Consider the following 56,236-nt stretch of genomic DNA (forward strand, 5'->3'; position numbering starts at 1 on the left):
AGGACCACCGCGCCACCGTGCGCGGCCTGGGCCTGCGCCGTGTCAACTCGGTTTCCGAGCTGCAGGACACGCCATCGGTACGCGGCATGATCACCAAGGTCGCCTACCTCGTTAAAGTCGTGTCGTAAGCGCAAGCTTGCGATTCTGGAGAACACAATGGAATTGAATACCATTCAACCAGCGGAAGGCGCGAAGCACGCCAAGCGTCGCGTTGGCCGCGGTATCGGCTCCGGCCTCGGTAAAACCGCCGGCCGTGGCCACAAGGGTCAGAAATCGCGTTCGGGCGGCTTCCACAAAGTCGGCTTCGAAGGCGGCCAGATGCCTCTGCAGCGCCGTCTGCCCAAGCGCGGCTTCAAGTCGCTGAACGCGACCTTCAAGGCCGAAGTGCGCCTGTCCGACCTGAACAACCTGGCAGTCGGCGAAGTCGACCTGCTGGTGCTGAAGCAGGCTGGCGTGCTGAGCGTACTGGCGCGCGACGTGCGTGTGATCGCCTCCGGCGAGATCACCAAGGCCGTGACCATCAAAGGCCTGAAAGTGACGGCGGGCGCGAAAGCGGCCATCGAAGCGGCCGGCGGCTCGGTCGCCTAAGCGTTGAGCTTGATCGGAGCGAAAATTGGCGACTAATCCACAGCTTGCTAAGAGCGCCGCGGCCGGTTTCCCCTGGAACCGCCTGTGGTTTTTGCTGGGCGCTCTGGTCGTGTACCGCATCGGGGCCCACGTCCCGGTGCCGGGCATCGACCCGGTCCAGCTGGCGGCACTGTTCAAGTCGCAAGAAGGTGGCCTGCTGGGCATGTTCAACATGTTCAGCGGTGGCGCCCTGTCGCGCTTCACGGTGTTTGCGCTGGGTATCATGCCGTATATCTCGGCCTCGATCATCATGCAGTTGCTGTCGATCGTGTCGCCGCAGATGGAAGCGCTGAAGAAGGAAGGGGAGTCGGGGCGTCGCAAGATCACCCAGTACACCCGCTACGCCACCGTCGGTCTGGCCCTGTTCCAGGCCTTCGGCATCTCGGTCGCGCTGGAAGCCCAGCCCGGCCTGGTGCTCGAGCCCGGCATGGCCTTCCGCTTCGTGACGGTGGTGACCTTGCTGACCGGCACCATGTTCCTGATGTGGCTGGGGGAGCAGATTACCGAGCGCGGTCTCGGCAACGGCATCTCCATCATCATCTTCGCCGGTATCGCTGCCGGTCTGCCGAGCGCGCTGGGTGGCCTGTTCACCCAGGTGTCGACCGGTGCGATCAACGCGTTCTCGGCCATCATCATCGTCATCCTGGTTGCCGCGGTGACCTATGCGGTGGTGTTTGTGGAACGGGGCCAGCGCAAGATCCTGGTGAACTACGCCAAACGTCAGGTCGGCAACAAGATCTACGGTGGGCAAACCAGCCATCTGCCGCTGAAGCTGAACATGGCCGGCGTGATTCCGCCGATCTTCGCTTCGTCGATTATCTTGTTCCCGGCGACGATCGTGGACTGGTTCGCCAAGGGCGCCAACACCGAAAACCCGGTGGTGCGCTTCCTGAAGGACCTGGCCGCGTCGCTGAGCCCAGGTGAGCCGATCCATGCGCTGCTGTATGCCGTGGCAATCATTTTCTTCTGCTTCTTCTACACCGCACTGGTGTTCAACAGCAAGGAAACGGCGGACAACTTGAAGAAGAGCGGGGCCTTTGTGCCAGGGATTCGTCCCGGTGAGCAGACAGCCCGCTACATCGACAAGATCCTGACCCGATTGACCCTGGCCGGCGCCGTCTACATTACCGCGGTCTGCCTGCTGCCGGAGTTTATGCAGGCCCAGTGGAAAGTGTCCTTTGTGTTTGGCGGTACATCGCTGCTGATTATTGTCGTGGTGACCATGGACTTCATGGCCCAGGTACAAAATTACGTGATGTCGCAGCAGTATGAATCCCTGCTGCGCAAGGCAAACTTCAAGGGCGGAATTCCGACGCGATAAGCGGGCGACTATGGCAAAAGACGACGTCATTCAGATGCAGGGTGAGATTCTGGAGAATCTCCCGAACGCAACATTTCGAGTAAAGCTGGAAAACGGCCACGTGGTACTCGGCCACATTTCGGGTAAAATGCGGATGAACTATATCCGCATTCTCCCTGGCGACAAGGTGACGGTGGAGTTGACCCCGTATGACCTGTCCCGGGCCCGCATTGTGTTCCGGACCAAGTAATTTTAAGTAATCGAACCAAGAAGAGAGTGCAAAATGAAAGTTAATGCTTCAGTCAAGCGGATCTGCCGCAACTGCAAGATCATCAAGCGCAAAGGCGTCGTCCGCGTTATCTGCGTCGAGCCGCGTCACAAGCAGCGTCAAGGTTAATCGAGGAATAACGAATGGCACGTATTGCAGGGGTTAATATCCCAAATCATCAGCACACCGTGATCGGTCTGACCGCAATCTACGGCGTGGGCCGCCCACGCGCCCAGTTCATCTGCGCGCAAACCGGCGTTCCGACCAACAAGAAGATCAAGGATCTGGACGACAGCGAGCTGGAAAAGCTGCGTGACGAGATCGGCAAGTTCGTGGTGGAAGGCGATCTGCGCCGTGAACTGTCGATGAACATCAAGCGCCTGATGGACCTGGGTTGCTACCGTGGTATGCGTCACCGCAAGGGCCTGCCGGTCCGCGGCCAGCGCACCCGCACCAATGCCCGTACCCGCAAGGGCCCGCGCAAAGCCGCTCAATCGCTGAAGAAATAATTAGGACACTACTATGGCTAAGCAACAAAGCAGCGCAGCAGCAGCCCGCGTGCGCAAGAAGGTCAAGAAGAACGTTGCCGAAGGCATCGCTCACGTTCACGCTTCCTTCAACAACACCATCATCACCATCACCGACCGCCAGGGCAACGCCCTGTCGTGGGCGACTTCCGGTGGCGCCGGCTTCAAGGGCTCCCGCAAGTCCACCCCGTTCGCAGCGCAGGTTGCGGCCGAAGCGGCTGGTAAAGTGGCGCAGGAATGCGGCGTGAAGAACCTGGAAGTGCGCATCAAGGGCCCTGGCCCTGGCCGTGAATCCGCCGTGCGCGCACTGAACAACCTGGGCATCAAGATCACCGAGATCCAGGACGTGACCCCAGTGCCGCACAACGGCTGCCGTCCTCCCAAGCGTCGTCGTATCTAAGATCCGCCGCTCCGCAGCCGCGGAGCCGCGTCATCTCGAAATCGCTGGAACAGTTAACCGGAAACGGTTATACTGTCCGGCTATTTTCGCCTTGTCCGTCCGCGGGCCGGGCTGTTGAGCCACCGTCCGGCTGCAAGCAGGCTGGACTAGCGCCTGATGCCATACCGATGGCACCGGGGCGTCATTTAATTTTAAGGAAATCACCGTGGCACGTTATATCGGACCAAAAGCAAAACTCTCCCGCCGTGAAGGCACCGACCTGTTCCTGAAGAGCGCCCGCCGCTCCCTGGATTCGAAGTGCAAACTGGACGTCAAGCCAGGCCAGCACGGCGTGAAATCCGGCGCCCGCACGTCGGACTTCGGCAACCAGCTGCGCGAAAAGCAGAAGGTCAAGCGCATGTACGGCGTCCTCGAGCGCCAGTTCCGCCGCTACTTCGCTGAAGCGAGCCGCCGCAAGGGCAACACCGGCGAAACCCTGCTGTCCCTGCTGGAAACCCGCCTGGACAACGTCGCCTACCGCATGGGCTTCGGCTCCACCCGCGCCGAAGCGCGCCAGCTGGTGTCGCACAAGGCCTTCACCGTGAACGGCAAGGTCGTGAACATCGCCTCCTACGCCGTGAAGACCGGCGACGTGATCGCCGTGCGCGAAAAGGCCAAGAAGCAGACCCGCATCCTGGAAGCCCTGTCGCTGGCTGAGCAAGTGGGCATGCCTTCGTGGGTGTCGGTGGATTCCAAGAAAATGGAAGGCACCTTCAAGTCCCTGCCGGAGCGTAACGAAATCGCCGCCGACGTCAACGAAGCGCTGATCGTCGAACTGTATTCGCGTTAATCGCAGTACCGAGCACCACCGCCCACTCCACCGGAGTGGGCGTTTTCACTAATGCCATCAGCCTTATCGGTGTAACGAGCCGAGGGTAATGAAAAGGACATTTTCAATGCAAAACAGTCTGTTGAAGCCACGTATTATCGACGTTGAAACCCTGGGCGCCGGTCACGCAAAAGTCGTGATGGAGCCGTTCGAGCGCGGCTACGGCCACACTCTGGGCAACGCGCTGCGCCGCGTGCTGCTGTCTTCGATGATCGGCTACGCGCCGACCGAAGTGACGATCGCCGGTGTCGTGCACGAGTACTCCTCGCTGGACGGCGTGCAGGAAGACGTGGTTGATCTGCTGCTGAACCTGAAGGGCGTGGTCTTCAAGGTGCACAACCGCGACTCCGTGACCCTGACCCTGAAGAAGGAAGGCGAAGGCGCCGTGCTGGCTTCGGACATCGACCTGCCGCACGACGTTGAACTGATCAACCCTGACCACGTGATCGCCCACCTGACCGCGGGCGGCAAGCTGGACATGCAGATCAAGGTGGAAAAAGGCCGCGGCTATGTGCCGGGCAATGTGCGCCGCCTGTCGGAAGACACCAACAAGACCATCGGCCGCATCATCCTGGACGCTTCGTTCTCGCCCGTGCGCCGCGTGTCCTACGCCGTGGAATCGGCCCGTGTGGAGCAGCGTACCGACCTGGACAAGCTGATCATCAACATCGAGACCAACGGCGTGATCTCGCCGGAAGAAGCGATCCGCCAGTCGGCCCGCGTCCTGGTGGACCAGCTGAACGTGTTCGCGGCCCTGGAAGGCACCGAAGCGGCTGCTGAAGCCCCGTCGCGCGCCCCGCTGGTCGATCCGATCCTGCTGCGTCCGGTGGACGACCTGGAGCTGACCGTGCGTTCGGCCAACTGCCTGAAAGCGGAAAACATCTACTACATCGGCGACCTGATCCAGCGTTCGGAAAACGAGCTGCTGAAGACCCCGAACCTGGGCCGCAAGTCGCTGAACGAGATCAAGGAAGTGCTGGCATCCCGCGGCCTGACCCTGGGCATGAAGCTGGAAAACTGGCCGCCTGCCGGTCTCGAGAAGTAATTGCAGTACCGCCCGGCGCACTGTCGCGCCGGGCGTTTTCAACCCTTAGAACCGGACCGCGCTCTTCCAACGATGAGCGATCGAAGATCTGGAATATAAACACCGAAAGGAAATACCATGCGTCACCGTCACGGCCTTCGTAAACTGAACCGTACCTCGTCCCACCGTCTGGCAATGCTGCGCAACATGACCGTTTCGCTGCTGCGTCATGAAGCCATCAAGACCACGCTGCCGAAGGCAAAAGAACTGCGCCGCGTGATCGAGCCGATCCTGACTCTGGGCAAGACCGACACCCTGGCCAACAAGCGCCTGGCCTTCTCCCGCCTGCGCGACCGCGAAATGGTGGTGAAGCTGTTCGCCGAACTGGGCCCGCGCTACGCCAACCGCAACGGCGGCTACCTGCGTATCCTGAAGATGGGTTTCCGTCATGGCGACAACGCTCCGATGGCTTATGTTGAGCTGCTGGACCGTCCGGAAGTGACCGAAGTGGAAGCCGCTCCGACCGCTGAGTAATCAGGGATCGCAGCAAAGAGAAAGCCGGGCTTGCCCGGCTTTTTTATTGTGTTGGTGGAGGGGACAGCAACTGTCTTGATTAATTAATCGAGGGTTGCTGCCCACCTCTCGTTGTTATGCAACATGGCGTTCATGGTGACGAGCAGCTTGCGCATGCAAGCCACGATGGCTACTTTCTTGAGTTTTCCTGCCGCGAGCAGCCGGGCGTAGGCGCTTTTGAGGACGGGATTGTGTCGGATGGCGACCAAGGTGGCCATGTAGAGGACCGCCCGTACCGATGCCCTGCCACCCCAAATTCTTCGCTTCCCCCGCATCTTGCCGCTGTCACGGCTGTATGGGCAGACGCCAACCAGCGCACCGATTTCGCGCCGATTGAGCGTGCCGAGCTCGGGTAACTGCGCCAGCAGGGTTGCGACGGTGATGGAGCCTACGCCGGGGATGGATGAGAGCAGGTCGGCTTTAGCGTGCCATAGCGGACTTTCCTTGATAGCCCGCCCCAGGTCACCATTGGTGCCCTTGATACGCTGCTCGAGCCATTCAATATGCTCATTGATCTCTTTTGCAATGAGAGCGGTCGCCTGCAGCTTTCGGTTCTTCTCAGCTGTGAGCATATCGACCAACTGGCGTCTTCGAGTCAGAACGTCCTCCAGATGGCGTAGCTCACCGTCTTTAATTGGACGCAGTGCCGGTTTGACCGCTTGCCCGAAGCGGGCCAGAACAATGGCATCGACCTGGTCAGTTTTCGCAAGCACGCCAATGGCCTTGGCGAAATCCCTGGCCTGTTTGGGATTGATGACCGCCACTGGCAACCCCGCAGTTGCCAGTACGCTGACCAATTCCATTTCCAGGCCGCCGCTCGCCTCCACCACGATCCATCGCGGCTGTAGCTGCAACAACTTGGCCTTCAAGTTCTGATGACCACCCGCGTCATTGGGGAACTGCGCCCGATGTGACAGCGGAAGACTATCGATGTCCAGACTCTTCTTGCTGACATCGATCCCGACGTACAACCCATCGTCTGCGTTCTGCATGATTCTTTCTCCCATTCTTACTGATCCGGGGTTCGCCCCCTGACAACTGTTCGGGCTACAAAGAATCGAGCATGCCGTCATTGGCTGTCCCACGGGATTTGCTCCCACAGACCTATCAGACTGGCATGCCCGCAGACATAATTTAGCGTATGTTGAAGATATAAGACCGCTACTCAACATAGTTAGCAAACTGTGTTCGGTGGCGGACTTGGACACCGGGGACAGACCCCGGTTTCGGCTGCGCCGAAAGCAGGGTCTGTCCCCTCTGCTGCGGGCTATTGGGCAAACTCCGAGCTGCGCTTCCACACCGGCCGCGGCGATCCTGCCGCCAGGTCGTAGCCGACCTGGAACAGCAGCTGCACATCCTGCATGCCGCCGCTGAAGTCCCAGTCGTCGCGGTAGGCGTCGCCCGTCTTGTGGTAGTCCTGCGAGTAGTAGTGGTTCACCACCTTCTCCGCATAGCCTTCCGGCTTGCCGATATAGCCGCTGCGCGCCTTGGTGTAAAGCACCGGCACCCCCACGCGCGCGAACTCGAGCTGGTCGGCGCGGTAGAAGCTGCCCAGCTCGGGCCGGGAATCGGGCGCGACCTGCCGTCCCTGCAGGGCCGCATACTTCACCAGCAGGTCGTCCAGGGTGGAATGGCCCGAGGTCACGTTCTCGATGCTGCCGGTGCGCCCCCAGGCGTTGATGCCGTCGAAGTTGATATCCGCTACCGTGTCCTTGAGGGGATAGAGGGGATGCGCCGCATAGTAGCGCGCACCCAGCAGCCCGCGCTCCTCGGCCGTCGTCGCAATGAACAGCACGGAACGCTTCGGCCGCGCCTGGCCCCGGAAGGCGCGCGCCACTTCCAGCATGGCGGCCACGCCCGAAGCATTGTCCAGCGCGCCGTAGTAGATCTTGCGCGGCGGCGTTTCGTCCACGCCGAGGTGATCCCAGTGCGCCGAATACACCACCAGCTCCTTCTTCAGCACGGGATCGCTGCCCTCGATCAGGCCCACGACATTGTGTGAGTCGATCACCCGCTCCTTGCTCTCGATCTCGAAGCTGGCCGTGCCCTTCAGGCTCACGGGGCGGAAATCCTTGCCCAGTGCCTGCTGCTTGAGCATGTCGAAATCCAGCCCGGCGGCGGACATCATCTCCTTCGCCTTGTCCAGCCTGATCCAGCCCGGCACTTCCGGCGCATCCGGATCGTCGCCGCTGCGCACCAGGCTGAAGTTCTCGGTGCCGAAGCTGCTGCGCACCACGCTGTAGGGATAGCCTGCCGGGCCGTCCTCGTGAACGATGAGCGCTGCGGCCGCGCCTTTCTTGCGGGCGATCTCGTACTTGTAAGTCCAGCGGCCGTAATACGTCATCGCCTTGCCGCGGAAAAGCGAGGCGTCGGCCACGGGCGGATCGTTGATCAGCATCACGATGGTCTTGCCGCGCACGTCCACATCCTTATAGTCGTCCCAGCCGTATTCCGGCGCCACGACCCCGTAGCCCACGAAGACCAGCTCCGAGTTCTTCACGCTGGCCTTGGGCGATGGCCCGGTGGACTGGGCCACATAGTCGTCCAGCGGCGCCAGCGTCTTCTCCATGTTGCCGATGCGGTAGCTGAAGCGCGTTGCCGGAATGCGGTGCCGCAGCGGCACGCGCTGCACGTAGGTGCCGTCCGGATTGCCGGGCTTGAGGCCCATCGCAATGAACTGCTGCTGCACATAGTTCACGGCGTCGCGTTCGCCAGCCGTGCCGGGCGCGCGCCCCTCCATGGCGTCGGAGGCGAGCGCCTTGATATGCGAGCGGAACTGGGTTTCGGAAATGGCCGGGGCGGGGGCCTGCGCCAGGGAGGCGCCGCTGGCAAGGGCCAGGGTGAGGAGGGCTGCGCGCAAGAGGGACTCCTGAAATAAGACTTGGCGGATTATAAACTGGGCAGATTGTCCAACGGCAGCGCCGACCCGCCTGCCCGGTGTACTATCTGTCTGATTCGCTCAATGCACCGGAAGAATATTCACATGTCCCGCCCTGTTTCGCTGTTTCGGCTGATTGCCCTGTTCTGCCTCACCCTGCTGGCGTTCACGGCGCGCGCCGAAGAAGATTTCCTCGATCCCGCCGTCGCCTTCCGCTTCTCCGCCCGCATGGAAGGGGACAAGATCGCCGTCAATTTCAAGATCGCCGAGGGCTATTACATGTACCGCGAGCGCTTCGGCTTCTCCGCCGTGGGCGCCAAGCTGGGCACGCCCGAGATCCCGCCGGGCAAGATCAAATACGACGAAACCTTTCAGAAGGACGTGGAAACCTACCGCCACGAGGTCACCATCCTCATTCCGGTGGAGGCAAACGGCCCCTTCACCCTGAAGGCGACCGGGCAGGGCTGCGCGGACAAGGGCCTCTGCTATTCGCCCCAGGACTACACCGCCCAGCTCAGCGCGGGCATGCCCGCCTTGGCAAGCGAACCGAAGGCCGAAGGCAAGTCCGGCCTTGGCGGGCTGCTTGGCCCCCAGCCGAAGATGAGCGTCGCCGCCAGCCCGGCAGCGCCGCCGGCGCCTGAACCCGCGCCTGCCGCGGGCAGCGCTGCGGCCGAGACCAGCGATATGGGACGCATTGAATCTGCGCTGAAAACGGGCCGATTCGCCGCTATCGTCCCGCTATTCCTGCTATCGGGCCTGCTGCTGGCGTTCACGCCCTGCGTGCTGCCGATGGTGCCCATCCTTTCCTCGATCATCGTCGGCGAAGGCGCGGGGGCCAGCCGTTCGCGCGGCCTCGTGCTTTCCCTCAGCTATTCGCTGGGCATGGCCCTGGTCTACACGGCCTTGGGCGTGGCGGCGGGATTGCTGGGGGAGGGCCTCTCGGCCGCCCTGCAGAATCCCTGGGTGCTGGGCGCCTTCGGCCTGCTCATGGCAGGTCTTGCGCTCTCGATGTTCGGCGTGTACGAGCTGCAGATGCCCGCCGCCCTGCAAAGCAGGCTGGCCACGGCTTCCAGCCGGCAGTCCTCCGGCAAGCTTGCGGGGGTGTTCGCCATGGGCGCGATCTCCGCCCTCATCGTGGGCCCCTGCGTGGCCGCGCCGCTGGCGGGAGCGCTGGTCTACATCAGCCAGACCCGCGATGTGGTGATTGGCGGTGGTGCGCTGTTCTCGATGGCAGTGGGCATGAGCGTGCCGCTGGTCCTAGTGGGCGCTTCGGCAGGCTCCCTGCTGCCGCGCGCAGGCGCGTGGATGGACAGCGTCAAACGCTTCTTCGGGGTGCTGATGCTGGGCATGGCCTGGTGGCTGGTCGCGCCCGTGCTGCCCGCCGCCGTGCAGATGGCGGGCTGGACGGCGCTGGGCGTGGGTTACGGCATGTATCTGCTGACCCGTCCCGGCAAGTGGATCGCGAAAAGCGCGGGCGCCGTGTTTCTGGTGCTGGGATTGATGCAGCTGGCCGGCCTGGCGAGCGGCGGCCGTGACCCATGGGCGCCACTGGCGCACCTGCGGGGCGGCGGCGCGCAGCCGCTGCATTTCCAGCGCATTAAAACCGTGGCGGAGCTGGATAATATTCTGGCCAATACCGGCGGCAAAACCGTCATGCTGGATTTCTATGCCGACTGGTGCGTTTCCTGCAAGGAGATGGAGAAATTCACCTTTATCGATCCGGCTGTACAGGAAAAACTCGCGAACACGATTACCCTGCAGGTCGATGTGACAAAGAACGATGAGGACGACAAGGCAATGCTGAAGCGTTTCAAGTTATTCGGCCCGCCTGGCATTATTTTTTTCAACGCCCGCGGGGAGGAAATTCCCGATTCGCGCGTGATCGGATTCCAGGATAAAGACAAGTTCCTGAATTCGCTGCAGAAGCTGCAATAGGAAAGGGCGCCGCCGGCGCCCTTTCTTTGCTCTGCAGTGTGCTTGTTTCTGGCTGCATTGCGCCAGAAGCTGGCGTGACTACTGCTGGGCGCCCCCGTGATGGCGGTGGCCGCGGCCGTGGCGGGCCACCATCTGGTCGAAGGTTTTCTGCTGTTCAGGCGTCAGCACGGCATAGAAGGTTTTCAGCGCCGACAAATGCGCTTCCTGGCGCTCGATGCGCATCTTCGACCGTTCCAGCATTTTCTCCATCTTTTCGGGCGCGCTCAGCGATTTGAAATCGACGCGGTCGGGACGGCCCGCCGGCATCTGCGGCTTGATCGCGGCCATATAGTGCTGCCATGCCGTTTCCTGGGCCGCGTTCAATTTCAGGGCGTCGTGCAGTTTTTGCTGGCGTGCCGCGCGCCTCTCGGCGAACTTGGCCGGGTCGAATTTCGTTTCCGCATAAGCGTGGCGCGGTTTGGCTGCCGCATCCTGGGCGTGGGCGGAAAATGCCGCCGAGCCCATGCCGATAACGGTCATGCCGATAATGAGGCTTTTACGCAGGGTATTCATTGATAATCCTTCCAAAGTGGTTGAGCTAATATGTGCATCAACAGTCCAACGCACTGCACATGGGAATCATCATCGCAATCAAGTGTTTCCGGTGCGTGTCCCCAGCCGCGCTTTTTGTATCCAGTTGTTTCGCCTTTCGTGCTATATACAAGACGATACAAATGGCCGTTGGTCTTTGCTCGTCGAACTAAGGATAATTGAGCATATGGAACCTACATCTAGCATCCTGATCGTCGACGACGACCGCGATATCCGGACCCTGCTGGCGGACTACCTGGAAACGAACGGCTACCGCACCTTCGCGGCTGCCGACGGGGCCGCCATGTGGAAAGTGCTGGACGAGTCCCGGCCCGACCTGATCGTTCTCGACCTGAACATGCCCGGCGAAGACGGCCTGACCCTGTGCCGCAAGCTGCGCGCGCATTCGACCCTGCCCGTCATCATGCTGACGGCCCGCAGCGAGCCCCTGGACCGCATCCTGGGCCTCGAAATGGGGGCGGACGACTACCTGCCCAAGCCCTTCGAGCCGCGCGAGCTGCTGGCGCGCATCCGCAGCGTTCTGCGCCGCAGCCACAGCGCCGCCGCCAATGCGGCCGAGAAGGCTTCCCTGATCCGCTTCTCCGGCTGGACCCTGGACCTGACGGCGCGCCACCTGCTCAATCCCGAAGGCACGGTGATCATGCTCTCCGGCGCCGAGTTCCGCCTGCTGAAAGTCTTCCTGGAGCACCCGAACCGCGTGCTCAACCGCGACCAGCTGCTGAACCTCACCCAGGGCCGCGACGCCGACCCCTTCGACCGCTCGATCGACATCCAGATCAGCCGCCTGCGCCAGAAGCTGGGCGAGGACGCGCGCCTGCCCCAGATCATCAAGACCGTGCGTAACGGCGGCTATGTGCTGGCCGGTTCCGTCTCCGTGGAGTCGGCTCCGTGAAAGCCTTCTGGAATTCGATGACGGGCCGCGTCTTCGTCGTCCTGATGCTGGGCATCATCGCATCCTGGGCGCTCACGCAGTGGCTGGCCGTCAACGAACGCCAGCGCACCATCGAACGCTACCGCGACTTCCACGCGCTGGAGCGCGCCGAGCAGATCATCACTACCGCCGATGTCGTCCGCCCCGAATCGCGCGCCCAATACCTGCGCGTGGCCAGCAAGGGCAGCGTCAAGCTCGAACTGGCGGAGGACACGCGCGCCGTGCCCCAGCCGCCCACGGAGTTCTCCGCCAGCCTGGCGGGCCGCCTGGGGCGCGACTACGGCGTCACACCGCTTTCCGAGCGTCCGCCGGAATGCGACCTGCCGCGCCCGGGCTCCCTCTTCAGCCCCAGCCGCTGGCGCGGCACCTGCGAGGCCATGAATGTGCTGATGACGGACGGGCAGATGCTCAAGCTCTCCATCCTGCCGCCGCGCGCGCCGCCGCCCACCGGCCACAATGAATACCTGGCCTTCCTGCCGGCCCTGCTGTGCATCGCCATCCTGGCGTATTTTGTGGCGCGCATGACCATGCGTCCCCTCAAGCAGCTGGCCCAGGCGGCGAAGGACCTCGGCAACGACATCAACCATCCGCCCCTGGTGCCGCAGGGCGCCAGCGAGATCCGCCAGGCGAGCGCCGCCTTCAATGCCATGCAGGCCCGCATCCGCCAGCACATCGCCCAGCGCACGGAAATGCTGGCCGCCATCACGCACGACCTGCAGACCCCGCTGACCCGCATCCGCCTGCGCCTGGAAAAAGTGCCGGACGCGGAGCTGCAGCAGAAGCTGCTGGACGACCTCTCGGCCATGCAGCAGATGGTGAAGGAAGGGCTGGACCTGGCGCGCAGCATGGACGCCACGGGCGCCATGCAGAAGCTCGACCTCGACTCCCTGCTCGACAGCGTGTGCTCGGACGCCGCCGAGGCCGGGCAGGACGTGGTGCTGCAGGGCCGCGCTTCCATGGCCCTGATGGGCCGGCCCATGGATATCCGCCGCTGCCTGGTGAACCTCATCGACAATGCCGTGAAATACGGCCACCGTGCCCAGGTGACGGTGGAGCGGCTGGCGGGCGCCGCCCGCATCCGCATCCGCGACAACGGCCCCGGCATCCCGCCCGACCAGCTGGCGAAAGTCTTCGAACCCTTCTACCGGCTGGAAAGCTCGCGCTCGCGCGAATCGGGCGGCACCGGCCTGGGCCTGACCATCGCCCGCAATATCGCCGAGCAGCATGGCGCCAGCCTCAGCCTGTCCAATCAGGACGGCGGCGGCCTGGAAGCCACCCTGCTGGTGCCTGAGTTTTATGCAGGAAAATAATTTCAACGCAAAGTAGTCCAAATGAAAAAGAAAACCTTGGGAGTTCTGATCGGTGCGGCGGCCGTGGCGGCTGCAGGCGCCTGGCATTTCACGAAAGCGCCGGCCCAGCCTGCGGACGGCAAGAAGGGGCAGGGCGGCCAGGGCCCGACCACGGTCAATGTCATCAGCCCGAAGCGGCAGGATGTGCCGGTAGTGCTGCAGGCGAACGGCACGGTGAGCCCGATCAGCACGGTGGACCTGCATCCCCAGACCACGAGCACCATCGTCAAGGTGCACGTGAAGGAAGGGCAGTTCGTGAAGGAAGGGGAACTCATGTTCTCCCTGGACAGCCGCAGCGAATCGGCTAATCTGCAGAAGGCGGAGGCCCAGGTGGCGCGCGACCGCGCGAGCCTGGCCGACCTGGAGCGCCAGTACAAGCGCAGCCTGGAGCTGCTGAGCCAGAAGTTCATCGCCCAGGGCGCCGTGGACACGCTGAAGAGCCAGGTGGACGCCGCGCGCGCCCTGCTGGAGGCCGATATTGCCGCCGCGCGCGCCGTGAAAGTGGACCAGAGCTTCACCACCATCCGCGCGCCGATGACGGGCCGGGTGGGCGCCATCAACGTCTATCCGGGCAGCCTGGTGCAGCTGTCCACCTCGCTGACCACGATTACCCAACTGAACCCGATCAACGTCGCGTTCACGCTGCCTGAAACGAGCCTGGCCGCGCTGCTGGACGCCCAGCGCGCGGGCACGGTGCCGGTGCAGGTGTTCCAGAACAATTCGGACCAGCCCATTGAAGGCAAGCTGAGCTTTATCGACAACACGGTGGACCCGGTGGCGGGCGTGATCCGCGTGAAGGCCCAGTTCGACAACAAGGACACCCGCCTGTGGCCGGGCCAGTACGTGAACACCAGGCTGACGGTGCAAACCCTGAAGGACGCCATCGTGGTGCCGCAGAACGCCATCATCAGCAATACCCGCGGCACCTTCGTCTACACCCTGGGCGAAGGCAAGACGGCCGCCGTGGCCAACGTGAAGCGCCTGCACTCCTTCGGCACGGAGGCGGCGGTGGAAGGCCTGAAGGGTGACGAGAAGGTCATCGTGGAAGGCAAACAGAACCTGCGTCCAGGCGGCAAGGTCGTGCTGGCGGACGCTTCCGGCCACCGCGGCGGCAAGGACCAGCAGCAAGAGAAGGGCAAGGCGGAATGAATTTGTCAGAGCTGAGTATCCGGCGCCCCGTCATGGTGGTGCTGCTCTCGCTGAGCGTGATTCTCGCGGGGGTGCTGGCCTACGCCCATATCCCCGTGGCGGCCCTGCCCAGCTACAACACGCCGGTGATCAACGTCGGCGCCGACCTGCCGGGCGCCAGCCCGGAGACCATGGCCTCCTCGGTCGCGCTGCCGCTGGAAAAGCAGTTCTCCACCATTGCCGGCCTGGCCATGATCACCTCCACCAGCACCCAGGGCAGCACCTCGCTCACGCTGGAATTCGACCCCAGCATCGACGTGAATGAAGTGGCGGTGGATGTGCAGGCGGCCCTGCTGCGCGCCCAGCGCCAGCTGCCGCAGGAGATGACGGACCTGCCGTCCTACCGCAAGGTGAACCCGGCCGATGCGCCGGTGCTGTTCATCCAGATGACCTCGCCATCCCTCACGCTCTCCGAGCTGAACGATTACGCGGAAAACCTGATTGCGCCCAGTCTTTCGACGCTGCCGGGCGTGGCCCAGGTCACGGTGAATGGCCAGAAGCGCTTTGCGGTGCGGGTGCGCGCCAAGTCCGACCTGCTGAACGCGCGCAATATGACGCTGGACGAGCTGCAGCAGGCCATCCGCTCGGCCAATGCCAACACGCCGCTCGGTATTCTCGACGGCCCGGACCAGACCCTCACCATCCAGGGCAACAGGCAGCTGATGAAGGCCTCCGAGTTTGCCGAGCTCATTGTGGCCGTGCGCAACGGCCAGCCGGTGCGCCTGAAGGATGTGGCCGAGGTGGAGGACAGCTTCCAGTCCATCAAGGCCATGGGCAGCTTCAACGGCGAGCGCTCCATCGCGCTGCTGGTGCAGCGCCAGCCGAACGCCAACACCGTGCAGGTGGTGGACGGGGTGCGCGGCCTGCTGCCGCGCTTCCGCGCCCAGCTGCCGTCCTCCATCAATATCGACCTGGTCAACGACCGTTCGCGCTCCATCCGCGAAGCGATCCACGACGTGAACCTCACCCTGGCCCTGACCGTGGTGCTGGTGGTGCTGGTGATCTTCCTCTTCCTGCGCCGCCTGGCCGCCACCTTCATTCCCGCGATCACGCTGCCCATTTCGCTGATGGGCGCTCTGGCCCTGCTGTACGCCTTCGGCTACAGCCTGGACAACGTGTCGCTGCTCGGCATCACGCTCGCCGTCGGCCTGGTGGTGGACGACGCCATCGTGGTGCTGGAGAACATCGTGCGGCATATCGAGCACGGCAAGAAGCCGCTGCAGGCCGCGCTGATCGGTTCGCGCGAGATGGGCTTTACCATCGTGTCGATCTCCGTGTCCCTGGTGGCGGTGTTCATCCCCATCTTCTTCATGCCGGGCGTGATCGGCCTGCTGTTCCATGAATTTGCGGTGGTGGTGGCGCTGGCGGTGCTGGTATCGGCCCTGGTGTCGCTGACCCTGGTGCCCATGCTGGCCTCGCGCTTCCTGCCTGCGGACGGGCATGAAAGCGCCGAGAGCGAGGGCTTCGTGGGCCGCTACTTCGAAGCGGGCTTCAACAGGCTGCGCAACGGCTACGCGCACACCCTGGACATGGCGCTGCGCCACCGCTATGTGGTGCTCGCCATCGCCATTGGCACCTTCGCGCTGACCGTGGTGATGTACACCGCCATTCCCAAGGGCTTCTTCCCCGAGGAGGACCTGGGCCAGGTCTTCGCCAGCTTCGAGGCCTCGGAAGACATCTCCTCCTCCGCCATGGTGAAGCTGCAGGGGCAGGTGGTCGACATCATCCGCGCCAATCCGGCGGTGCAGGACGTGACCTCCTTCACCAACGGCGGCAATTCCGGCCGCTCCTTCATCGTGCTCAAGCCGCGCAGCGAACGGGCCAAGATGCCGCAGGTGCTGGACAGCCTGCGCAAGGAAACGCGGAAGGTTGCCGGCATCTCCGTCTTCCTGCGCCCGGTGCAGAACCTGCAGCTGGGCGGACGGCCAAGCAAGAGCCGCTACCAATACACCCTGCAGTCAGTAAGCCCCGACGCGTTGGGCGACTGGGCCGAAAAATACCTGAACGCCATGCGCGCCGATCCGGACTTCCGCGACGTGACGAGCGACTCGCAGAACAAGGGCCTGCAGGCCTCGCTGCGCATCGACCGCGACAAGGCCAACAACCTGGGCGTGAAGCTGGCGGACGTGCGCACGGCCCTCTACCTCGCCTTTGGCGAGCGCCAGGTGTCCACCATCTACTCTTCGGCGGCCAGCTACTTCGTGATCATGGAGGCGGCCAATGAGGACCGGCAGTTCGACGATGCGCTGACGAAGGTATCGGTGCGCAGCAGCACGGGCGACCTCGTCAAGCTCTCCAGCTTTGCCACGGTGGAGCGCACGGTGGGGCCGACCGCCGTCAACCACCAGGGCCAGCTGCAGGCCATCACCATCTCATTCAACCTGGCGCCGGACGTCCCGCTGGGCAATGCCACGCGCAAGATCGACGCCATGGCGCAGGAAATGGGGCTGCCGCCGTCCATTATCACCAGCTACGGCGGCGATGCGGCCGTGTTCCAGAGTACCCAGGGCAGCCAGCTGGTGCTCATCATTGCCGCCCTGGGCGTGATCTACGTGCTGCTGGGCGTGCTGTACGAGAGCTATATCCACCCGCTGACCATTCTGGCGGGCCTGCCCTCGGCGGCCGTGGGGGCGCTGCTGACCCTGTGGCTCTTCAATCTCGACCTGACCATGATTGCCATCATCGGCATCCTCATGCTGATCGGTATCGTAAAGAAGAACGCGATCATGATGATCGACTTCGCCCTGCAGGCGCAGCGCGAGCAGGGCATGAAGCCGGTGGAGGCGATCCGGGAAGCCTGCGTGCTGCGCTTCCGCCCCATCATGATGACGACCCTGGCCGCGCTGATGGGCGCGCTGCCCATCGCCCTGGGCCTGGGCGCGGGCGCCGAGCTGCGCCAGCCGCTGGGCCTGGCCGTGTGTGGCGGCCTCATCTTCTCTCAGGTGATCACCCTCTACATCACGCCAGTGATCTACCTCTTCCTCGACAAATGGAGCGGCAACGGCCCGATGAACGACATCGACCTGGGCGGCGGCGAAGCGGCGGTGGAGAAACCGCCGGTCGAGCTGAAAGCGGTCAATCTCTCCAAGCACTGATATCATGCCGCCGGAAGCGAAAGTTTCCGGCGGGCCGCTCTTCAGATACATACGGTAACATCCGTCAAGAGCGCGCTCCAGTAAGCTTACATATCGCCGGTTAGCCGGTTACGTGCACAGAAATGAATTTGTCCGAGTCCAGCCACATCCATACGGATGACGAGTACTGCCCCCACTGCGGGCAGCGCCTGCCGCCGCCCGGCGTGTCGGGGCTCGACTATGGCTCGCGCAAGCCCAACCGGGTAGGTATCGCGGTGACCGTTGCGGTCCACCTCGCCATTGTGCTGCTGTTCATTATCAACCCAGGCCACCTCATCCGCATCAAGCCGCCCGCCAAGGAGGGCGAGCTGGTCTACATCGCCCCGCCGGCCCCGGCGCCGAAAAAAGCCCCGGCGCCCACCCCGCGGCCCGACCAGAAACCGCAGAAGCGGGAAGTGGCGAAAGCCCTGCCCAAGGTGCTGCCGCGCACGAACAATGAAGCAATCACGGACCCGCGCAAGGTGCAGGTCGACCCCACGCCTGCGAAAGAGCTGACGCCGGCGCCGCAGTTCGAAGATATGCAAGCCATGATCGAAGCCGCGCGTAAGCGGCGTGGCGCCCAGCCGAGCCAGTCCACGGACGCCTCGGTGGAAAGCGACGACGCGCGCGCCAAGCGCATCGCCCTGGCCAACATCATGGGGGCCCAGGGGCGCAGTGCGAATGGCGAGAAGGAAGACACGGGCGGCATCTTCGACGTGCAGAACAAGACCTTCGCCAGCGCCGACCTCAAGTTCCGCGGCTGGAACACCAACTTCAAGCGCCGCTGGCTGTCGCAGGTGCACGTCGAGGTCGGCAACGAAGTCGACATCGAAACCGCGGTGGCGAAGAAAATGATCGAGCTCATCCGCAAAGAAAAGCCGGGCGACTTCGACTGGGAATCGCACCGCCTGCGGAAAGTCGTGCGCATGAGTGCGCGCAAAGAGGACGAAGCCGAGCTGCTCGCCTTCCTCATCCAGGAAATGTTCCCCAACTACATCAAACCCGCCCGCCGCTAAGGCTACGGCTCACTTCGTGTCCACTTCTGGTGCCAGGGAAGAAAAGTGGACACGGACTGATCCCTAACTGCTCTAGCGCTGAGCTCGTGTCCAAAAATCTTCCCTGGCACCAGAAGTGGACACGAGCAGAGCAGTGAGCTCAGGCTTTGAGCTTGCGGGCGATGTCGAGGGCGAAGTAGGTGAGGATGCCGTCGGCGCCTGCGCGCTTGAAGGCGAGCATGCTTTCCATCATGACCTTGTCGTGGTCCAGCCAGCCGTTCTGCGCGGCAGCCTTCAGCATGGCGTATTCGCCGCTGACCTGGTAGGCGAACGTCGGCACCTTGAATTCGTCCTTCACCCGGCGCACGATGTCCAGGTAGGGCATGCCGGGTTTGACCATTACCATGTCTGCACCTTCCGCCAGATCGGCCGCCACTTCGCGCAGCGCTTCGTCGCTGTTGGCCGGGTCCATCTGGTAGGTGGCCTTGTCGCTCTTGCCCAGGTTGGCCGCCGAACCCACCGCGTCGCGGAAGGGGCCGTAGAAGGCCGAGGCGTATTTCGCGGAATAGGCCATGATGCGGGTGTGGATGAAGCCCTTCTCCTCCAGCGCATTGCGGATGGCGCCGATGCGCCCGTCCATCATGTCCGACGGGGCCACCACATCCACGCCTGCTTCGGCCTGCGCCAGCGCCTGGCGGATCAGCATGGCCGTCGTGACGTCGTTGAGCACATAGCCCTTCTCGTCGATCAGGCCGTCCTGGCCGTGGCTGGTGAAGGGGTCGAGCGCCACGTCCGTCAGAATGCCCAGCTCCGGGAAATTCTTCTTCAGCTCGCGCACGGCGCGCGGCACCAGACCTTCGGGATTGGTGGCTTCGATGCCGTCCGGCGTCTTCAGCGAGGCGTCGATCACGGGGAAGAGGGCCAGCACGGGAATGCCCAGCGTGACGCATTCTTCAGCCACTTTCATCAGCAGGTCGACCGAAACGCGCTCCACGCCCGGCATGGACAGCACCGGCTCGCGCTTGTTGCTGCCGTCCAGGATGAAGACGGGGTAGATGAGGTCGGACGCCGTCACCGCATGCTCGCGCATCAGGGCGCGCGAGAAGGGGTCGCGGCGCATGCGGCGCATGCGCAGGGCGGGGAAGGCGGCGTTGACGTGGGAATGGGGCATCTCAGACTCCTTGTTCGGTGGGCGCGGCATCGTCGTGCAAACCGGCGAGTTCTTCAATCTTCGCGGTCGCTTCCTCGATGCCGATGCGCTTCAGTGCGGAAAACAGCTGCACGGTGAAGGGGAAGCCTTCGCCGTCTTCGTCCACGTAGCTGTCGAGCTTGGCCTGCGCCTGGCGCAGCACGTTGACGGATTCGTTGCGGTTGAGCTTGTCCACCTTGGTCAGGATGCAGTGGATGGGCTTGCCCGTCGGGGCGAACCATTCCAGCATCTGGATGTCCAGGTCGGTGAACGGACGCCGCGCGTCCATGATCAGGATGAGGGCGGCCAGCTGCTCGCGCTGCTGCACGTAGTCGCCCAGCAGGCGCTGCCAGTGCAGCTTGGCGTCGCCCGATACTTCGGCATAGCCGTAGCCCGGCAGGTCGGCCAGCAGGCATTGGATCTCGTCCACCTTCGTTTCGTCCTTGCGGTGCATGGCGACGTGCGCCCCGCCGATCGAGAAGAAGTTGATGTGCTGGGTGCGCCCGGGCGTCTTGGAGGCGAAAGCCAGGCCCTTCTGGTTGCACAGGATGTTGATCGCGGTGGATTTTCCCGCATTCGAACGGCCCGCGAAGGCAATTTCAGGCACGGAGGTCCGGGGCAGGTCGCGCAGGTGATTAACGGTCGTGAAGAAGCGGGCTTGCCAGAGTTTGGACATGGAGATAAGCAGAAATTGCAACAAAAGGGGCGTTAAACGCCGGAAAGCTATTGTACAATAAGGGGTTACGAATTGTAGCCGCGCCCCTATGGGCGGGCCGCGATGTCTTACTTCTAATTATTGACTTTCAGGGTGTCTGAATGAATCGTGCGTTTTCACCGTTTGTAAAATCCATGTTCGTTGCAATGATGGCGGTTTCGGGCCTCGCAGTGGCTGCCGATGCGGCCCACGCCCCGGCTGCCAAGGTGGATGCGGCCAAGGGTGCCACCCTGTACGCCGACGGTGACAACGCGCGCGGCCTGCCGGCCTGCGTTTCCTGCCACGGCGCCGCGGGCAATTCGACCATCGCCGCAAATCCAAAGCTGGCCGGCCAGAACGCCGTCTACCTGCACAAGCAGCTGGTGGACTTCACCGGCCCGCAGCGCCAGCAGCCGGTGATGACCACCTACGCCAAGATGCTCACCGAGGAAGAGAAGCTGAACATCGCCGCCTACCTGGCTACCCAGACCCAGAAGCCGGGCGCTGCCAAGAACAAGGACACCATCGAGCTGGGCAAGAAGATCTACCGCGCCGGCATCGCCGAGAAGAACGTGCCTGCCTGCGCCAGCTGCCACGGCCCGGCCGGTAACGGCATGCCGACCCGCTATCCGCGCATCGGCGGCCAGCACCAGGACTACACCGTTGCCCAGCTGGCGGCCTTCAAGGCCAACGGCCGCAAGAACAGCGCCGAGATGAGCACCATCGCCCAGCGCATGTCCGACGACGAAATGAAAGCCGTCGCCGACTACGTGGCTGGCTTGAAGTAATCTCTGAAGCAACGCGCCCGCCAGAGGCGCGGGCATGGAAGTGAAAAGGGGCGGCCGCGCATGCGGGCCGCCTTTTTTGTTATGCTGCCAGCCTCATTTCCGGATCAATGCGCATGAGCAAACCCAGCACCACCGGCATCCGCCTGAACACCCGTCAACCCGCCCTGGCCGAGGCCGTGGAGCTGCTGTCGTCGATGCGTTTCGCCATCGCCCTCCTGGTGATGATCGCCATCTCCGCCATCATCGGCACGATCATGCAGCAAAACCGGGCAATGCCGGACTATATCAACCAGTTCGGCCCCTTCTGGTTCGAAGTCTTCAACAAGATCGGCCTCTACGCCGTGTATTCGGCCTGGTGGTTCCTGCTGATGATGGGCTTCCTCGTGGTGTCCACCACCCTGTGCATCATCCGCAATACGCCGAAGATGATCAAGGATATGCGCAGCTGGCGGGAGAACGTGCGCGAGCAGTCGCTGCGCAACTTCCACCACAAGGCGGAGTGGCAGTCTGGGCTGGGCCGCGACGCCCTGGCCCAGGAGATGGCCCAGCGCCTGTCCCACGCAGGCTACCAAGCGAAGATCGTGCCCAAGGAGCACGGGACGCTCGTCGCGGCCAAACGGGGCGCGGCCAACAAGTTCGGCTATATCTTCGCCCACACGGCCATCGTGGTGATCTGCATCGGCGGCCTGCTCGATTCCGACATGCCCATCCGCTTCCAGGAATGGGTGCTGGGGAAGAAGCCCTTTGCGGGCAGCGGGTTGATCGCGGACATCCCCGCCCAGCACCGCCTCAGCGTCAACAATCCCACCTTCCGCGCCAACAGCATGATTCCGGAAGGGCAGGCCAGCAACACCGCCGTGATCCCGCGCGCGGATGGCGTGCTGATCCAGGAGCTGCCCTTCACCATCCAGCTCAAGAAATTCAATATCGATTTCTACAGCACCGGCATGCCCAAGCTCTTCGCCAGCGAGGTAACGGTGCACGACCCCGAGAACGGCAAGACCTTCTCCTCCGTGATCGAAGTGAACAAGCCCCTCATCTACAAGGGGCTGGCCGTCTACCAGTCCAGCTTCGAGGATGGCGGCAGCAAGCTCAAGCTCACGGGCTTCCCCATGCAGGGCGCCAAGGCGGACCAGTTCGCCATTGCAGGCGAGGTGGGCGGCTCCACGCCGCTGAACGAGGCCTATACCGTGGAGTGGAGCGATTTCCGTCCCTTCAATGTGGAGAACCTGGCCGGCGAGGACGCGCGCGCCGTCACCAAGGGCGAAAACCTGAACGAGGCCCTCTCGAAGCAGCTGGGTTCTGCGGCCAAGAACGCGAACAACAAGGACCTCAAGAACGTGGGCCCGAGCGTGCAGTACAAGCTGCGCGACAAGACCGGCCAGGCGCGCGAATACCAGAACTACATGCAGCCGATCACGGTCGATAACGCGACCGTCTTCCTGGCTGGCGTGCGCAGCAATCCGGGCGAGCCCTTCAGCTACCTGCGCATTCCGGCGGACGAGGAGCACAGCGTGCGCGAATGGATGCGCCTGCGCGCCGCCCTGCACGATCCCGCCCTGCGCGCCAAGGCCGCGGCCGCCTACGCCCGCCGCGCCATGCCGTCCTCCGGCAACGCCGAAACGATGCGCGCCCAGCTGGAGCAGTCAGCGCTGAAGAGCCTGGAGATCTTCGCGGGCGACGACAAGGCGGCAGGCTTCGTGGCCGTGACCGAATTCCTGCGCAAGGTGCCGGAACAGGAGCAGGCCAAGGCGGCGGACATCTTCATGAAGATCCTGAACGGCACCCTGTGGGAGCTGTGGCAGGCCTCGCGCGAGCAGGCCGGGCTGAAGGCGCTGGAAGGCACGGAGCAGCAGGGCCGCTTCCTGCAGCTGGCGACGAATGCATTGGCCGACAGCTTCTTCTACAAGGCGCCCGTCTACCTGCAACTGGAAGAGTTCACGCAGGTGAAAGCCTCCGTCTTCCAGGTGACGCGCTCGCCGGGCAAGAACGTGGTCTACCTCGGCTGCCTCTTCCTGGTGCTGGGAGTGTTCGCCATGTTCTACATCCGCGAGCGCCGCCTCTGGATCTGGCTGCGCGACGACGAAAGCGGCAGCCACGCCCTCATGGCCATGAGCACCCAGCGCAAGACGCTGGACTTCGAGCGGGAATTCAACGAATTGAAGGAAAAACTGCCGCAATCGGCGTAAGCTGTGAGCGACACCTTGGGAGATGCAACAATGGAAATGACCCAAAAGCAAACCTACACGCAGGCGCCAGGCTACTTCAAGCGCCTGACCGTCTTCGACTGGCTGTTCGGCCTGGCCCTGCTGGCCGGGGCCCTGTACGCGTTCAACCGCTTCGGCGCCTACATGGACATCTACGAGAAGGTAATCCTGCTCGCTTCCGCGCCCGTGTTCGCGGCGCTGGGCTGGCACTGGAAGCCGGTGCGCTGGGTGATGCCCCTCACTTTCCTGCTGGCGCTGCTGGCCATCTCCATGTACGGCGGCGAGCTGGACATGGCGAACAAGAAGTTCTGGCTGCGCTACATGCTCTCCAGCCAGTCCGCCATCCTGTGGATGAGCGTCTTCTTCTTCCTCTCCACGCTGTTCTACTGGATCGGCCTGGCGAGCAAGTCGGCCTCGGGCGGCGCCATCGGCTCGGGCCTGAGCTGGGCCGCGCTGGTGCTGGGCATTACGGGCATGCTCGTGCGCTGGTACGAGTCCTACCTGATCGGCACGGACGTGGGCCACATCCCCATCTCCAACCTGTACGAAGTGTTCATCCTGTTCGCGCTGATCACGGCCATGTTCCACCTCTACTACGAGCAGCGCTACCAGACCCGCCAGCTCGGCCCCTTCATCCTGCTGGTGATCTCGGCGGCGGTGGCCTTCCTGCTCTGGTACACAGTCTCGCGCGGCGCGTCGGACATCCAGCCTCTTGTGCCTGCGCTGCAAAGCTGGTGGATGAAGATCCACGTGCCCGCCAACTTCATCGGCTATGGCACCTTTGCCCTGGCTGCCATGGTGGCCTCGGCCTACCTGCTGAAGTCCCACGGCTACCTGGTGGACCGCCTGCCGTCCCTCGAACTGCTGGACGACGTGATGTACAAGGCCATCTCGGCCGGTTTCGCCTTCTTCACCATCGCCACCATCCTGGGCGCCCTGTGGGCGGCCGAGGCCTGGGGCGGCTACTGGTCCTGGGACCCGAAGGAAACCTGGGCCCTCATCGTGTGGCTGAACTATGCGGCCTGGCTGCACATGCGCCTCATGTCCGGCCTGCGCGGCCGCGTCGCGGCCTGGTGGGCGCTGGTAGGCCTGCTGGTGACCACCTTCGCTTTCCTCGGCGTCAACATGTTCCTGTCCGGCCTCCATTCTTATGGGAAGCTTTAATTTGTAAGGTTTGAAACTCTGTCAGCGACGGAATGGTGTAAGGTTCGATTAACACTATTCCGGAGCGACAAACATGTTGATCAGGCAATCACCAAACGGCCTCGACCGGCCGTTCCCGTCCGAAATCACGCCGCGCGAAGTCTTCGAGGACCGGCGCCGCTTTATCAAGCAGCTGGGGCTGGGCGCCATTGCCGGAACGGCCCTGTGGGAGATGGCCAACCGCGAAGCCTTCGCCCAAGGCGTCAATCCCAAGCTGGCCGCCAAGCTCAATCCCGCCTATTCGGCGATGGACAAGCAGACCACCTACAAGGACGCCACCACCTACAACAACTTCTACGAGTTCGGCACGGACAAGAGCGATCCGTCCGAGAACGCGCACACGCTGAAGCCGCGGCCCTGGACGGTCTCCATCGAAGGCGAAGTGAAAAAGCCCTTCACCCTGGACCTGGACGCGCTGCTCAAGCTCGCGCCGCTGGAAGAGCGGGTCTACCGCCTGCGCTGCGTGGAAGGCTGGTCGATGGTGATTCCCTGGGTTGGCTACTCCTTCTCCGAGATCATCAAGAAGGCCGAGCCCACGGGCAATGCGAAATATGTGGAATTCGTCACCCTGGCCGACCGCAAGCAGATGCCGGGCGTGGGCAGCCGCGTGCTGAACTGGCCGTATGTGGAAGGCCTGCGCATGGACGAGGCGAACCACCCGCTTACCCTGCTCACCCTGGGCATGTACGGAGAGACCCTGCCGAACCAGAACGGTGCGCCCGTGCGCATCGTGGTGCCGTGGAAGTACGGCTTCAAGTCGGCCAAGTCCATCGTCAAGATCCGCTTCGTGAAGGACCAGCCGCGTACGGCCTGGAACATGGCGGCGCCTTCGGAATACGGTTTCTACTCCAATGTGAATCCGGAAGTGGACCACCCGCGCTGGTCGCAGGCGTCGGAACGCCGTATCGGCGAAGACGGTTTCCTCTCCCGCAAACGCAAGACGCTCAAGTTCAACGGCTATAACGACGTGGCATCGCTGTACTCGGGCATGGATCTCAAGAAGTTCTTCTGATGGCTTTCAATCCCACGCCCAGGCAGCTGGGCGCTATCAAGGCTGCCGCTTTCGCGCTCGCGCTGCTGCCCTTCGCAAAGCTGGTGTGGCTAGTACTGAACGAGGCGCTGGTGGAGCCGCTGCAGTACATCACGCGCGCCACCGGCGACTGGACGCTCTACTTCCTCTGCATCACGCTGGCGGTGACGCCCTTGCGCAGGCTCTCGAAATGGAACTGGGTGCTGAAGCTGCGGCGCATGCTGGGGCTCTTCGCCTTCTTCTACGGCGCACTGCACTTCACCACCTTCCTGTGGTTCGATCACTTCTTCGACGTGCAGGAGATGTGGAAGGATGTGCTCAAGCGGCCCTTCATCACGGTGGGCTTCATCGCCTTCGTGCTGCTGATACCGCTGGCGGTGACGAGCACCAACGCCATGGTGCGGCGGCTGGGCGGCAAGCGCTGGCTATGGCTGCACCGGCTGATCTACCTGATCGCGCCGCTGGGCGTGCTGCACTTCTGGTGGATGAAATCGGCCAAGCACGACCTGGGGCAGCCGCTGCTTTTCCTGGTGATTGTGACTGCGCTGCTGGCGCTGCGCGTGTGGTGGTCGCGGACCAGGGCTGGCGCCCCGGTCCGGGCCTGATTACTTGATCAGGGACTCCAGCGCAAAGAGTTCCTGCGGCGTTTCGCGGCGGCGCACCAGGTGGGTCTTGCTGCCGTCCACCATCACCTCGGCCACGCGGCCGCGCGTGTTGTAGTTGGACGCCATCGTCATGCCATAGGCGCCTGCGGTCTTCATCACCAGCAGGTCGCCCGGCTCCACGGCCAGGTCGCGGTCGCGCGCCAGCCAGTCGCCGGATTCGCAGATCGGTCCCACCACGTCGAACACGGTGCCGCCGGGCTTCCCCTGCACCACGGGCTGCATGTCCATCCACGCCTGGTACAGCGCAGGGCGCGCCATATCATTCATGGCCGCATCCACGATGCAGAAGTTCTTCTCTTCGCCGTGCTTCAGGAACTCCACCTTCGTGAGCAGCACGCCGGTGTTGCCCACAATGGAGCGGCCCGGCTCGAAAATCACCTTGATCGGCTTGCCGCCGTGCTTTTCGGCGCGCCAGGCGTCGATGCGCTTGAACAGGCGGCCCAGGTATTCGCCCACAGGCACCGGGGCGCCATCGCCGTAATCGATGCCCAGGCCGCCGCCGATATCCAGGTGGTGCAGGTGGATGCCTTCCGCGCCGAGGGTGTCGATCAGTTCGATCAGCTTGTCCAGCGCCTCCAGCAGGGGCGCGTCGTCCAGCAGCTGCGAGCCGATATGGCAGTCGATGCCCGCCACGTCCAGGTGAGGCAGCGTGGCGGCCACGCGGTAGGTCTCCAGCGCATCGCTGAAGGCCACGCCGAACTTGTTGGCTTTCAGGCCGGTGGCGATATAGGGATGGGTCTTCGCGTCCACGTTCGGGTTCACGCGCAGGGACACGCGGGCCTTGCGGCCCATGGAGCCGGCCACCTCGTTCAGGCGGTGCAGCTCGGGGATCGACTCCACGTTGAAGCACAGGATGTCGTGCTCCAGCGCCAGGCGCATCTCTTCCACGCTCTTGCCCACGCCCGAGAAAATCACCTTCTTCGGGTCGCCGCCCGCCGCGATGACGCGCAGCAGCTCGCCGCCGGACACGATATCGAAGCCCGCGCCCTGGCGCGCCAGCAGGTCCAGGATGGCCAGGTTGGAGTTTGCCTTCATGGCATAGCACACCAGCGCATCGCGCCCGGCGGCGGCGTTGGCATACGCGGCAAAATTCTCCAGCAGCTGGGCCTTGGAGTAGACGTAGGCGGGCGTACCGAACTCTTCGGCGATAGCGGTCAGCGCAACGCCTTCGGCGTGCAGCACGCCGTCTTTATATTCGAAGTGGGACATAAATTACTGTTGGGAGGCTGGAGGGGTCGAAGGCACCGGCGCCGAAGGCGGCGCGACACCCGGTTTGCCCAGCTCGTTCGACGTCGCCGGTTTTGCCGGCGGTTTAGGCATGTACAGAGGGCCGGTCTGGCCGCAGGCGGATAGCAGGGCGGACAGGACAACGATGGCGGGCAGTGCTAAAGTGGACTTCACGATTAGAATCACGGTTTGACAGATTATCTTGGAGTGTAGCATGACCGAAACCGAATTCCTGGACCTGGCCGAAGCCACGCTGGACGCCATCGAATCCGCCATCGACCGGCTGACCGAGCAGGACAGGATCGACGCCGAATGCAGCCGCAGCGGCAACGTGCTGGAAATCGAGTTCCTGCACAACGGCTCGAAGGTCATCGTCAACAGCCAGGCGCCGATGCAGGAGCTGTGGGTGGCGGCGCGCTCGGGTGGCTTCCACTACCGGCACGTGGACGGCAAGTGGCTCAACACGCGCGACAGCAGCGAGCTCTTCGCGGCCCTCTCCCAGATCGCCACCGAACAATCCGGCGGCTCCCCCGTCGTTGTCTCGGAAAAGCCCTAAGTTTCTTAAAGGGGTCTGTCCCCAATTAGGAAATATTCCTCAAGGGGAATATTTCCTAATTGGGGACAGACCCCTTTAAGCAATAAAACTAGAAGAGCTCGTTTTTGACCGCGTCGCGGGCTTTTTCCTGTTCGGGGGTGCCGCGGGCGTTGCCTTCCAGGCTCTGCACGCCCGTGCCCGGCGGGTTTTCGGCGTAGTAGTACTCGCCGTCCACCTGGATCACGCCTTCAGGCACCACCCGCTCTTCCACCGGCAGGTTCTTCAGCGCCTTCTGCATGTAGCCGATCCAGATCGGCAGGGCCAGGCCGCCGCCCGTTTCGCGGTTGCCCAGGTTCTTCGGCTGGTCGTAGCCGATCCAGGCCACGCCCACGAGCTTGGGCTGGTACCCCGCGAACCAGGCGTCGATGGAGTCGTTCGTGGTGCCGGTCTTGCCCGCGATGTCGGGACGCTTGAGCGCCAGGGCCTTGGTCGCCGTGCCGAAGCGCACCACGTCCTTCATCATGCTGTCCATCAGGAAGGCGTTGCGCTCGTCGATCACGCGGTTCGCTTCCACGCCCGCGCGATCCGGCGCGGCCTGCGACAGCACGCGGCCGCTGGCGTCCGTCACTTTTGAGATGAGGTAGGGCGAAACCTTGTAGCCGCCGTTGGCGAACACCGCGTAGGCGCCCGCCATCTGCAGCGGCGTCACCGCGCCCGCGCCCAGCGCCAGGGTGAGGTAGGGCGGGTTCTTGTCGGCCTCGAAGCCGAAGCGGGTGGAGTATTCCTGGCCGTACTTGGCGCCGATCTTGTGCAGGATGCGGATCGAAATCATGTTCTTCGATTTCGTCAGGCCGCGCCGCATGGTCATCGGGCCTTCGTATTTGCCGTCATAGTTCTTCGGCTCCCAGGCCTGGCCGCCCGTCTGGCCGGCGTCGAAGGAAATCGGCGCGTCGTTGATCATGGTCGACGGCGACAGCCCGCGCTCCAGCGATGCGGAATAGATGAAGGGCTTGAAGGAGGAACCCGGCTGGCGCCATGCCTGGGTCACGTGATTGAACTTGTTGCGGTTGTAGTCGAAGCCGCCCACCATGGCCTTGATCGCGCCGTCTTCGGTGCTGGCGGCCACGAAGGCCGATTCGATCTCCGGCATCTGGGTGATCTCCCAGTCCTTGCCTTCCTGCGTCACACGGATCACGGCGCCGCGGCGCACGCGCTTGTTCGGCGCGGCCTTGTCCGAGAGCCAGGACTTGGCCATGTCCAGCCCCGCGCCTGTGATGCTGATCTCTTCGCCCGACGCTGTCACCGCCGTCACCTTCGAGGGCGACGCCGACAGCACCATGGCGGCCACGATGTCGTCGCTGTCCGGATGCTCGGCCAGTTCGGTTTCGATCACTTCATCCACTTCGGCCTTGTTGGACGGCAGGTCTACATAGGCTTCCGGGCCGCGGTAGGGGTGGCGGCGTTCGTAGTCCATCACGCCCTTGCGCAGGGCGAGGTAGGCGGCGTCCTGGTCGGCCTTGGTGATGGTGGTGAACACATTCAGGCCGCGCGTGTAGGTGTCTTCCTTGAACTGCTCGTAGACCAGCTGGCGCGCCATTTCGGCCACATATTCGGCGTGTACGCCGAATTCGCTGCTGTCGGTCTTCACTTTCAGCTGCTCGTTCTTCGCCTGTTCGTACTGCGCCGGGGTGATATAGCCAAGCTGCGCCATGCGCTGCAGGATGTACTGCTGGCGCGTGCGCGCCCGCTTCGGATTCACCACGGGATTGTAGGCGGAGGGCGCCTTGGGCAGCCCGGCCAGCATGGCCGCTTCGGCAATGCTAATGTCTTTGAGATTCTTGCCGAAATAGATCTGTGCGGCCGAAGAGAAGCCGTAGGCGCGTTGTCCCAGGTAGATCTGGTTCATGTAGACCTCGAGGATCTGGTCCTTGGTGAGGTTCTGTTCGATCTTCCAGGCCAGCAGCGCCTCGTAGGCCTTGCGCTTGAGCGTCTGTTCGCTGGAGAGGAAGAAGTTGCGCGCCACCTGCTGGGTGATGGTGGAGGCGCCCTGGCGCGCACCGCCCGTGGCATTGTGCAGGGCCGCCCGCAGGATGCCCCAGTAGTCCACGCCGCCGTGCTCGTAGAAGCGGTCGTCCTCGATGGCCAGCACCGCTTTCTTCATCACGTCCGGGATGTCCTTGATGTGGACCAGGGTGCGGCGCTCCTCGCCGAATTCGCCGATCAGCACATTGTCCGCCGAGAAGATCCGCAGCGGCATCTTGGGCCGGTAGTCGGTCAGGGTGTCGAGGGAGGGCAGGTTGGGGTAGGCCAGGGCCAGGCCGAACACGATCAGCAGCAGCACGACCAGCACCAGGCCTACCAGGGACGCCATGGCCATCAGGAGGATATTCTTCGGTGCGGGAGTGTGCTTGCCGGGCGGCGTGTTGTGATTTGCAGTCATGCGGGGATGTCCAGGGGTTTGATGCAGGGCATTATAAGCGAGGGGCAAGGCCGTGGCGCGCGCACCGGGGCGGCCTTCGAAAAGTTAAAAAACGCCGTGATTAACGTAACAATAGAGTTGTTCCCAAGGTATTCCGATGGCAAAAAAACTGTGGCGAAACCCGCACAGCCAGTTAATAGTGCGCTGTAGAAATACCTTTACACCGGCTCGGCTCTATTGCTAGCATCTAATGTACTGTCTCATTTTTGCGACCTAAGTAACGGTTTTAAAACGTTTTCCACTATGTCAACCAACTTGGTTTCCTTGCCATGATGCCGGATTTGAAAGCCCTCTTCGGGGGCGCGAAGGGTCCGCTGATCGGGCTCGACATCAGCTCTTCGGGCGTACGCCTGGTGGAGCTTGCCGATGCCAAGGACGGCATTCGCCTGGAGCGCTACGCGAGCGAGGCCCTGCCGCGCGGCGCCGTCACCGATGGCAATGTGGAGAACCTGGAACAGGTGGTGGAGGCCGTGCGCCGCGTGCTGAAGAAGAGCGGAACGCGCGCCCGCAACGTGGCGCTGGGCATGCCGCCCGCCGCCGTCATCACAAAGAAGATCGTGCTTCCAGCCGGTCTCTCGGAAGAACAGCTGGAAGTGCAGGTGGAATCCGAGGCCAGCCAGTACATTCCCTTCGCCCTGGATGAAGTGAGCCTGGACTTCGACGTGATCGGTCCCGTCGCCAATTCGACCGATGACGTGGAAGTGATGCTGGCCGCCGCGCGCCGCGAAAAGGTGGAGGACCGCGTAGCCGTGGCCGAAGCTTCCGGCCTGAAGGCCTCCGTGATGGATATCGAATCGTATGCCGCGCGCGCGGCGCTGGACCGCGTGGTGGCCCAGCTGCCGGAAGGCGGGGCAGGGCAGGTGATCGCCCTGTTCCAGGTGGGCGCCCAGGTGACGCACATCTCCGTGATGATGGACGGCGCCACCGTCTACGAACGCGAGCAGCCCTTTGGCGGCAACTCCCTGACCCAGGATATCGTGCGCGCCTATGGCCTGTCCTTCGAGGAGGCCGAAGCGCGCAAGAAGTCCGGCGACCTGCCGGAGAACTACGCGTCCGAGCTGCTGCAGCCTTTCCTCGAGAGCGCGGCCCTGGAAGTGACGCGCGCCATCCAGTTCTTCTTCACTTCGACCCCGTACACCAAGATCGACCAGATCTACCTGGCCGGCGGCTGCGCCGTGCTGCCAGGCCTGCTCGACATCATCGCCAGCCGCACCCGCATCTCCAGTGCCGTGATCTCGCCCTTCAAGGGCATGCAGCTGGGAGCAGGCGTGCGTGAAAGCCAGCTGCGCGCCGACGCGCCGGCCTATCTCGTGGCCTGCGGCCTCGCCCTGCGGAGGTTCGGCTGATGATACGCATTAACCTTCTGCCCCACCGCGAGGAGAAGCGCAAGCAGCGCAAGGCGGCCTTTATCGCGCTGATGGTGCTGTCCGCCGTGATCGGCGCGGGCATCGTGCTGCTGGTGGGCGGCTACAACGCCCGCGCCATCGCCGTGCAGGAGCAGCGCAACGAGGTGCTGCAGACCGCTATCAAGGGCCTGGACGTGAAGATCGCGCAGATCGCCACGCTGAAGCAGGAAATCGAAGCGCTGAAGGCGCGCCAGCAGGCCGTGGAGGATCTGCAGGGCGACCGCAACCAGCCCGTCTACCTGCTGGACGAACTGGTGAAGCAGACCCCGCCCGGCGTCTACCTGAAGGGCTTCAAGCAGGACGGCCAGCGCGTCACGCTGAACGGCTATGCCCAGTCGCAGGAGCGAGTCTCCGAGCTGCTGCGCAACCTGTCGAGCGCCTCGCCCTGGCTGGAGAAGCCGGATCTGATCGAGGTGCGCTCCTCCAACCTGGGCCAGGGCAAGACGGCGAAGAAGGTCGTCGAGTTCAACCTGGTCGTCGCCATCAAGCGCCCGCGCGACAAGGATGCGCCGGCGGACGACAAGCCGGGCGCGAAGCCCGCAGCAAAGGCCTGACCATGGCGACCGATATCAAACAGCTGGCAGAAGACTTCGCGGCCCAGTTCCGCGGCCTGAACGGCGTACATCCCGGCCAGTGGCCGCTGGCGCCGCGCATCGTGTGCGGCATCGGCGTGGCCATCGCCGTGGTGGTGCTGGGGCATTTCCTGTACTGGAGCGGCCAGTTCGAGGAGCAGGAGGCGGGCGCCGCGAAGGAACAGCAGCTGCGCGACGAGTACCGCCTGAAAACGGCGCAGGCCGTGAACCTGGATGCGCTCATCAAGCAGAAGGCCCAGGTGGACCAGTACGTGGTGCGCCTGGAGAAGCAGCTGCCGAGCAAGGCGGAGATGGCGGCCCTGCTGTCGGACATCAACCAGGCGGGCCTGGGCCGCGGCCTGCAGTTCGAGCTGTTCAAGCCAGGCCAGGTGCTGGTCAAGGACTACTACGCCGAGCTGCCCATCGTGATCAAGGTGACGGGCGGCTACCACGACATCGGCGCCTTCGCGGGCGACATGGCGAACCTGCCGCGCATCGTCACGCTGAACAATATGGAACTGAGCACCGGCAAGGACGGCGGCCTGACCCTGGACGCCGTGGCCAAGACCTTCCGCTACCTGGACCAGGACGAAGTGCTGGCCCAGCGCAAGGCGGCCGCCGAGAAGAAGAAAAAGGAGGCGAAGAAATGAGGAAGCTCGCCTCCCTGGCCTGCCTGCTTCTGCTGAGCGCCTGCGGCGACAGCGACGTGCAGGAAGTGCGCCAATGGATGAAGGAAGTCGATGCGCAGACGCGCGTGGCGGTCAAGCCGCTGGAGGAGCCGAAGACCTTCGTGCCCTTCGCCTACGCCGCGCAGGATGCGCCCGATCCCTTCAGCCCGAACAAGCTGCTGGCCGAACTGGCCAAGGCGCGTCCCGGCGGCGGCATCCAGCCGGATACGGGGCGGCGCAAGGAGTTCCTCGAAGGCTTCCCGCTCGACACCATGAAGATGGTGGGCACCCTGGCCAAGGGCGGCGTGACCTATGCGCTGCTGCAGGTGGACCGCTCGGTGTACCAGGTGCGGCAGGGGCAGCACCTCGGGCAGAACTTCGGCCTGATCACGTCGATCAGCGAAGACACGGTGAACGTGAAGGAACTGGTACAGGATGCGACCGGCGATTGGGTCGAGCGCATGTCCAAGTTGGAACTGCAGGATAGCAAGGAGAGCACGCAATGATCGCCATCGGAACCCTGACGCGGTGCTTGCGCCAATGCGGCGCCGCGCTGGCGCTGGCCGGCACTGCCGTGCTGGCATACGCGCAAGGCAACAGCATCGAGTCGGTGACGGCCAACCAGCAAGGCTCGAACCTGATCGTCAAGATCGCCATGAAGAACCCGCCGGAGAAGCTGCCGATCGGGTTCGCCATCACCAACCCGCCCCGCATCGCCCTCGATTTCGGCGCCACCAGCAACGGCACGGGCAAGACCACCCACGAGATGGAACTGGGCGACCTGCGCTCGGTCAATGTGGTGCAGGCGGGAGAACGCTCGCGCCTCGTGTTCAACCTGAAGCGCGCCCTGAACTACGCTACCGCCGTCGACGGCAATGCGGTGATCCTGACCATCGACGGTTCCGGCGGCGTCGCCACCGCTGTCGATGCCCGCGGCCTGCCCGTGCGCCAGGCGGCGCCTGCCGCGCCCCAGGGCAAGCAGCTGCTGCGCGACCTCGATTTCCGCCGCGGCAGCAATGGCGAAGGCCGCATCGTGGTCGACCTGCCGAACAGCCAGGTGGGCGTGGACGTGCGCCAGACCGCCACCGGCGTGGTGGTCGATTTCCTCAAGACCGGCGTGCCGGAAACCCTGCGCCGCCGCCTGGACGTGACGGACTTCGGCACTCCCGTTTCCCTCATCACCACGGTGCCCAGGGGCGACAACGTGCGCATGACCATCGAGGCCAAGGGCCTGTGGGAGCAGAGCGTCTACCAGAGCGATACCCAGCTGGTGGTGGACGTGAAGCCGATCAAGGAAGACCCGAACAAGCTGACCCAGGGCACCCAGGGCTACCGCGGCGAGAAGCTTTCCTTCAACTTCCAGAACGTGGAAGTGCGGGCGGCGCTGCAGGCCATTGCCGACATCTCGGGCCTGAACATCATCACCAGCGACAGCGTGAGCGGCAACCTGACCCTGCGCCTGAAGGAAGTGCCATGGGACCAGGCCCTGGACGTGGTGCTGCAGGCCAAGGGCCTGGACATGCGCAAGAACGGCTCCGTGATCTGGATCGCGCCCAAGGAGGAGCTGCTCACCAAGGAGAAGCTGGAGCTCGAGCAGCGCGCCCAGATCGCCGACCTGGAGCCGCTCAAGTCCGAGATCTTCCAGCTGAACTACCAGAAGGCGGAGGCCTTCAAAACGGTGTTCGGCCTCGAAAGCGGCGGTGACAGCAAGAACCGCATCCTGTCCAAGCGCGGCAGCGCCATCATCGAGCCGCGCACCAACCAGCTTTTCGTGACCGACATCGCCTCCAAGATCGAGGACGTGCGCCGCCTGATCGAAAAGACCGACGTGGCGACCAAGCAGGTGCTGATCGAGGCCCGCATCGTGGAAGCCAACGACGGCTTCACGCGCAACCTGGGCGCCAAGCTGGGCTTTGCCGACCTGCGCACCCTGCGCGGCGGCGACACCGGCTGGGCCCTGGGCAAGGGCAGCAACACCCGCATCGGCCTGGGCGGCAACCTCACCGGCATCGGCCAGGTCACGGGCCAGACGCCCGACAACGGCGACGGCTACACCAACTCCACCATGATCGACCTGCCTGCGGCCCCGATCAACGGCCTGGCGGCGGGCAACCTGGCTGTGAGCCTGTTCAACGCGGCGGCCAACCGCTTCCTCAACCTTGAACTCTCCGCGCTCGAAGCCGAAGGCACGGGCAAGATCATTTCCAGCCCGCGCGTCGTCACGGCCGACAAGGCGGTGGCCACCATCGAACAGGGCCTGGAGCTGCCCTACCAGGTGGCCACCAGCAGCGGCGCGACCTCCATCGTCTTCCGCAAGGCCAACCTGCGCCTGGAGGTGACGCCGCAGATCACGCCGGACGGCAACGTGGTGATCGACGTGGACGTGAACAAGGACAGCGTGGGCCAGGAAACCCGAGCGGGCTTCGCCATCGACACCAAGCACGTGAAGACGCAGGTGATGGTGGAGAACGGCGGCACCGTGGTCCTGGGTGGCATCTACCAGCAAACACTGCGCAATACCGAGACCAAGGTGCCCCTGCTGGGCGACGTCCCGGTACTGGGCTACCTGTTCCGCAACACCGCGCGCACGGACGAGAAGACCGAACTGCTGGTCTTCATCACGCCGAAGATCGTGGCCGAGCGCCTCAGCACGCGCTGATCACAGCATTCAAGCTCCAACAAAAAAGGGTAATAAGAGATGACTACCGCGAATCAGTTGTTCCGAAAACTGGGCGGCTGGCTGGGCGCCTTCGCCTGTGCCGGCCTGTTGGCTGCCTGCGGCGGCGGGGGCGGCTCCGCCGGCACCGGCCCGGGCGGCGTGACGCCGGCGCCGAAGGTCGCCAGCGTACTGCTGACGGCCAGCGCAGCAAGCATGCCTTCCTCGGGCCTGGACGGCACCGAAGTGACGCTGACGGCGGTCGTCAAGGACAGCGGCAACAATGTGCTGCCGAATCAGACCGTGAGCTTCACCGCCGATTCGGGCAACGTCAGCAACACCACGCGCGTGACGGACGCCAACGGCGTCGTGACCGAAAAACTGAGCACCAAGGGCAACGCCACGCCGCGCACCATCACCGTGCGCGCCAGCGCGGGCGGCGTCAACTCGAATGACATCAAGGTCAACGTGGTCGCCGGCAGCCAGTCCCTGACCCTGACCACCGACTCCGGCACCCTGCAGTCCTCGGGCGCCGCAGGCTCGGAAGTCACGGTGACGGCCCTGGTCAAGGACTCCAACAACACCGTGATGCCGAACGTGAAGGTGACCCTGTCGGCCGATTCCGGCAGCCTGACCGCCGGCACCCGCATCACCGACGCCACCGGCCGCGTGACCGAGAAACTCAGCACCGGCAACGATGCGCGTTCCCGTACCATCAAGGTGACGGCGGCCATCGCCGGCGTCGAACCCGTGACCACCCTTGTCAGCGTGGTGGGCACCCAGCTGCAGATCAACGCCAGCAGCGCCGTGAGCGTGGGCACCTCCACCGACGTCACGGTGAAGCTGGTGGACTCCGCGGGCAATCCGCTGAACGGCAAGGCCGTCACCTACTCCGCAACGCGCAACCAGCTGAGCGTGAAGGGCGGCGGCGCCGCCGTCACCAACTCCGCAGGCCAGCTCACGCTGAGCTACGCTGCCGCCAGCGCGGGCAGCGATACGGTCACCGTATCCGCCATGGGCGAAACGGCGAGTGCCGCCATCAGCGTCAGCAACGCCAACTTCACCGTCGCAGTGGTGAACGGCAGCGGCGTGGCCCAGCCCCTGGCCACCATCAACCAGTGCCATCCCGTCGCCATCCACAGCGATGTGGGCGGCACCCCGCTCGGCGGCACCGTGAGCGTCAGCTCTTCCCGCGGCACCGTGTACAGCGATGCCTCCTGCGCTTCGCCGCTGACGGTGGCCCTGCCCCTGGTGAGCGGCAATGCCACTGCCTATGTGATGGCCACGAGCCCCGGCCTGGCCACGCTGACCGCGACCACCACCGCCAACAACGCCACGGCGCAAGGCCAGGTCGAATTCGTGGCGGCCCTGTCCGCTACGGCCACCATCAGCGTGCAGGCCGATCCTTCCGTGGTTGGCGCCAATGCGGCGGGCAGCACCAGCCAGCAGGCTGCGATCCGCGCCGTGGTGCGCGACGGTACGCCTGCCAACAATCTGGTCAAGAACGCACCGGTGGCCTTCACCATCGTCAGCGACCCGACCGGCGGCACCCTGACCCAGCCTGCGGTCGTGATCACCGGCAGCGACGGTTCGGCAACGGTGAGCTATATCGCGGGCACATCGTCCAGCGCCGTGAACGGCGTCCAGATCCGCGCCCAGATCCAAGGCGGCTCGAACGCTTCGGCGGTTGCTTCGCTGACGGTGGGCCAGAAGGCGCTGTTCATTTCCGCCGGTACGGGCAACACTGTCGCCACGCCGGATACCACCACCTACCGCGTCGATTACACCGTGCTGGTGACGGATGCGGCGGGCAATGCCAAATCGGGGGTGAACGTGACGGCGTCCGTGCGTCCGCGCACCTACTCCAAGGGCATCTTCGTCTACGCCGATCCTGACGGCCCCTGGGTGCAGCAGCCCACCGCCACCTGCCTCAATGAGGACCTGGATGGCAACGGTATCCTCGGCCCTTCCGAGGACGTGAACGGCAACGGCCGCCTCGATCCAGGCATTCCGGTCACCGTGACCTCTACCGGCACCACCGATGCCAGCGGCCGCGCCATCGTGTCGCTGACCTATGCACGCGACCGCGCCTACTGGGTTGCCGTGGACCTGACCATCACCGGCCAGACCGCGGGCACGGAAGCGCGCTATGTGGGCTATTCCGTGCTGCCGGGGCTGGGCGCGGATTATACTAGCAAGAACACGACCCCTCCGGGCGTGCGCAGCCCCTATGGAATCCTGGCGGGCTGCTCCAACGCTGACTAAGCCGGATTGAATGCAAAATGTGTACTTGGTAGGTTTGATGGGGGCGGGCAAGACGACCATTGGCCGTATGCTCGCCCGCAAGCTGGGATGGCGCTTCGTCGACTCGGACCATGAGATCGAGGCGCGCACCGGCGCCTCGATTCCCTGGATCTTTGAGATCGAAGGCGAAGCAAGCTTTCGCCGCCGCGAAGCGGACGTGATCCGCGACCTGTGCAGCCAGGACGGCATCGTCCTGGCCACAGGCGGCGGCGCCATCCTCAATGCCGACAGCCGCGCGCTGCTGCAGCAGCGCGGCACCGTCGTCTATCTGCGCGCCAGCATCAACAGCATCCTGCACCGCACGAGCCACGACAAGAACCGCCCCCTGCTGCAGACGGCCGATCCGCGCCGCAAGCTGGAGGAGCTGCTGGCCCAGCGCGAGCCCCTCTACATGGAAATGGCCGATCTCGTGGTCGATACCGGCCGGCCTAACGTACAATCGATGGTTCAGATCATTTTGAACCAGCTGGACAGCCTGGCCTGCCAGGCGGCGCCCAACTGCAGCACCAAAGCAGAACCATCGATGACCGAACAGACCAATATCCTTCTCAATGTGGACCTGGGCGAGCGCAGCTACCCCATCTCCATCGGCCCGGCCCTGCTGGAAGACCCTGAACTCCTGGCCCGCCACGTGAGCGGCGCCAAGGTCGCCATCGTGACCAACGAAACGGTGGCGCCGCTCTACCTGGAGCGCCTGCGCGCCCCGCTGGCCGCTGCGGGCAAGGACGTGATCGCGGTGGTGCTGCCGGACGGCGAGGAGCACAAGAACTGGTCCAGCCTGATGAAGATCTTCGACGCCCTGCTGGAGCACAAGTGCGACCGCAAGACCACCCTCATCGCCCTGGGCGGCGGCGTGATCGGCGACCTCACGGGCTACGCCGCGGCCTCGTATATGCGCGGCGTGGACTTCATCCAGGTACCCACCACCCTGCTGTCGCAGGTGGATTCCTCGGTGGGCGGCAAGACGGGCATCAACCACCCGCTGGGCAAGAACATGATCGGCGCCTTCTACCAGCCCAAGGCCGTGGTGGCCGATACCTCCGCCCTGCAAACCCTGCCGCAGCGCGAGCTGGCGGCGGGCCTGGCGGAGGTGATCAAGCATGGCTGCATCATCGATGCCGCCTTCTTCGGCTGGATCGAAGAGAACATCGGCAAGCTGGCGGCGCGCGACAAGGGCGCCCTGGCCTACGCCATCGCGCGTTCCTGCGAAATCAAGGCCGACATCGTGCGCCAGGACGAGCGCGAAGGCGGCCTGCGCGCCATTCTCAATTTCGGCCACACCTTCGGCCACGCCATCGAGGCGGGCATGGGCTACGGCGCCTGGCTGCACGGCGAGGCAGTGGGCTGCGGCATGGTCATGGCGGCGGACCTGTCGCACCGCATGGGCTACATCGATGCGGCGGCGGTCGAACGCATCCGCAAGCTGGTGGCTGCGGCGGGCCTGCCCGTCAAGGCGCCGGACCTCGGCGCCGAACGCTGGCTGGAACTGATGGAAGTGGACAAGAAAAACGAAGGCGGCGCGATCAAGTTCATCCTGCTCAAGCCGCTGGGCGCCGCCGTGGTCACCACGGCGCCACAGGAACTGCTGCTGGCCACCCTGGCCGCCTGCGTGGAGTAAGCGAATGGAAGAAGCGCTCGCCCCCTATGCCGCACATTCGGACCAGGGGCGCGGCCGCCGCTATCCCGAAACGCCGCACGCCTCGCGCAGCCAGTTCCAGCGCGACCGCGACCGCATCATCCATTCCACGGCCTTCCGCCGCCTCGAATACAAGACCCAGGTCTTCCTCAATCACGAAGGAGACCTGTTCCGCACCCGCCTGACCCACAGCCTGGAAGTAGCGCAGATTGGCCGCTCGCTGGCGCGCAACCTGCGCCTGAACGAGGACCTGGTGGAGGCCATCGCCCTCGCGCATGACCTGGGCCACACGCCCTTCGGCCACGTGGGGCAGGATGTGCTGAACGAGTGCATGAAGGAGCACGGCGGCTTCGAGCACAATCTGCAAAGCCTGCGCGTGGTGGACCAGCTCGAAGAGCAGTACGGCGCCTTCGACGGCTTGAACCTGATGTTCGAAACGCGCGAGGGCATTCTCAAGCACTGCTCCCTGAACAACGCGCGCCAGCTGGGCGAAGTGGCGCAGCGCTTCATCGACCGCACCCAGCCCTCGCTGGAAGCCCAGCTCACCAACCTCGCGGACGAAATCGCCTACAACAGCCACGATATCGACGACGGCCTGCGTTCGGGCCTCATCACGATTGCGCAGCTTGAGGAGGTGGACTTCTTTGCGCGCCTGTGGCGCGAGGTGCAGGCCAGCTTCCCCGGCCTGTCCGGCCGCCGCGCCGTGTACGAAACCCTGCGCCGCCTGATCACGGCGCTGGCGGACAACCTGATCGCCACCTCCAGTGAGCGCATCCGCGAGGCCGCGCCCAGGGACATCGACGCCGTTCGCCATTCGCCGCCGCTGATCCGCTTCTCCGATCAGATGCGCAAGGACGCGACGGAGCTCAAGCGCTTCCTCTACGAGAACCTGTACCGGCACTACAAGGTGAACCGCATGCGGCACAAGGCCAGCCGCATGGTGCGCGAGCTCTACGCCGCCTTCACGGACGAGCCCTCGCTGCTGCCGCCGGATTACCGCGTGACCGGCGGCGACGCCACCCAGCAGGCGCGCCGCATCGCCGACTACATCGCGGGCATGACGGACCGCTACGCCATCCGCGAACACCACCGCATCTACTCGCTCGAAGAGCTCTGAGCCTCCTCAAGCACCGCAGCGGCGCGGCTTGACGCCCGCGCCGGAGCGGACCATGATGGAACGATCATGGACGACACCTCAGCCGAATGGCGCGGCAGCGTCGAGCGCCGCCTGGCCGCCCTTGAAAAGGATGTGGCCATCATCCTTTCCAACTACGCGACGAGGGAAGACCTCGCGCGCCTTGAAAGCAAGCTCATCCGCTGGTTCTTCGCCACGGCAACGGCCCTCGCGCTCGCTGCCTTTACGGCAGGGAAATATCTCCCATGAGGCGCGATATGGACGAGGAAGAGATGGCTTGGCGCAGCAGTATCGAGCGGCGGCTTGCTGCCGTCGAGAAAGATGTCGCCGTCATCATGTCCAATTACGCCACGAAAGAAGATCTGGCTCGCCTGGAGGCGAAGTTGCTGGGAAAGCTGGCCCAGTCCGACGCCAGACTCGATGCGCTCGAGGCGCGGCTGATCAAATGGTTCGTCGCAACGGCGGCTGCAATGTCCATCGTTACCTTCAGTGCCGCGTTGACTGTGGCGAGGATGATGAGCTAGAACATCCGCGCCTGCGCTTCGGCGCGGTGGCCGAGCAGGTCGAGCAGGAGCTTCTTGATGGGAGCTGGCAGGGCGGCGGCGGCGATGCGGTCCACACTGAGCCACTGGTAGCGTTCATTGGCCGCCAGCGGCGCGCGGCCGGCCAGCGTGATCAGCAGCGGCGTCATGTGCAGTTTGTAGTGCGTGAACACATGCGTCACCGGCAGCAGCTGCTCCTGAGATTCCACCGTGCCGAACTGCTGCACCGCCTGTGCTGCTGCAAGCTGATCGATTTCCGGCGCCGTGTCGCCTTCCGCCGCGGCATGGCCATAGAGCTCTGGCAGTGAGAGCAGGCCGCCCCAGATGCCGCTGGCCGGCCGCTGCTCCAGCAGCACCTGGTCCCGATGCACCATTAGCAGCAGCAAGGCATGTTTCTCCGGCGTCGCCTTCTTCGGCTTGCGCACCGGCAGATCCTTCACGCGGTTAGTGGCGAAGGCCACGCAGCGCGGCTGCATGGGGCAGCGCGTGCAATCCGGCGAGCTGCGCGTGCATAGCGTCGCCCCCATATCCATCAGCCCCTGAGTGTACGATTCGATGCCTTCCTGCGGCAGCAGGGCTTCCGCACGCCGCCACATGGCTTCTTCCGTCTTCCGTTCGCCGGGATAGCTGTCGATCCCGAACACGCGGGCAAACACGCGCTTCACGTTGCCATCCATGATGGCGGCGCGCGCACCCGCCGAGAAGGCGGCGATCGCCGCTGCCGTCGAACGGCCAATGCCCGGCAGCTCCGCCAGCAGCGCGGGATCGGAAGGGAAGACGCCGCCGTACTCCGCCACCACCCGCTGCGCGCACTTGTGCAGGTTGCGCGCCCGCGTGTAGTAGCCGAGGCCCGACCACTGCGCCATCACGTCCTCCACCGGCGCGGCGGCCAGGTCGTGCAGGGTGGGGAAGCGTTCGAGGAAGCGCCCGTAGTAGCCCAGCACCGCCGAGACCTGCGTCTGCTGCAGCATGATCTCGGAAAGCCAGATGCGGTAGGCGTCGCGGGTGTTCTGCCACGGCAGGGCGTGGCGTCCGTGCTGTTTCTGCCAGCCGATCAGGTCGGCCGAGAAGCTGGGGTCTGCAAAGTCTTCGTACTGCAAGGCGTTTCCTATGCTGCGGCGGTCATCGCCACGAACTCGGCGTTGACCGCGATACTGATTGCGCCGGCCAGTTCCGCCAGCCGCGCCTTTTCCTGTTCCAGCGAGGCCTGTTCCGCCTCGAAGGCTTCGATCTTCTGTTCCAGGCTGTCCGTCGCATCGTGGATGCGCTGGATCGAAGCCTGGCGGTGCTTCAGCTGCTCCTTGTGCTGGCGTATCTGCGCCTCAAGGGGTGCCATGATCACCTTCAGCCAGGCCTCCGCGTCCGCGTTCGCCGCCTTGTAGCAGCGTTTCACGGAGGAGGCGATCGAATCGAAGAAGCGCTCCATCAGCACCACGCGGCTGGTCATCAGCAGGGTCGCGGTGCCGAACTGCTTGTGGTAGACCTCTTCGATGTCCTCGATCTCTTCGAGATACTTGAGCAGGGAGAAGCGCATCGGCATCGCCAGCGAGATGCCGTGTTCGGCGGAGAACTTGCGGTACATCGCCTCCATCATGCCGCGTATCTCCTCCACCTTGCGTTCCGACTGGTCCAGGTCCTCATGGATGCTGTCGAAGAAGGTGCGCACGGCCTCGCGCATGCCCGTGGAGAAGCGGCTGCGGTTGAGGGAATCGCGCACGGCGAGCACGTGGTCGCGCAGCACGTCCAGGCCCAGCCCCGTGTACAGGTCCGTTGAAAGGCGGGTGAAGACGGCGCGCGTGGCCTGCAGCTTGAACAGGCTGGCGTCGAACTCCTTCTTCTCCGCCTCAACGCGGCGCATCATGTGCGCGATCACATTCCGGTTCTTGCCGCGCAGGCTTTTCAGCTCGTGCAGCTGCTCCACGATACCGCGCATGCGCGCGCCCAGCATGGACTGCTGGGCCGCGTTCAGCGACTGCAGGTCCTCGGCCAGGCGCTTGCGCACGATGTCCTTCTTGGCCGGAATGAGCTCGTCGAACAGGGCGTCTTCCAGCGACTGCAGGCGGCTGCGCGAGAGCAGGGCGGCGTCCCCGGTGATCTTTCCCACCAGGGCCTTCTGCGCCGACACGGGGAAGACCTGCCGCGTCTCCACGCCAAGCAGATGGGCCGCCTGGTCCTGCTGGCGCGCGATCTCGCCGTCCACCTCCGCATCGCTGCGCAATTCGTCCCACATGCTGTCGATCTTGTTCAGCACCACCAGCCGGCCCGCCCCTGCGCCGATGTGGTCGCGCCAGACTTCGATGTCGCTCTTGGTCACGCCCGTGTCGGCGGCCAGGATGAACAGCACGGCGTGCGCGTGCGGAATCAGGTTCAGCGTCAGCTCGGGCTCTGTGCCGATGGCGTTCAGGCCCGGCGTATCCAGGATCACCAGCCCCTGCTTCAGCAGGGGATGCGGGAAGTTGATGATGGCGTGGCGCCAGCGCGAGATCTCGACCCGTCCATGCTCGTCCAGCGTCACCGGCATATCTGGATCGTCCTCGTCATACAGGCCGTAGCGCTTGGCCTCCTCCACGCTCACGTGCCGGGTCGTGCTCACCTGCCGCAGCACCTCGTACATGGCATCGGCGGACTGCAGGTCCAGCGGGAACACGGTCCATGCATCGTCATCCTCGCGGTAGTCGCTGGTGGAGAGATTGCCGGCCCGCGTTTCGATGGGCAGCAGGCGCAGCGAGGGCGGATACGCCGGGTCGTACATCAGCTCCGTGGGGCACATGGTGGTGCGGCCCGCGGAGGAGGGCAGAATGCGCTGGCCGTAGCCCGCGAAGAAGATCGCGTTGATCAGCTCCGATTTCCCGCGCGAGAACTCCGCCACGAAAGCCACGGACAACTTGTCGTCCGCGAGCCGGGCCAGGGCGCGCGCCAGGCGCTGCTCGCTGCCCGCGTCCAGCAGCTCGGCCTCCCTGGCCCAGTTGCGGTAGTCCTGCAGGGCGTTCACCACGCCCTGGCGCCACGCGCTGTATTGTTGGAGATCCCTGACCATCATGCGGTATGCCCTGTTATGTATGCCCTGTTATTTTTGACAAGTGACGCAGTAGAAGGTGGAGCGCTGTCCCTGCTTGATCTGGCGTACCGGCGCGCCGCACACGCGGCAAGGTACGCCAGCACGATCATAGACGAAATACGATTGCTGGAAGTAGCCCGACTGTCCGTTCACGCTGATGAAGTCGCGCAGCGTGCTGCCTCCCTGCACGATGGCCTCGGCCAGCACTTCGCGGATGGCCTGCGCCAGCCTGTCATAGCGCGCGCGGCTGATGCGGTTCGCGGGCGTGCGCGGGTTGATCCCGGCGCGGAACAGGCTCTCCGAGCAGTAAATATTCCCCACGCCGACCACGATATCGCCTGCCATCAGCACCTGCTTCACGGCGGCGCCGCGCGAACGCGATTCGCGGTACAGCAGCTCGCCGCTGAACTCCGGGCCGAGAGGTTCCACGCCCAGTCCCCGCAGCAGCGCATGTTCCTCGATGTCGCCGTCCTCGTTTGCGTGCCACAGAACGGCGCCGAAGCGGCGCGGGTCCGTCATGCGCAGCACCTGCTGGCCGCCCGTGTCCTCCACCACCAGGTCCACATGGTCGTGCTTTTCGGCCGGTATGCCGGGCGGCAGCACGCGCAGGTGCCCGGACATGCCCAGGTGGACGATCAGCGTGCCGTGCTCGAAATGAATGAGCAGGTACTTGCCGCGCCGTCCCGTCGCCGCAATGGTGCGGCCGCGCAGCGCATCCGCCAGGCCGGGCGGGAACGGCCAGCGCAGGCCTTCGCGCCGCAGCACGAGATCGCGCACGGCACGGCCTTCGATATGGGGCGCGACGCCGCGCCGGGTGACTTCTACTTCTGGTAATTCTGGCATGGGAGGCTCATGGTCAGGGCAACGATGCCAACATATAAACTTCGTTACACCTGCAAACAGTCGCAAAGGGCGGCTTGGCGTAGAATCAAGGTTTGAGCCGAACTTTGCAGGATCACGCCTTGAAAAACGCATTCGCCATTGTAACCTTGTCGGCCCTGCTGTCCGCTTGCGCTGTTGCGCCGCAAAAACAGGAAGCCCAGGCGCCGGCCCCGCAGCCCGCGCCCGCTCCCGAGACGCCCCAGGCGGCCAGTACGAATGCAGCCGACTCCCTGGCGGCCACCCTGCATCCGAAGGAAGAGACCCTGCCCGCGGTGGAGCTCACCAGCGACCTTTTCTACAAGCTCACCAAGGCGGAACTGGATTTCAAGCGTGGCCAGTGGCAAAGCGCCTACGTCAGCATGATGGTGCTGGCGCAGCAGACCCGCGATCCGCGCCTGGCGCGCCGCTCCGCCGAAATGGCGCTGGCGGCGAAGCAGGGCAACGAGGCGCTCGCCGCCATCCGCCTGTGGCGCGAACTGGCGCCGGATTCCGACGAGGCGGCGCAATACTTCCTCGGCTTCTCCGTGCTCGGGGACGATCTCGCCGAATCGGAAGCCGTGTTCGCGGAACGCCTGAAGGCGGCGCCCGCCGCGGCGCGCGGCGTGGTCATGTTCCAGATGCAGCAGTTCCTGCTGCGCGCGCGCGACAAGGCCGCCGCCTTCGCGCTGATGGAGCGCGTCACCAGGCCATATGAGAACATGATGGAAACGCATCTGGTGCTGGCGCAGGGCGCATTCGCCAACGGCGACAACGACCGCGCCATCGCCGAGGCGCGCCGCGCCATCGACCTCAAGCCCGATTCCGAACTGGCCGTGCTCACCATGGCCCAGGTGCTGCAGGACCTGGACGCGGCGCGCCAGCTCTTCGACGGTTTCCTGGCCCGCAACCCCGGCGCGAAAGAGGTGCGCGCGGCCTATGCCCGCATGCTGGTGGAGCAGAAGCAGTACGACAAGGCGCGCCTGCAGTTCGAAACCCTGCTGAAGGACCAGCCGGACAATCCCGGCACGCTCTACGCCCTCGGCATCATGTCCATGCAGGCGAGCGACATTCCGCGCGCCGAAAGCTATTTCAAGCGCTATGTGGAAGTGCTGGAGAAAAGCAGCGAAGGCGACCGCGATCCGTCCAAGGCCCTGCTGATCCTGGCGCAGATCGCCGAGGAGCGCCGCGACTATGACGGCGCCCTGGCCCTGCTGGACCGCATCGACAGCGAAGATGCACGCCTCTACTTCACCGCCCGCGTGAAGCGCGCCCACATCACGGCGCGCAAGGGCGATGTGGACGGCGCCATCGTGCAGCTGCACGAAATCACCGCTGCCGACCCCGCCGAACAGGCGGAACTCCTGCAAACGGAAGGCCAGCTGCTGCGCGACGCGGACCGCGGTCCGGAAGCCTTCATGCTCCTGAGCGAAGCCGTGGGCCGCTTCCCCGAAAGCCCGGACCTGCTCTACGACTTCGCCCTGGCCGCCGAAAAGCAGGGCAAGACGGAGGAAATGGAACAGGCCCTGCGCAAGGTGATGGCCGTGGTGCCGGACAACCACCACGCCTACAACGCCCTGGGCTACTCCCTCGCGGAACGCGGCGTGCGCCTGGAAGAGGCCTATGAACTGATCGAAAAGGCGCTGAAGATGGCGCCGAACGATCCCTACATCATGGACAGCATGGGCTGGGTGCAGTTCCGGCTGGGACGCATGAAGGAGGCGGAGGCCATGCTGCGCAAGGCCTATGCGCTGCGCAGCGACCCCGAAATCGCCGTGCACCTGGGCGAAGTGCTGTGGAGCCAGGGCGACAGGAAAGGCGCCGAAAAACTGTGGCGCGAGGCGCGCGCCAAGGACCCGAAGAACGACGCGCTGCGCGGCACGCTGGCGCGTCTGAACATCAGCCTCTGAGGACCCATGCTCAAACCCGCGATCGCCATCCTCTCCCTGTCCGGCGCGCTGCTCGCAGGCTGCGCCTCCACCGGCGGCGGCACCTCGTCCACGGCCGCCGTGGCGCCTTACCGAGAAGCGCTGACGCTCTCGGGCCGCATGTCCGCCAGCTACACGCGGGACGGCACGCCCGGCTCCGTCACCGTGAAGTTCGACTGGCGCCAGACGCCGCAGCGCACCGACATTACCCTCTATGACCCTCTGGGCAGCACCATCGCCACCATCGCCGTCACGCAGAACGAGGCGGTGCTGATCCAGAACGGTAAGGAGCCGCGCAGCGCGGACAGCATCGATGCGCTCACCGCCCAGACCTTCGGCTGGCCCCTGCCCGTGTCCGGCCTGCGCGAATGGCTGCAGGGCCATGCCACGGCCGAAAACGGCCAGCGCTTCACGGCCAGCGCCGCCAACAGCAGCGTGACCACGCGCGACGGCTGGCAGCTGAACTTCGTCAGCTGGCAGGAAAACAGCGATCCGCCCAAGCCGAAGCGCATCGACCTGGAACGCGCCGCCAGCGGCCCCGTTACCGACATTACCATCCGCATCGCGCTCGATGCCGCCAACTGAGTACCAATGCAAAGCCTGAAGAATTGCCCGGCCCCGGCCAAGCTCAACCTGTTCCTGCACGTAACCGGCCGCCGCCCGGACGGCTACCACCTGCTGCAGACCGTGTTCCAGATCATCGACCGCAGCGACATGCTGCATTTCACCCTGCGCGGCGACCACGCCCTGCGCCGCGTGAACGAGGTGCCTGGCGTGCCCGAGGAGCAGGACCTGATCATCCGCGCGGCGAAGCTGCTGCAGGCCGAAGTGCAGCGCCGCACGGGCAGCCTGCCGCCGGGCGTGGACATCGAAATCGAGAAGATCCTGCCCATGGGCGGCGGGGTAGGGGGCGGCTCCTCGGACGCGGCCACCACCCTCATGGTGCTGAACAAGCTGTGGCAGGCCGGCCTGGGCAGGCAGGAGCTGATGGACCTGGGCCTGCCCCTCGGCGCGGACATTCCCTTCTTCATTTTCGGCGAAACCGCCTTCGCCGAGGGGGTGGGGGAAGCCCTGCAGCCGGTGGCCGCGCCAGAGTGCTGGTACGTGGTGCTGGAGCCTGGAGTTGCCGTTCCGACAGCAAAAATTTTTACCTCGGAATATTTGACAAGAGATACCCCGGCCGTCATAATGGCGGACTTTTCCAGACACCTTCAGCAAGGCAACAAACTGAGGGGTTTCGGGAAAAACGACTTGCAGCAAGTGGCCACCCGCTTGTTCCCGCCGGTAGCCGAGGCGGTAGAATGGCTGGGGGCTTACGGCGATGCCAGGATGACTGGCTCCGGTGCTTGTGTGTTCTGCGCCTTCGAGAGCGAAGAACAGGCCGACGCGGTGCTCGAAAAAGTGCCTCCGGCCTGGAGCGCGTGGAAGGCAAAAGCGCTGTCCAGGCACCCCCTGGCCGGCATGTTGTAAGGCGTAAAAAGATTTGGCTTTGCGTTGTTTAGGCAGTATAATACTGGCCAATTGACGAAAAGCAGTCAGTTGCGTAGGGGAATCGCCAAGCTGGTTAAGGCACCGGATTTTGATTCCGGCATACCAAGGTTCGAATCCTTGTTCCCCTGCCACCCGTTTTCTCCGGATCTGTCGAGCGCTTGCTCCAGCCGGAGTAAAGCAAAGATGCTCCCGCCGCGCCGGAGCATCCTTTCAAAAAGATTCATCAATTACCTTCTTGGGACTCCCAATGGCTTACGAAAACCTGATGGTTTTTACCGGCAACGCTAACCCTGCGTTGGCAGAAGGGGTCGCAAAGAATCTCGGCATCCCGCTCGGCAAGGCAGTCGTTTCGAAATTCTCGGACGGCGAAGTGATGGTCGAAATCAACGAAAACGTGCGCGGCAAAGACGTCTTCGTTCTGCAATCGACCTGCGCGCCGACCAACGACAACCTGATGGAACTGATCCTGATGGTCGATGCCCTGAAACGTGCGTCCGCTGGCCGTATCACGGCTGCCATCCCCTACTTCGGTTACGCCCGTCAGGACCGCCGCCCGCGCTCGGCGCGCGTGGCGATCTCGGCCAAGGTGATCGCGAACATGCTGGAAGAAGCCGGCGTGGAACGCGTGCTGATCATGGACCTGCACGCCGACCAGATCCAGGGCTTCTTCGACATTCCGGTCGATAACATTTACGCCTCCCCGATCCTGCTGGGCGACCTGCAGAAGAAGGACTACCAGGACCTGCTGGTGGTGTCGCCGGACGTCGGCGGCGTGGTGCGCGCCCGTGCGCTGGCCAAGCGCCTGGGCTGCGACCTGGCCATCATCGACAAGCGCCGCCCGAAGGCGAACGTGTCGGAAGTGATGAACATCATCGGCGACGTGGAAGGCCGCAACTGCGTGATCATGGACGACATGGTCGACACCGCAGGCACGCTGGTGAAGGCTGCCGAAGTGCTGAAGGAGCGCGGCGCCCAGAAAGTGATCGCCTACTGCACGCACGCTGTGCTGTCCGGCCCGGCCATCGAGCGCATCACCGGCTCCTCGCTGGACGAACTGGTGGTGACGGACACGATTCCGCTGTCCGACGCGGCCAAGGCCTGCGGCAAGATCCGCCAGCTCACCTGCGCGCCGCTGCTGGCTGAAACGTTCAAACGCATTATCAAGGGCGATTCCGTCATCTCCCTGTTCGTGGACTGAGATTTCCGGCGGCGGGCAACCGCTGCCGATTTTCGGAGCCTTCTGGTCGCGGAAGGCTTCTTACTTTGCAGGGCACAAGCCCTGCTTTATTTTTGGAGTTCCAAATGAAAGTTGTAGCATTCAAACGTGAACTGCAGGGCACGGGTGCGAGCCGCCGCCTGCGTAATTCCGGCCAGACCCCTGGCATCATCTACGGCGGCACCGAAGCACCGGTGACCATCGCCCTGGACCACAACGCACTGTTCCACGCGCTGAAGAAAGAAGCCTTCCACTCGTCCATCCTGGACCTGGAAATCGACGGCAAATCCCAGAAAGTGCTGCTGCGTGACTTCCAGATGCACGCATACAAGCAACTGGTGCTGCACGCCGACTTCCAGCGCGTTGACGCCAACCAGCCGATCCACGTGAAAGTGGCTCTGCACTTCGAAAACGCCGACGTGTCCCCAGCTGTGAAGCTGCACGGCGCCACCATCAGCCACGTGGCCAACGAAATCGAGATCTCCTGCCTGCCAGCCAAGCTGCCAGAGTTCATCTCCGTCGACCTGTCCAAGATGGACGTGGGCACCTCCCTGCACGCTTCCGACCTGAAGCTGCCGGAAGGCGTGACCGTCGTGACCCACGGCACCAACGTGACCATCGCCACCGCATCGGTGCCGGCTGGCCAGGTGTCCGCTGAAGCGGCTGCTGCTGAAGAGAAGAAGTAATCGGCTGCGCCCTCGGGCGCTTCCGCGAAAAACCCTGCCCGCAACGGCAGGGTTTTTTTATAATCACGTTTTCATTGAACAACGCGCCATGACCATCCGCCTGATCGTCGGCCTGGGAAATCCCGGACCCGAATACGAGCAAACCCGCCACAATGCCGGCTTCTGGCTGGTCGACAACCTGGCGCGCGGGCTGCCCGGCTGCTTCCTCCAGCGCGAAAGCCGCTTCAATGCGCTGGCCGCCAAGACCTCGATCGGCGGCAAGGAAGTGTGGCTGCTCGAACCGCAGACCTACATGAACCGCTCCGGCCAGTCCGTGGGCGGGCTGGCGCGCTTCTTCAAGATCAACCCCGACGAAATCCTCGTCGTGCACGACGAGCTGGACCTGCCGCCCGGCGCGGCCAAGCTGAAGAAAGGCGGCTCCTCGGGCGGGCACAACGGCCTGAAGGACATCACGGCGGCCTTGGGCACCCAAGAGTACTGGCGCCTGCGCATCGGCATCGGCCACCCGCGCACCCTGAACCTCACGCAGAACGTGGCCGACTTCGTCCTCCACCGTCCCCGCCGCGAAGACCAGCTCCTGATCGACGAAGCCATCGAAAAGAGCCTGAAGATCATCCCCCTGGCGGTCGAAGGCAAATTCCCCGCCGCCACCATGCAGCTCCACACCCCCTGAGCTTATGCGGGCGCAATACGCCCGCACGCCGGAAGGCGCATTCTGCTGTAACTTATAAGCTACAATGGAATGGCGATGGAGCTCTTTCGCTACCAAGATATTCGCCGTGCCAAGGCATATTGGACCAATTGGAAGGAGGGCCGGTCATGAGAAAAGTCGCCAATGCGGTTTCGCATGAGTTGCGGGAGATCGAGGAGCTGCGAGCCGATCACGCGCTGGCTGTCGAATACCTCAAGGTTGCAATGGAGTCGCTCGCAGACCCCAACGAGAGGGCGGGAGGGCTCCTGGCCCTTCGCACGATTGCGGAAGCATATGGCGGTCTGGCGCAGGTTGCTGCGCAGGCAGGCATTAGCCGTGAAGCGCTTTATCGCGCCCTTTCCCCCAAAGGCAATCCCACCCTGAAAACTCTTCTGGCGGTACTGCAAACGGTAGGAATGCGCCTCTCCGTAGAGCCTGCGCCAGCAGTCACGAGCTAGAAGGATGTCCTACCGTATTGCGGTACAATCTCGTCTTCGGCTGCGATCTCGCAGCAATATCATCTCATCGTTAAGGGTTTTTCATGAGTCTCAAATGCGGCATCGTCGGCCTGCCGAACGTCGGCAAGTCCACTCTCTTCAACGCGCTGACCAAGGCCGGTATCCCGGCTGAGAACTATCCCTTCTGCACCATCGAGCCGAATGTGGGCGTGGTGGAGGTGCCGGATCCGCGCCTGAAGCAGCTGGCCGAGATCGTGAAGCCTGAGCGCATCGTCAACGCCATCGTGGAGTTCGTGGATATCGCGGGCCTGGTGGCTGGCGCTTCCCAGGGCGAGGGCCTGGGCAACCAGTTCCTGGCCCACATCCGCGAGACCGACGCCATCGTCAACGTGGTGCGCTGCTTCGAGGACGAGAACGTGGTTCACGTGGCTGGCAAAGTGAGCCCGCTGGACGATATCGCCGTGATCCAGACCGAACTCGCGCTGGCCGACATGGGCACCGTGGAGAAGACCATCCACCGCGAGCAGAAGAAGGCCCGCTCCGGCGACAAGGATGCCGCCAAGCTGGTGTCGCTGCTGGAGAAGATCCTGCCTTCCCTGAACGATGCCAAGCCGGTGCGCGCACTGGGCCTGAGCGCCGAGGAAATGGCCCTGATCAAGCCGCTGTGCCTGATCACCGCGAAGCCTGCCATGTATGTGGCCAACGTGTCCGACACCGGCTTCACCAACAACCCGCTGCTGGACCAGCTGACCGAATACGCCAAGGCGCAGAACGCTCCTATCGTCGCCATCTGCGCGGCCATCGAGGCGGAGATCGCCGATCTGGAAGAGGAAGACAAGGCTGCGTTCCTGCAGGACATGGGCATGGACGAGCCGGGCCTGGACCGCCTGATCCGCGCTGGCTTCAAGCTGCTTGGCCTGCAGACCTACTTCACCGCAGGCGTGAAGGAAGTGCGCGCGTGGACCATCCACGTCGGCGACACCGCCCCGCAGGCCGCGGGCGTGATCCACACCGACTTCGAGCGCGGCTTCATCCGCGCCCAGACCATCGCCTTCGAAGACTTCATCGCCTACAAGGGCGAGGCTGGCGCGAAGGAGGCGGGCAAGATGCGCGCCGAGGGCAAGGAATACGTCGTCAAGGATGGCGACGTGCTGAACTTCCTGTTCAACGTCTGACGAAGAATCCCGCCCCGGCGGGATTTTTTACTTCTGCTTCGCTTCGTCCGCGGCAATCAGCTTGGTGACCGAGCCGAGCGCCGAATTTGGCACGGCCAGCGAGAGCTGGTAGTGCTCGATGAGGAAGCCGTTTCCCGTATTGAGCAGCACCCCGCTGGCCTGGCAGGTGCCCATCTGGGTGTTCAGCTGCTCGTCGAACCACACATACTTTTTGTCGGGCGAGAAGTAGACGTTGCGCTTCTGCGCCGTGAAGCTCCAGGCTTTCTTGCGGTCCCAGAAGCGCTTGGCCCAGGCCTTGAATTCGTCGCGCGTCCACACTTCCGTCTTGTCCGTGCCAATGTAGATGCCTTGCGGGGCGATCTTGTCGAAGTACTCGGGACGGGTGTTGGCCGCGTCGTCGTGCCAGCGGTCGACGAAGGCGTTCACCTGCTGGCGGAAAGCGGCGTCCGAGTCCTGCGCGAAGGTGCCCGCAGCCGCGGCGCACAAGGCCAGTGCAATGAACAGGCGCTTCATTTGGCGGCCTTCCTGTCGCTGTCGCGCAGGAACTTGATCAGGCCCTTGAAGTAGGTCTGCTGGTCGTCGTACATGGCCATGTGGCTGCCTTTCGGGCAGTAGAGATAGCTGCCGTGCTTCACCTTCTGCGACATCATCTTCATGTGCGCCGGGTCCATGGTGTCATATTCGGCGCCGATCACCAGCGTGGGCACGGCGATCTTCGGCAGGTCTTTCACGCGGTCCCAGTTCTCCAGGATGCCGCTGGCGCCAAGTTCGCTCGGGCCCTGCATCGGCACATAGACCTTTGGGTTCAGGCGTGCGAAGGACCGGTTCACCGGCTCGGGCCACTGGTCCGGCGGCATGCGCAGGATGTGGTGGACGTAGTGCGCGGGCATCAGCAGCTCCATATAACGCGGGTCGGTGTACTTCTTCTCCGCTTCGAGCTGCTTGATCTCGGCGAGCACCTTCTGGTCCATCTTCGGCATCAGCACCTTGCTCGCGTATTCGTTATACGCCGGGATGCTGGCCATCATGTTCGAGATGATGAGGCCCTTCAGGTTCTGCTGGTATTTCAGCGCGTATTCCATGGCGAGGATGCCGCCCCAGGAATGCCCGAGCAGATAGAAGTTGTTCCTGTCCAGGCCAAGGGCCTTGCGCACCTGTTCCACTTCCTCCACGAAGCGTGCGGTGTCCAGCAGCGAGGGATCGTCCGGCTGGTCGCTGTAGGCGGAGCCCAGCTGGTCATAGTAGTAGTACTCGATGCCCGCGCCCGGGAAGTAGCTGTCGAAGGCTTCGAAGTATTCGTGCGTGGCGCCCGGGCCGCCGTGCAGCAGCAGCACCTTGATTGTCGGGTTGTTCCCCACGCGCTTGGTCCACACCTTGAACTGGCCCTTTGGGGTCTGGATGGGGATCATGCGCGCGCCGCCGGACAGCACGTCGCTGCGGCCCGTATTGTCGAAGTAGGAGGGGGCGGCCTGCGCCAGGCATGCGGTGGACAGGGACAGCGCGGCAAGAAGGGCCAGCAGGAATTTCATCATTACCTCTCGGGATAAGTTGAAGCGTGCAGGATACACCAGCCTGTATAATCGGAAGATTGCACAATCAACAAACGGAATCATGGCATCCAACGAAAACGTCAGCATGGCGCTGTTCTGCGACTTCGAAAACGTCGCACTGGGCGTGCGGGACGCGAACTACGAGAAATTCGATATCCGTCCGGTGCTGGAGCGCCTGCTGCTCAAGGGCAGCATCGTCGTCAAGAAGGCGTACTGCGACTGGGACCGCTACAAGGGCTTCAAGGGCGCGATGCATGAAGCGAATTTCGAGCTGATCGAGATTCCCCACGTGCGCATGTCGGGCAAGAACTCGGCCGACATCCGCATGGTGGTGGACGCACTGGACCTCTGCTACACGAAATCCCACGTCAACACCTTCGTCATCATCTCGGGCGATTCCGATTTTTCGCCGCTGGTGTCGAAGCTGCGAGAGAACAACAAGAAGGTGATCGGCGTGGGCGTGAAGGATTCCACCTCCGACCTGCTGGTGGCGGGCTGCGACGAATTCATCTTCTATGACGACCTGGTACGCGAGAGCCGCCGCCACGGGGCCCGGCGCGACCAGCGCGATGCGCAGCAGCCGAAGCGTTCGCCGGAAGAGGAGAAGCGCAAGCGCGAGGAGATGGACAAGCGCCGCACCCAGGCCGTGGAAATCGCCTACGAGACTTTCGATGCGCTGATGGCCGAACGCGGCGACAGCGGCAAGATCTGGGCTTCGGTGCTGAAGGAAGCGATCAAGCGCCGCAAGCCGGACTTCAACGAGGCCTATTACGGCTTCCGCACCTTCGGCAACCTGCTGGAGGAGATGAAGGCGCGCGGCATGCTGGAATTCGGGCGCGACGAGAAGTCCGGCGCCTATGTCTACCGCAGCGCGGGCGGCGCCCTGCCTGCCGTAGCCGCGCCTGCGGCGCATGAAGCGCCGGTGGCGGATGTGGAGCAGGCCGCCGAGCCGGTGGAAGCCGCAGAGAGTGCCGAGGCGCGTCCGGAAGGGCGGCGCGGCCGCGGCAACCGTGGCGGCCGTAACCGCCGCGGAGGCGCCGAGCGCGAAGCGCAGGGTCCGGCAGGCGAGGAGTCTGCCCCGGTAGCGGAAGCCGACGTCGACATGGCGCCGATTCCCGTGCCGGAAGCGGCGGAACAGCCTGCGGCCGAAGCGGCGCCCGCCGAGGCTGTGCCTGCGAAGCGTCCGGCCCGCAAGGCCGCTGCCCGCAAGACGAGCCGCAGCAAGGCGGCGGCAGCGGAAGGCGATACGGCGGAAGCCGGAGAGGCGCAGGCCGGGAAGGCGGAAGCGCCTGCCGCCAAGCCCGCCCGCGCACCGCGCGCCAGCCGCGCCTCCGCGCGCAGCGGCCCAGTGGAAGCAGAAGCCCCGGTAGAAGCTGCGTCCGCCGAAGCGCCCGCCTCGGAGGACGCGCCTGTGGCCGAAAAAACAACGCCCGCCAAGCGCGTGCCCAAGCCCGGCAAGCACCAGGCTCCAGCGCGCAGCCGCCTGCCGCGCAAGCCCAAGGCGAAGGCCGAAGGCTAAGCGCGGGACAATCATCCCGCCGAGCGCCCGCCGATTTACTGGCGGGCGCTTTACTGCCATACTTGCTGTCATAAACGAACCAACAGCATTCATGGCCACCCTG

Annotated in this window: 55 protein-coding genes and 1 tRNA gene (2 of these 56 only partly in view); 43 read left to right on the forward strand and 13 right to left on the reverse strand. The window is 64.1% G+C overall.

The window, feature by feature from the left end; genetic code table 11:
* The 10 genes from rpmD to rplQ form a co-directional block, all read left to right on the forward strand.
* Positions 1–128, forward strand: partial view of a 50S ribosomal protein L30 gene (gene rpmD / locus LSQ66_RS23785; protein WP_050409754.1) — the 3' portion only. The gene continues 49 nt to the left of window position 1, outside the view; only the last 128 of its 177 coding nucleotides appear in the window; the start codon falls outside the window, past its left edge; the stop codon is at positions 126–128.
* A 28-nt stretch (positions 129–156) separates the two neighbouring features.
* Complete coding sequence (rplO, locus tag LSQ66_RS23790) at positions 157–588, forward strand: 50S ribosomal protein L15 (protein WP_231767630.1); 432 nt, start codon at positions 157–159, stop codon at positions 586–588.
* A 25-nt stretch (positions 589–613) separates the two neighbouring features.
* Positions 614–1,948, forward strand: a complete 1,335-nt coding sequence (gene secY / locus LSQ66_RS23795) for a preprotein translocase subunit SecY (RefSeq protein ID WP_231767631.1) — start codon at positions 614–616, stop codon at positions 1,946–1,948.
* Between the two features lie 10 nt (positions 1,949–1,958).
* Positions 1,959–2,177, forward strand: coding sequence for a translation initiation factor IF-1 (gene infA / locus LSQ66_RS23800; protein ID WP_005663428.1), 219 nt, complete (start codon positions 1,959–1,961; stop codon positions 2,175–2,177).
* Positions 2,178–2,210: 33 nt separating this feature from the next.
* Positions 2,211–2,324: a 50S ribosomal protein L36 gene (gene rpmJ / locus LSQ66_RS23805; protein ID WP_005663407.1), complete on the forward strand. Its 114-nt coding sequence runs from the start codon at positions 2,211–2,213 to the stop codon at positions 2,322–2,324.
* Between the two features lie 14 nt (positions 2,325–2,338).
* Positions 2,339–2,704: a 30S ribosomal protein S13 gene (rpsM, locus tag LSQ66_RS23810; RefSeq protein WP_093556901.1), complete on the forward strand. Its 366-nt coding sequence runs from the start codon at positions 2,339–2,341 to the stop codon at positions 2,702–2,704.
* A gap of 13 nt (positions 2,705–2,717) precedes the next feature.
* Positions 2,718–3,122, forward strand: a complete 405-nt coding sequence (rpsK, locus tag LSQ66_RS23815) for a 30S ribosomal protein S11 (RefSeq protein ID WP_028101645.1) — start codon at positions 2,718–2,720, stop codon at positions 3,120–3,122.
* Between the two features lie 205 nt (positions 3,123–3,327).
* On the forward strand, positions 3,328–3,951 hold the full coding sequence (rpsD, locus tag LSQ66_RS23820) for a 30S ribosomal protein S4 (RefSeq protein WP_231767632.1): 624 nt from the start codon (positions 3,328–3,330) through the stop codon (positions 3,949–3,951).
* Positions 3,952–4,057: 106 nt separating this feature from the next.
* Positions 4,058–5,035 carry a DNA-directed RNA polymerase subunit alpha gene (locus tag LSQ66_RS23825; RefSeq protein WP_231767633.1) on the forward strand — a complete coding sequence of 326 codons (978 nt, stop codon included), beginning with the start codon at positions 4,058–4,060 and terminating at the stop codon, positions 5,033–5,035.
* A gap of 117 nt (positions 5,036–5,152) precedes the next feature.
* Positions 5,153–5,548 (forward strand): 50S ribosomal protein L17, encoded by a 396-nt coding sequence (gene rplQ / locus LSQ66_RS23830; protein ID WP_231767634.1) that lies wholly within the window; start codon positions 5,153–5,155, stop codon positions 5,546–5,548.
* Positions 5,549–5,631: 83 nt separating this feature from the next.
* On the opposite strand, the gene LSQ66_RS23835 is transcribed toward rplQ, so the two are convergent.
* Entirely contained in the window at positions 5,632–6,579 is a 948-nt protein-coding gene (locus tag LSQ66_RS23835; protein WP_231767635.1) for an IS110 family RNA-guided transposase, read from the reverse strand.
* 275 nt (positions 6,580–6,854) lie between these two features.
* The gene (locus LSQ66_RS23840; RefSeq protein WP_231767636.1) at positions 6,855–8,447 is read right to left on the reverse strand and encodes a M20/M25/M40 family metallo-hydrolase; all 1,593 of its coding nucleotides are present in this window, start codon (positions 8,445–8,447) and stop codon (positions 6,855–6,857) included.
* 123 nt (positions 8,448–8,570) lie between these two features.
* Between LSQ66_RS23840 and dsbD the strand changes: the two genes are divergently transcribed.
* Positions 8,571–10,400, forward strand: coding sequence for a protein-disulfide reductase DsbD (gene dsbD / locus LSQ66_RS23845; protein WP_231767637.1), 1,830 nt, complete (start codon positions 8,571–8,573; stop codon positions 10,398–10,400).
* A 78-nt stretch (positions 10,401–10,478) separates the two neighbouring features.
* Here dsbD and LSQ66_RS23850 read toward each other — a convergent pair whose 3' ends face one another.
* Positions 10,479–10,952, reverse strand: a complete 474-nt coding sequence (locus LSQ66_RS23850; protein ID WP_231767638.1) for a Spy/CpxP family protein refolding chaperone — start codon at positions 10,950–10,952, stop codon at positions 10,479–10,481.
* Between the two features lie 205 nt (positions 10,953–11,157).
* Here LSQ66_RS23850 and LSQ66_RS23855 point away from each other — a divergent pair, with 205 nt between their 5' ends.
* From LSQ66_RS23855 to LSQ66_RS23875, 5 genes are all read left to right on the forward strand, one after another.
* Complete coding sequence (locus LSQ66_RS23855) at positions 11,158–11,883, forward strand: response regulator (RefSeq protein WP_231767639.1); 726 nt, start codon at positions 11,158–11,160, stop codon at positions 11,881–11,883.
* Positions 11,880–13,232 (forward strand): ATP-binding protein, encoded by a 1,353-nt coding sequence (locus LSQ66_RS23860; RefSeq protein WP_231767640.1) that lies wholly within the window; start codon positions 11,880–11,882, stop codon positions 13,230–13,232. Before LSQ66_RS23855 ends, LSQ66_RS23860 begins: the two co-directional genes overlap by 4 nt.
* Positions 13,233–13,253: 21 nt before the next feature.
* A complete protein-coding gene (locus tag LSQ66_RS23865) occupies positions 13,254–14,420 on the forward strand; it encodes an efflux RND transporter periplasmic adaptor subunit (RefSeq protein ID WP_231767641.1) in 1,167 nt (388 codons plus the stop codon).
* Positions 14,417–17,554, forward strand: coding sequence for an efflux RND transporter permease subunit (locus LSQ66_RS23870; RefSeq protein ID WP_231767642.1), 3,138 nt, complete (start codon positions 14,417–14,419; stop codon positions 17,552–17,554). The genes LSQ66_RS23865 and LSQ66_RS23870 overlap by 4 nt, the downstream gene beginning before the upstream one ends.
* Positions 17,555–17,676: 122 nt before the next feature.
* On the forward strand, positions 17,677–18,588 hold the full coding sequence (locus LSQ66_RS23875) for a hypothetical protein (RefSeq protein ID WP_231767643.1): 912 nt from the start codon (positions 17,677–17,679) through the stop codon (positions 18,586–18,588).
* 139 nt (positions 18,589–18,727) lie between these two features.
* On the opposite strand, the gene hemB is transcribed toward LSQ66_RS23875, so the two are convergent.
* Entirely contained in the window at positions 18,728–19,738 is a 1,011-nt protein-coding gene (gene hemB, locus LSQ66_RS23880; RefSeq protein WP_231767644.1) for a porphobilinogen synthase, read from the reverse strand.
* Between the two features lies 1 nt (position 19,739).
* Entirely contained in the window at positions 19,740–20,432 is a 693-nt protein-coding gene (gene yihA / locus LSQ66_RS23885; RefSeq protein WP_231767645.1) for a ribosome biogenesis GTP-binding protein YihA/YsxC, read from the reverse strand.
* A 140-nt stretch (positions 20,433–20,572) separates the two neighbouring features.
* Here yihA and LSQ66_RS23890 point away from each other — a divergent pair, with 140 nt between their 5' ends.
* The 5 genes from LSQ66_RS23890 (at position 20,573) to LSQ66_RS23910 (ending at position 26,283) form a co-directional block, all read left to right on the forward strand.
* On the forward strand, positions 20,573–21,238 hold the full coding sequence (locus LSQ66_RS23890; RefSeq protein WP_456085728.1) for a c-type cytochrome: 666 nt from the start codon (positions 20,573–20,575) through the stop codon (positions 21,236–21,238).
* A gap of 113 nt (positions 21,239–21,351) precedes the next feature.
* Positions 21,352–23,427, forward strand: a complete 2,076-nt coding sequence (locus LSQ66_RS23895; protein ID WP_231767647.1) for a cytochrome c biogenesis protein ResB — start codon at positions 21,352–21,354, stop codon at positions 23,425–23,427.
* Positions 23,428–23,457: 30 nt separating this feature from the next.
* Positions 23,458–24,609, forward strand: a complete 1,152-nt coding sequence (gene ccsB, locus LSQ66_RS23900; RefSeq protein ID WP_231767648.1) for a c-type cytochrome biogenesis protein CcsB — start codon at positions 23,458–23,460, stop codon at positions 24,607–24,609.
* Between the two features lie 73 nt (positions 24,610–24,682).
* On the forward strand, positions 24,683–25,660 hold the full coding sequence (gene msrP / locus LSQ66_RS23905; RefSeq protein WP_231767649.1) for a protein-methionine-sulfoxide reductase catalytic subunit MsrP: 978 nt from the start codon (positions 24,683–24,685) through the stop codon (positions 25,658–25,660).
* A complete protein-coding gene (locus LSQ66_RS23910; RefSeq protein WP_231767650.1) occupies positions 25,660–26,283 on the forward strand; it encodes a protein-methionine-sulfoxide reductase heme-binding subunit MsrQ in 624 nt (207 codons plus the stop codon). The genes msrP and LSQ66_RS23910 overlap by 1 nt, the downstream gene beginning before the upstream one ends.
* Here the strand turns inward: LSQ66_RS23910 and lysA are convergent, their stop codons facing one another.
* Together lysA and lptM are read right to left on the reverse strand one after the other, a co-directional pair.
* Positions 26,284–27,552, reverse strand: a complete 1,269-nt coding sequence (lysA, locus tag LSQ66_RS23915) for a diaminopimelate decarboxylase (protein ID WP_231767651.1) — start codon at positions 27,550–27,552, stop codon at positions 26,284–26,286.
* A 3-nt stretch (positions 27,553–27,555) separates the two neighbouring features.
* Complete coding sequence (gene lptM / locus LSQ66_RS24835) at positions 27,556–27,846, reverse strand: LPS translocon maturation chaperone LptM (protein ID WP_407659547.1); 291 nt, start codon at positions 27,844–27,846, stop codon at positions 27,556–27,558.
* On the opposite strand from lptM, the gene cyaY reads away from it, so the two are divergent.
* On the forward strand, positions 27,785–28,126 hold the full coding sequence (cyaY, locus tag LSQ66_RS23920) for an iron donor protein CyaY (RefSeq protein ID WP_231767652.1): 342 nt from the start codon (positions 27,785–27,787) through the stop codon (positions 28,124–28,126). The two genes, lptM and cyaY, sit on opposite strands and share 62 nt — an antisense overlap.
* An 88-nt stretch (positions 28,127–28,214) precedes the next feature.
* On the opposite strand, the gene LSQ66_RS23925 is transcribed toward cyaY, so the two are convergent.
* Positions 28,215–30,482 (reverse strand): penicillin-binding protein 1A, encoded by a 2,268-nt coding sequence (locus LSQ66_RS23925; RefSeq protein ID WP_231770190.1) that lies wholly within the window; start codon positions 30,480–30,482, stop codon positions 28,215–28,217.
* Between the two features lie 374 nt (positions 30,483–30,856).
* Here LSQ66_RS23925 and LSQ66_RS23930 point away from each other — a divergent pair, with 374 nt between their 5' ends.
* The 10 genes from LSQ66_RS23930 to LSQ66_RS23975 all read left to right on the forward strand — a co-directional run bounded on the left by LSQ66_RS23930 (position 30,857) and on the right by LSQ66_RS23975 (position 41,485).
* Positions 30,857–31,930 carry a pilus assembly protein PilM gene (locus tag LSQ66_RS23930; RefSeq protein ID WP_231770191.1) on the forward strand — a complete coding sequence of 358 codons (1,074 nt, stop codon included), beginning with the start codon at positions 30,857–30,859 and terminating at the stop codon, positions 31,928–31,930.
* On the forward strand, positions 31,930–32,544 hold the full coding sequence (locus LSQ66_RS23935) for a PilN domain-containing protein (RefSeq protein ID WP_231767653.1): 615 nt from the start codon (positions 31,930–31,932) through the stop codon (positions 32,542–32,544). The genes LSQ66_RS23930 and LSQ66_RS23935 overlap by 1 nt, the downstream gene beginning before the upstream one ends.
* Before the next feature lie 2 nt (positions 32,545–32,546).
* The gene (locus tag LSQ66_RS23940) at positions 32,547–33,212 is read left to right on the forward strand and encodes a type IV pilus inner membrane component PilO (protein ID WP_231767654.1); all 666 of its coding nucleotides are present in this window, start codon (positions 32,547–32,549) and stop codon (positions 33,210–33,212) included.
* Entirely contained in the window at positions 33,209–33,736 is a 528-nt protein-coding gene (locus LSQ66_RS23945; RefSeq protein WP_231767655.1) for a pilus assembly protein PilP, read from the forward strand. Before LSQ66_RS23940 ends, LSQ66_RS23945 begins: the two co-directional genes overlap by 4 nt.
* Positions 33,733–35,889, forward strand: coding sequence for a type IV pilus secretin PilQ (locus LSQ66_RS23950; protein ID WP_231767656.1), 2,157 nt, complete (start codon positions 33,733–33,735; stop codon positions 35,887–35,889). The genes LSQ66_RS23945 and LSQ66_RS23950 overlap by 4 nt, the downstream gene beginning before the upstream one ends.
* Before the next feature lie 39 nt (positions 35,890–35,928).
* A complete protein-coding gene (locus LSQ66_RS23955) occupies positions 35,929–38,151 on the forward strand; it encodes a beta strand repeat-containing protein (RefSeq protein WP_231767657.1) in 2,223 nt (740 codons plus the stop codon).
* A 37-nt stretch (positions 38,152–38,188) separates the two neighbouring features.
* Complete coding sequence (gene aroKB, locus LSQ66_RS23960; protein WP_407659653.1) at positions 38,189–39,808, forward strand: bifunctional shikimate kinase/3-dehydroquinate synthase AroKB; 1,620 nt, start codon at positions 38,189–38,191, stop codon at positions 39,806–39,808.
* Between the two features lie 4 nt (positions 39,809–39,812).
* Complete coding sequence (locus LSQ66_RS23965) at positions 39,813–40,943, forward strand: deoxyguanosinetriphosphate triphosphohydrolase (protein WP_231767659.1); 1,131 nt, start codon at positions 39,813–39,815, stop codon at positions 40,941–40,943.
* Between the two features lie 66 nt (positions 40,944–41,009).
* Positions 41,010–41,210 carry a hypothetical protein gene (locus LSQ66_RS23970; protein WP_231767660.1) on the forward strand — a complete coding sequence of 67 codons (201 nt, stop codon included), beginning with the start codon at positions 41,010–41,012 and terminating at the stop codon, positions 41,208–41,210.
* 8 nt (positions 41,211–41,218) lie between these two features.
* Complete coding sequence (locus tag LSQ66_RS23975) at positions 41,219–41,485, forward strand: hypothetical protein (protein WP_231767661.1); 267 nt, start codon at positions 41,219–41,221, stop codon at positions 41,483–41,485.
* Here LSQ66_RS23975 and mutY read toward each other — a convergent pair.
* The 3 genes from mutY to mutM are packed head-to-tail and all read right to left on the reverse strand — an operon-like array spanning position 41,482 to position 45,404.
* Positions 41,482–42,603, reverse strand: a complete 1,122-nt coding sequence (gene mutY, locus LSQ66_RS23980; RefSeq protein WP_231767662.1) for an A/G-specific adenine glycosylase — start codon at positions 42,601–42,603, stop codon at positions 41,482–41,484. The two genes, LSQ66_RS23975 and mutY, sit on opposite strands and share 4 nt — an antisense overlap.
* 8 nt (positions 42,604–42,611) lie before the next feature.
* Positions 42,612–44,540: a dynamin family protein gene (locus LSQ66_RS23985; protein WP_231770192.1), complete on the reverse strand. Its 1,929-nt coding sequence runs from the start codon at positions 44,538–44,540 to the stop codon at positions 42,612–42,614.
* 30 nt (positions 44,541–44,570) lie between these two features.
* Positions 44,571–45,404 carry a bifunctional DNA-formamidopyrimidine glycosylase/DNA-(apurinic or apyrimidinic site) lyase gene (gene mutM / locus LSQ66_RS23990; RefSeq protein WP_231767663.1) on the reverse strand — a complete coding sequence of 278 codons (834 nt, stop codon included), beginning with the start codon at positions 45,402–45,404 and terminating at the stop codon, positions 44,571–44,573.
* Between the two features lie 119 nt (positions 45,405–45,523).
* Between mutM and LSQ66_RS23995 the strand changes: the two genes are divergently transcribed.
* The 9 genes from LSQ66_RS23995 to ychF all read left to right on the forward strand — a co-directional run bounded on the left by LSQ66_RS23995 (position 45,524) and on the right by ychF (position 53,064).
* Positions 45,524–47,329, forward strand: coding sequence for a tetratricopeptide repeat protein (locus LSQ66_RS23995; protein ID WP_231767664.1), 1,806 nt, complete (start codon positions 45,524–45,526; stop codon positions 47,327–47,329).
* Between the two features lie 6 nt (positions 47,330–47,335).
* Entirely contained in the window at positions 47,336–47,932 is a 597-nt protein-coding gene (gene lolB / locus LSQ66_RS24000) for a lipoprotein insertase outer membrane protein LolB (protein WP_231767665.1), read from the forward strand.
* A gap of 6 nt (positions 47,933–47,938) precedes the next feature.
* The gene (gene ispE, locus LSQ66_RS24005) at positions 47,939–48,817 is read left to right on the forward strand and encodes a 4-(cytidine 5'-diphospho)-2-C-methyl-D-erythritol kinase (protein WP_231767666.1); all 879 of its coding nucleotides are present in this window, start codon (positions 47,939–47,941) and stop codon (positions 48,815–48,817) included.
* A gap of 75 nt (positions 48,818–48,892) precedes the next feature.
* Positions 48,893–48,969, forward strand: a tRNA-Gln gene (locus tag LSQ66_RS24010).
* 116 nt (positions 48,970–49,085) lie between these two features.
* A complete protein-coding gene (locus tag LSQ66_RS24015) occupies positions 49,086–50,036 on the forward strand; it encodes a ribose-phosphate pyrophosphokinase (RefSeq protein ID WP_231767667.1) in 951 nt (316 codons plus the stop codon).
* A gap of 104 nt (positions 50,037–50,140) precedes the next feature.
* Entirely contained in the window at positions 50,141–50,740 is a 600-nt protein-coding gene (locus LSQ66_RS24020; protein ID WP_231767668.1) for a 50S ribosomal protein L25/general stress protein Ctc, read from the forward strand.
* Between the two features lie 88 nt (positions 50,741–50,828).
* Entirely contained in the window at positions 50,829–51,413 is a 585-nt protein-coding gene (gene pth / locus LSQ66_RS24025) for an aminoacyl-tRNA hydrolase (protein WP_231767669.1), read from the forward strand.
* 146 nt (positions 51,414–51,559) lie between these two features.
* Positions 51,560–51,889 carry an addiction module antidote protein gene (locus LSQ66_RS24030; protein ID WP_231767670.1) on the forward strand — a complete coding sequence of 110 codons (330 nt, stop codon included), beginning with the start codon at positions 51,560–51,562 and terminating at the stop codon, positions 51,887–51,889.
* A gap of 83 nt (positions 51,890–51,972) precedes the next feature.
* The gene (ychF, locus tag LSQ66_RS24035; protein WP_231767671.1) at positions 51,973–53,064 is read left to right on the forward strand and encodes a redox-regulated ATPase YchF; all 1,092 of its coding nucleotides are present in this window, start codon (positions 51,973–51,975) and stop codon (positions 53,062–53,064) included.
* Between the two features lie 27 nt (positions 53,065–53,091).
* On the opposite strand, the gene LSQ66_RS24040 is transcribed toward ychF, so the two are convergent.
* A complete protein-coding gene (locus LSQ66_RS24040; protein WP_231767672.1) occupies positions 53,092–53,577 on the reverse strand; it encodes a nuclear transport factor 2 family protein in 486 nt (161 codons plus the stop codon).
* Positions 53,574–54,596, reverse strand: a complete 1,023-nt coding sequence (locus LSQ66_RS24045) for a proline iminopeptidase-family hydrolase (RefSeq protein WP_231767673.1) — start codon at positions 54,594–54,596, stop codon at positions 53,574–53,576. The genes LSQ66_RS24040 and LSQ66_RS24045 overlap by 4 nt, the downstream gene beginning before the upstream one ends.
* A 79-nt stretch (positions 54,597–54,675) precedes the next feature.
* Between LSQ66_RS24045 and LSQ66_RS24050 the strand changes: the two genes are divergently transcribed.
* Both LSQ66_RS24050 and LSQ66_RS24055 read left to right on the forward strand, forming a co-directional pair.
* On the forward strand, positions 54,676–56,133 hold the full coding sequence (locus LSQ66_RS24050) for an NYN domain-containing protein (RefSeq protein WP_231767674.1): 1,458 nt from the start codon (positions 54,676–54,678) through the stop codon (positions 56,131–56,133).
* Positions 56,134–56,224: 91 nt separating this feature from the next.
* On the forward strand, positions 56,225–56,236 hold the 5' portion of the coding sequence (locus LSQ66_RS24055; protein WP_231767675.1) for an MOSC domain-containing protein. The gene runs 840 nt beyond the window's last position; the window shows 12 of its 852 coding nt (coding positions 1–12); it begins with the start codon at positions 56,225–56,227; its stop codon lies beyond the right edge, outside the window.

The organism is Massilia endophytica, assembly GCF_021165955.1.
GTDB lineage: Bacteria > Pseudomonadota > Gammaproteobacteria > Burkholderiales > Burkholderiaceae_D > Rugamonas > Rugamonas endophytica.

Bases quoted from the DNA above. Each gene is read 5' to 3' on its own strand.
- LSQ66_RS23955 (WP_231767657.1), top strand. From the start codon at position 35,929: ATGACTACCGCGAATCAGTTGTTCCGAAAACTGGGCGGCTGGCTGGGC.
- hemB (WP_231767644.1), bottom strand. From the start codon at position 19,738: ATGCCCCATTCCCACGTCAACGCCGCCTTCCCCGCCCTGCGCATGCGC.
- LSQ66_RS24020 (WP_231767668.1), top strand. From the start codon at position 50,141: ATGAAAGTTGTAGCATTCAAACGTGAACTGCAGGGCACGGGTGCGAGC.
- yihA (WP_231767645.1), bottom strand. From the start codon at position 20,432: ATGTCCAAACTCTGGCAAGCCCGCTTCTTCACGACCGTTAATCACCTG.
- pth (WP_231767669.1), top strand. From the start codon at position 50,829: ATGACCATCCGCCTGATCGTCGGCCTGGGAAATCCCGGACCCGAATAC.
- LSQ66_RS23895 (WP_231767647.1), top strand. From the start codon at position 21,352: ATGAGCAAACCCAGCACCACCGGCATCCGCCTGAACACCCGTCAACCC.
- LSQ66_RS23865 (WP_231767641.1), top strand. From the start codon at position 13,254: ATGAAAAAGAAAACCTTGGGAGTTCTGATCGGTGCGGCGGCCGTGGCG.
- LSQ66_RS23875 (WP_231767643.1), top strand. From the start codon at position 17,677: ATGAATTTGTCCGAGTCCAGCCACATCCATACGGATGACGAGTACTGC.
- LSQ66_RS24040 (WP_231767672.1), bottom strand. From the start codon at position 53,577: ATGAAGCGCCTGTTCATTGCACTGGCCTTGTGCGCCGCGGCTGCGGGC.
- lptM (WP_407659547.1), bottom strand. From the start codon at position 27,846: ATGGCGGATTCGATGGCGTCCAGCGTGGCTTCGGCCAGGTCCAGGAAT.
- ccsB (WP_231767648.1), top strand. From the start codon at position 23,458: ATGGAAATGACCCAAAAGCAAACCTACACGCAGGCGCCAGGCTACTTC.
- LSQ66_RS23935 (WP_231767653.1), top strand. From the start codon at position 31,930: ATGATACGCATTAACCTTCTGCCCCACCGCGAGGAGAAGCGCAAGCAG.
- LSQ66_RS23970 (WP_231767660.1), top strand. From the start codon at position 41,010: ATGGACGACACCTCAGCCGAATGGCGCGGCAGCGTCGAGCGCCGCCTG.
- mutM (WP_231767663.1), bottom strand. From the start codon at position 45,404: ATGCCAGAATTACCAGAAGTAGAAGTCACCCGGCGCGGCGTCGCGCCC.
- LSQ66_RS23965 (WP_231767659.1), top strand. From the start codon at position 39,813: ATGGAAGAAGCGCTCGCCCCCTATGCCGCACATTCGGACCAGGGGCGC.
- rpmJ (WP_005663407.1), top strand. From the start codon at position 2,211: ATGAAAGTTAATGCTTCAGTCAAGCGGATCTGCCGCAACTGCAAGATC.
- LSQ66_RS23890 (WP_456085728.1), top strand. From the start codon at position 20,573: ATGAATCGTGCGTTTTCACCGTTTGTAAAATCCATGTTCGTTGCAATG.
- rpsK (WP_028101645.1), top strand. From the start codon at position 2,718: ATGGCTAAGCAACAAAGCAGCGCAGCAGCAGCCCGCGTGCGCAAGAAG.
- lysA (WP_231767651.1), bottom strand. From the start codon at position 27,552: ATGTCCCACTTCGAATATAAAGACGGCGTGCTGCACGCCGAAGGCGTT.
- ychF (WP_231767671.1), top strand. From the start codon at position 51,973: ATGAGTCTCAAATGCGGCATCGTCGGCCTGCCGAACGTCGGCAAGTCC.
- rpsM (WP_093556901.1), top strand. From the start codon at position 2,339: ATGGCACGTATTGCAGGGGTTAATATCCCAAATCATCAGCACACCGTG.
- LSQ66_RS23850 (WP_231767638.1), bottom strand. From the start codon at position 10,952: ATGAATACCCTGCGTAAAAGCCTCATTATCGGCATGACCGTTATCGGC.
- LSQ66_RS23910 (WP_231767650.1), top strand. From the start codon at position 25,660: ATGGCTTTCAATCCCACGCCCAGGCAGCTGGGCGCTATCAAGGCTGCC.
- LSQ66_RS24015 (WP_231767667.1), top strand. From the start codon at position 49,086: ATGGCTTACGAAAACCTGATGGTTTTTACCGGCAACGCTAACCCTGCG.
- ispE (WP_231767666.1), top strand. From the start codon at position 47,939: ATGCAAAGCCTGAAGAATTGCCCGGCCCCGGCCAAGCTCAACCTGTTC.
- aroKB (WP_407659653.1), top strand. From the start codon at position 38,189: ATGGGGGCGGGCAAGACGACCATTGGCCGTATGCTCGCCCGCAAGCTG.
- LSQ66_RS23825 (WP_231767633.1), top strand. From the start codon at position 4,058: ATGCAAAACAGTCTGTTGAAGCCACGTATTATCGACGTTGAAACCCTG.
- LSQ66_RS23870 (WP_231767642.1), top strand. From the start codon at position 14,417: ATGAATTTGTCAGAGCTGAGTATCCGGCGCCCCGTCATGGTGGTGCTG.
- LSQ66_RS23930 (WP_231770191.1), top strand. From the start codon at position 30,857: ATGCCGGATTTGAAAGCCCTCTTCGGGGGCGCGAAGGGTCCGCTGATC.
- LSQ66_RS24050 (WP_231767674.1), top strand. From the start codon at position 54,676: ATGGCATCCAACGAAAACGTCAGCATGGCGCTGTTCTGCGACTTCGAA.
- LSQ66_RS23945 (WP_231767655.1), top strand. From the start codon at position 33,209: ATGAGGAAGCTCGCCTCCCTGGCCTGCCTGCTTCTGCTGAGCGCCTGC.
- LSQ66_RS24030 (WP_231767670.1), top strand. From the start codon at position 51,560: ATGAGAAAAGTCGCCAATGCGGTTTCGCATGAGTTGCGGGAGATCGAG.
- rplO (WP_231767630.1), top strand. From the start codon at position 157: ATGGAATTGAATACCATTCAACCAGCGGAAGGCGCGAAGCACGCCAAG.
- dsbD (WP_231767637.1), top strand. From the start codon at position 8,571: ATGTCCCGCCCTGTTTCGCTGTTTCGGCTGATTGCCCTGTTCTGCCTC.
- lolB (WP_231767665.1), top strand. From the start codon at position 47,336: ATGCTCAAACCCGCGATCGCCATCCTCTCCCTGTCCGGCGCGCTGCTC.
- LSQ66_RS23985 (WP_231770192.1), bottom strand. From the start codon at position 44,540: ATGGTCAGGGATCTCCAACAATACAGCGCGTGGCGCCAGGGCGTGGTG.
- LSQ66_RS23940 (WP_231767654.1), top strand. From the start codon at position 32,547: ATGGCGACCGATATCAAACAGCTGGCAGAAGACTTCGCGGCCCAGTTC.
- LSQ66_RS24045 (WP_231767673.1), bottom strand. From the start codon at position 54,596: ATGATGAAATTCCTGCTGGCCCTTCTTGCCGCGCTGTCCCTGTCCACC.
- cyaY (WP_231767652.1), top strand. From the start codon at position 27,785: ATGACCGAAACCGAATTCCTGGACCTGGCCGAAGCCACGCTGGACGCC.
- LSQ66_RS23835 (WP_231767635.1), bottom strand. From the start codon at position 6,579: ATGCAGAACGCAGACGATGGGTTGTACGTCGGGATCGATGTCAGCAAG.
- LSQ66_RS23925 (WP_231770190.1), bottom strand. From the start codon at position 30,482: ATGGCCATGGCGTCCCTGGTAGGCCTGGTGCTGGTCGTGCTGCTGCTG.
- infA (WP_005663428.1), top strand. From the start codon at position 1,959: ATGGCAAAAGACGACGTCATTCAGATGCAGGGTGAGATTCTGGAGAAT.
- LSQ66_RS23975 (WP_231767661.1), top strand. From the start codon at position 41,219: ATGGACGAGGAAGAGATGGCTTGGCGCAGCAGTATCGAGCGGCGGCTT.
- LSQ66_RS23855 (WP_231767639.1), top strand. From the start codon at position 11,158: ATGGAACCTACATCTAGCATCCTGATCGTCGACGACGACCGCGATATC.
- msrP (WP_231767649.1), top strand. From the start codon at position 24,683: ATGTTGATCAGGCAATCACCAAACGGCCTCGACCGGCCGTTCCCGTCC.
- LSQ66_RS23950 (WP_231767656.1), top strand. From the start codon at position 33,733: ATGATCGCCATCGGAACCCTGACGCGGTGCTTGCGCCAATGCGGCGCC.
- rplQ (WP_231767634.1), top strand. From the start codon at position 5,153: ATGCGTCACCGTCACGGCCTTCGTAAACTGAACCGTACCTCGTCCCAC.